Genomic DNA, 55,830 nt, shown 5'->3' with positions numbered 1-55,830 from the left:
CCTGGACGTAGGTGCCGTTCGTGCTGCCGTGGTCCTCGATGGACCAGCCCCGGCCGTTCCAGCTGATCGTGGCATGCCGCCACGACACCCTGGCGTCGTCGATCGTCACGTCCCCCTGCGGATCCCGTCCGAGGGTGTACGACCTGGACGGATCGAGCGACCAGGTCCTTCCATTCATTTCCAGTACGAGTTCCGGCACTCCGCGCCCCACCTAGTCGTCCCCCGAGTCGCTCCCGCTGCGGGGAGCCTAGGGATGCTGAACATCGTGGGGAACTATTCCAGGAGCGGTCCCGTAACGGAAAGCCGGGCGGCGTGAAGACCGCGCGCAGGCCTCCCGGCACCGCTGCCGACTCGGGAGAAATGGGTCCGGAGCATCCCATCCGGCCACTCGCGTCCCGGGTGCACGGCACCGCAGAGATCCGGCCATGTGCTGTCCGCGACTCGGAACGGCCTCGGAACCGGGCGCCGTCGACCTATACGGTGGGAGCACCATGAGCGCATCTCAGCCACTTCGGTCTCCTGAGTCCCCCGAGCCCCCTCCGGGCGCGGACGCCCCCACGCTTCTCGTCAAGATCTTCGGGAAGGACCGGCCGGGTCTCACCGCCGGTCTCTTCGACACGCTGGCCGCCTATGCGGTGGACGTCGTGGACATCGAGCAGGTCGTCACCCGTGGCCGCATCGTCCTGTGCGTCCTGGTGACCTCGCCGGAGCCCGGTGGCACGACCGAGGGCGATCTGCGGGCGACCGTGCACAGCTGGGCGGAGTCCCTGAAGCTCCAGGCCGAGATCATCTCGGGCACGGGCGACAACCGCCCCCGCGGTGACGGCCGTTCCCATGTGACGGTGCTCGGACACCCGCTCACCGCCGAGTCGACGGCGGCCATAGCGGCCCGGATCACCTCCAGCGGCGGCAACATCGACCGCATCTTCCGCCTGGCGAAGTATCCCGTCACGGCCGTGGAGTTCGCGGTGTCCGGCACCGCGACCGAGACGCTGCGGACCGCTCTGGCGACGGAGGCCGCCGGCATCGGCGTCGACATCGCCGTCGTGTCGGCCGGGCTGAGCCGCCGGGCCCAGCGGCTGGTCGTCATGGACGTCGACTCGACGCTCATCCAGGACGAGGTCATCGAGCTCTTCGCGGCCCATGCGGGCTGCGAGGCCGAGGTCGCCTCGGTGACCGAGCAGGCGATGCGCGGGGAGCTCGACTTCGAGCAGTCCCTGCACGCGCGGGTGGCGCTGCTGGCCGGGCTGGACGTGTCGGTGGTGGAGAAGGTGCGGACCGAGGTCCGGCTGACTCCCGGCGCCCGCACCCTCATCAGGACCCTGAAGCGGCTCGGCTACCAGGTGGGCGTGGTCTCGGGGGGCTTCACCCAGGTCACGGACGACCTGCAGGAGCGTCTCGGGCTCGACTTCGCCTCGGCCAACACGCTGGAGATCGCCGACGGCAAGCTCACCGGCCGGGTCGTGGGCGACATCGTGGACCGGGCGGGCAAGGCCCGGCTGCTGCGGCGGTTCGCGGAGCAGGCGGGCGTGCCGCTGGCCCAGACCGTGGCGATCGGGGACGGCGCGAACGATCTGGACATGCTGAACACGGCCGGCCTGGGCGTCGCCTTCAACGCGAAGCCGGTCGTCCGGGAGGCCGCGCACACCGCGGTGAACGTCCCGTTCCTCGACACGGTGCTGTACCTGCTCGGGATCACCCGCGAAGAGGTCGAGGCCGCCGACGGCCTGGTGGACTGACCGCGGGGTACGACGCATGAAGGGGCGCCGGCGCACAGGATGTGCCGGCGCCCCTTCGTGCCGTGGTGCTCAGCCGTTCGGCGTCCAGTAGTCGACGAGCTCGCCCACCCCGTGCTCCAGGCTCTTCCAGGGGCCGGAGAACTCGACGACGGCGAAGGCGGCGGTGGGGAATCCGTCCTTGGTCATCCGGGCGAGCGCGTCGCCCCGGGCCTTGCCGGAGAGCGCGTCCGCGGCCGCGTGCATACCGGGGTTGTGGGCGACGACCAGCAGATTCCGCACGTCGTCGGGCGTCTCGCCGAACAGGGCGATCAGTTCGCCGAGGGAGGCCTCGTAGAGCCTCTCCTCGTACACCGTCCTGGGGCGCTGCGCGAACTCGTGGACCGCGAGCTTCCAGGTCTCCCGGGTCCTGGTGGCGGTCGAGCACAGAGCGAGGTCGAAGACGGTCCCCGAGTCGGCCAGTCTGCGGCCGGCGACGGGGGCGTCCTTCCTCCCCCGCTCGGCCAGCGGCCGCTCGTGGTCGGACTCCTGCGACCATTCCGCCTTTGCGTGCCTGAGAAGAACGATTCTGCGAGGTGTGTCGGCGCTCATACACCTCAGCTTCGCACGGATCGCGCCGCCGGGCGCAGGGTGTTGACATGCTCGCCGACAAGGCCTTCCGTGCCGGTCAGGCGCCGAGCAGGGCCAGGACGTGCGCGAGCAGGCGCCCGGCCACGGGGTCCCCGGAGGCGGCCCGGGCGGGGCCGGGCTCCACGATCAGCAGCAGGAGCGCGGCGAAGGCCAGGGCGGGCAGCGTGACCGCCCACCACGGCAGCCGGACCGCGGCGGCGTCCGGGACGGGGCGGTGGGTCCGGGTGTGCGTACGGGCCGGCATGTCCGCCTCCGTGGGTCCTCGGCTGGGTCACCCCGAACCTACGGGCCCGCCGGTGGCCGTCCTATCCGGCGCACCACCCACTCGACCCTGAAACCGACCCCCTAAGGGCTGTCCCGTGATCGCCGGCGGACCGGCGCGCGGCGCCGGACGCGGTGCGTCGCACGGCGCAGCAGCGCCGGCACACCGGACGTGTCCGGGCGCACGGCGACGCGCCGTGGCCGTCGTCGCGCGCCCGCCGGGACGACCCCGGGGGTGGGGTCAGGGCGAGGCGATCGTGGCGATCACACCGATGACCACGGAGATGAGAAGCATCGTCCCGAACACGAGGAGGAGCTTCTTCTGACCGTTCTGGGGATTCGGATCGAGCACTGGCATGGGCACAGTCTCGCACCTCAGCATTCGTCCTCGACCGTCCGGTCCCGTCCCGCGAGGACGCCCGCGATCGTCTGGGGCACGAGGAGGGCCGCCATGAGGGTGAGCGGCAGGCCCCAGCCCCCGCTGTGCTGGTAGAGCACTCCGACCAGCAGCGGGCCGGGGATCGAGATCAGGTAGCCGGTGGACTGCGCGAACGCCGAGAGCCTGACCACGCCCGCTCCGGTGCGCGAGCGCATCCCGATCATGGTGAGGGCGAGCGGGAAGGCGCAGTTGGCGACGCCCAGCAGCAGCGCCCAGACCCAGGCGCCGCCGGCCGGGGCCACGTAGAGGCCCGCGTAGCCGAGGAGGCCGCACCCGCTGAGGACCAGGACGATCGGGCCCTGGGTCCGCAGCCGGGTGGCGACCCGGGGGATGACGAAGGCGAGCGGGACGCCCATGGCCATGATCACGGCGAGCAGCACACCCGAGGTACCGGCCGAGAGCCCCGCGTCCCGGAAGATCTGCGGCATCCAGCCCATGCTGATGTACGCGGCCGTGGCCTGGAGCCCGAAGAAGCAGGCGAGCGCCCAGGACGTACGGCTGCGGGTGATCCGGAGCGCGGGCGGCGCAGGGGTCCCCGCGGCCTGCCCGGACGTGTCGCGGCGGTCCTTCAGGAACGGGATCCAGGGCACGACGGCGACCACGGCCAGGGCCGCCCAGATCCCCAGCCCGGCCTTCCAGCTGCCGCCCAGGGCGTCCGTGAGGGGGACGGTGAGAGCGGCGGCGAGGGCGGTGCCGAGGGCCAGCGCCATCGAGTAGAGGCCGGTCATGGTGCCGACCCGGTCGGGGAACCAGCGCTTGACGATGACGGGCATCAGGACGTTGCTGACCGCGATGCCCATGAGCGCGAGGGCGCTGGCCGCGAGGAACCCGGCGGTGCCTCCCGCGAAGGGGCGCAGCAGCAGGCCGGCGGCGATGGCCGCCATGCCCGCGCAGACGACGGCGCTGGGGCCGAACCGGCGGGCCAGCCGCGGCGCCATGAAGCCGAACAGCGCGAAGCACAGCGGGGGGACGGAGGTCAGGACCCCGGCGATGCTGCCGCTCATGTGCAGCCCGTCCCGGACCTCTTCGAGGAGCGGTCCGAGACTGGTGATGGCGGGCCGGAGGTTGAGCGCCGCGAGGACCAGGCCGACGGTCGCGATCCGCAGCACCCAGGGGGACGGTCCGGGCTCCTCCCTCTCGGGCACCGGGGTGCCGGGAGCGGCGGCGGAGGGGCTGAGGGTCGGGGTCTCGTCGTGACGCATGAGACCCATCATAGAATCATGGGATGATTGGCTGTCCACTTCCGTTCTCCTCCTGAGACACTCGGGGGGACGTCCGACGGGCCCGCACCTCCCGGACCACCCCTTCCGGAACACGAGCAAGGAGCACCATGGCTCTGACGTCCACACGGCGTTCGGCTCTCGCCGACCAGGTGATCGCCCAGCTGAGGAACCAGATCACCGCGGGCGAGTGGCCCGTGGGCTCGCGGATCCCCACCGAGCCCGAGTTGGTCGAACAGCTCGGCGTCGCCCGGAACACGGTGCGCGAGGCGGTGCGCGCCCTGGCGCACAACGGGCTGCTCGACATCCGCCAGGGCTCTGGGACGTACGTGGTCGCGACCAGCGAGCTGGCCGGGGTGATGCACCGCCGCTTCGCGGACGCCGACCCCCGGCACGTCGCCGAGCTGCGCTCCACGCTGGAGTCCTCGGCCGCCCGGCTCGCCGCCCTGCGGCGCACGGACCGGGACCTGCGGCAGCTGGACGCGCTGATGGCGCGCCGCGAGGCGGCCTGGTCCTCCGGTGACGCGGAGGCGTTCGTGGCGGCCGACGCCACCCTGCACCTCGCCGTGGTGGCCGCCTCGCACAACGACGTGCTGACCGAGCTCTACGCCGACCTGAACGACCTGCTGCGCGACTACCTGCGCGACGACGTGGGCCCGGAGCTGCGGCCGGAGGCGCACATGGACCACGCGCGGCTCGTCGAGGCCATCCGGGCGGGCGACGCGGAGACGGCCGCGACGGAGGCCGCCGCCCACGCCCTGAACTGTCTGCGGGAACGCGTCTGAACCGTACGCGGGAGCGCGCGTCCGAACCGTCCGGGGGAGGCGCGTCCGAGCGGCCTGCGGGAGCGCGTCCGAGCGGGCCCCTCAGGATGCCGAGTGGCTGACCCAGGCCGAGTCGACTTCTTTCCAGCAGCGGTCCTCCAGCCTGACCGTCCGCCCGGGCTGCACCGCGACCGCGGCGGCGTCGGCGTCGACGTCCCACCACCGCGCGCACTCGGTGTGGAGCCGGACGAGATCGGTGGTGGGGTACGGGTTGTGGCAGAACGCGACCACCCGGGACCCCTCGACCGTCGTACGGCACTCCGCGCCCGAGGGTTCCGGCTCCGGCGCGAGGGGCGCCGCCGCGACGGGCGCCCGGCCGGCGGCGTTCACGGCCACCGGGGCGAGGAACCCCGCGACGACGGCCGCCGTGGCGAGCACGGCCCAGGTGCGGCGACGTGTGGAGCGCACAACGGTCTCCTCCCCGCGGCCCGACCAGAAGTCCGGTTCCCTGACATTCTGCGGTGGAACGGCCGGGTTTTCGACTTGAGCGCGGCAGGAGCCCGCGGCCGCGTACGACGGCCGGGTTCTCGGCCTGCGCGCGGAGAGCCCCCGGACACGCACGACGGCCGCGTCCCCGGCGAAGGGGACGCGGCCGTCGTGGACCGTGTGCGGTCAGGCGCCCATCATGTGCACGCCGCCGTCGACGTGGATGATCTCGCCCGTCGTCTTCGGGAAGAAGTCGGAGAGGAGCGCGACGACCCCGCGGCCGGCCGGCTCCGGGTCCGTCATGTCCCACTCCAGCGGGGAGCGGTGGTTCCAGACGTCCGCGAGCTCGCCGAAGCCCGGGATGGACTTGGCGGCCATGGAGCCCAGCGGCCCCGCCGAGATCAGGTTGCAGCGGATGCTGTCCTTGCCCAGGTCACGGGCGAGGTAGCGGGAGGTGGCCTCCAGCGCGGCCTTGGCCGGGCCCATCCAGTCGTACTGGGGCCAGGCGAACTGCGCGTCGAAGGTGAGACCGACGATCGAGCCGCCCTCGGCCATCAGGGGCTTGCAGGCCATGGCGAGCGACTTCAGCGAGAACGCCGAGACGTGCATCGCGGTGGCGACCGACTCGAAGGGCGTGTTCAGGAAGTTGCCGCCGAGCGCGTCCTGCGGCGCGAAGCCGATGGAGTGCACGACGCCGTCCAGCGATCCCAGCTCGTCCTTGACCAGGCCGGCGAGCCGGTCCAGGTGCTCGGCGTCGGTGACGTCGAGCTCGAGGACCTTGACGGGCTTCGGAAGCTTCTTGGCGATCCGCTCGGTCAGCGTCGGCCGGGGGAAGGCCGTCAGGATGACCTCGGCGCCCTGCTCCTGGGCCACCTTCGCGGTGTGGAAGGCGATGGACGACTCCATCAGCACCCCCGTGATGAGGATGCGCTTGCCGTCGAGAATTCCGCTCATGGTGATCAGTGACCCATGCCCAATCCGCCGTCAACGGGGATGACGGCTCCAGTGATGTACGACGCGTCGTCGGACGCGAGGAAGCGCACCGCGGCGGCGATCTCGGCCGGCTGCGCGTAGCGGCCGAGCGGCACCTGGGACACGATCCCCTGGCGCTGCTCCTCGGTGAGCGCCTGGGTCATGTCGGTGTCGACGAATCCGGGTGCGACGACGTTGAACGTGATGTTCCGCGAGCCGAGCTCACGGGCCAGCGACCGGGCGAAGCCGACCAGGCCCGCCTTCGACGCCGCGTAGTTGGCCTGCCCAGCCGAACCGAGGAGGCCGACCACGGAGGAGATCAGGACGACCCGGCCCTTCTTGGCGCGCAGCATCGCGCGGTTCGCGCGCTTGACGACGCGGAAGGTGCCGGTGAGGTTGGTGTCGAGCACGGACGCGAAGTCCTCCTCGGACATCCGCATCAGCAACTGGTCCTTGGTGATGCCGGCGTTGGCGACCAGCACCTCCACGGGACCGTGCTTCTCCTCGATCTCCTTGTAGGCCTGCTCCACCTGCTCGGTGTCGGTGATGTCGCACCGGACCGCGAGGACACCCGCCTCGGTGAGCGCCTGCGGCGGCTCCCCCGAGCGGTAGGTGACGGCGACCTGGTCGCCGTTGTCGGCGAAGGCGCGGGCGATGGCGAGGCCGATGCCCCGGTTTCCTCCGGTGACGAGAACCGAGCGGCTCAACGGATCACCCTTTCCTTGGCGGTCTTGGTACTCCGAAAACCTATCGGTACCACCCCTCGACCAAGGAATCGGCCTCTGACAGCGCCGCCGGGCCGCGACTGTCGGGTCCCTACAGAACAGTCGGGCGGTGCGGGTGACGGGTCAGTCGAGGGCGACGGGCGTGGTCGGTCCCACCGCGCCGTTCACCGTGACCAGCAGCAGGTCCCCGACGGTCGCGCCGGACCCGAGGCCCAGTTCCGAAACGGGCCTTGATCCCGGGATCTCCCGCGCCGCGACCGGCATGAGGTGCAGCTCGTTATTGTCGCCCTGGAACGCGAGCATGACGTAGGTCTCGTCCTCACGGATCTTCGACGCCACAGCGCTGAGCCGGTCCGGCAGCACGGCGCAGACCACGGTCAACCGCTGGCGTTGCGCCCGGGGAAACGCGGAAATCATCTGCAGCAGGCCGGGAGCCGACAGTGTTCCTTCCAGCAGCCGCGCCACACCCGCCCGGTCAGGCCGGCGTTCGTCCTCGCACGCGTGGACGAACCGCACGATCGGCAGGCCGTCGTCGAGCACCTGCTGCCAGCGAGGCAGCATGAAGTCGATATGAAGGGCGTCCTCGCGGGTCGCTCCCGCATCACCGACAGGCTCGCCGATACCGGTCAGCCAGGCGTTGATCTCGGCCCATCGCCAGACGAGTGAGCGCCCGACCGTGCCTTCAGGGTCCGGGAACGGCCCGGCGTCCGTCCGGCGCTCGCCATTCACCCATTGAAGGACGTTCTGCCGACTGCGGCCCGTCCTCTCGGCGATGTCCGGCACGCCGACCAGGTCGGGATCGAGTCGCAGCAGCCTCAACCGGGGCAGGGCGCTTCTCAGCCGCACGACGAGGCGGTGCGCGGCGTCGATAGCACTGTCCCCGGTTTCGGACAGGTCCAGCAGGTGCTTGTCCCTGTGCCGGGTGAGCAGGCCGTCGAACTCGTCGAAGATCACGCCGACTGCCAGGTCGTCGTCCACGCTGATGCCGTCCACGACGAACAGAAACTCGTACTCCATCTCGCCCTTGACCCCCTTGGCCGTGCTGTCACATGCCTCCGCGCCAGGGTTCGCCACCCCTGCGAGGGCAGACTTACCCAGTCCCCATACGTTGTCAAACGACAACGCCCCTCAAAGGGCACGGCGCGGATCGCCCTCAGGGAGTGGACAGAGCTTCGCGCGCCGCGCGAGACGACGCGCCGCGCGCCCCGGGTTCTCCGGTGTCCCCGGAACCGAAACGGTGAGACAGCCGCCTCCGGCGCAGGGGCAGTACAGCCGCCCCCAGTGCCCCTCCTTGCGCAATACCCAGCCATCAGCGACGAGCAGCTTGAGGACCACACGGATCTCTTTGTACTGGTGGTCCGCCGGCGACAACTCTCTCCCGACCATGCACCGTCTCCCCACCCCTTGGCCGTGCCGTCACGCGACGTCAACTCGGCGTGACCGAGAGACTACCCCCGGAGACCGACAACCGACGAAATCGCATGTCAATGCAGCAATTGCGAGCGTTTTCGATCGACGGCGACGCGGTGACGGCGCGCGGCGGATCCGCCCGCCGGCGTACGGACCGGGAAGGCCATGGCCGCCCGGAGGCCCTCCGTTACATGGTTCACTCCGAGGTACTCAGAGAGAAGGGAAGCCCTTCGTGGCCCACGAGGTAGATCAGTCGTTCCTGGCCCTGCCGCTGCGTGCGCTCGCCGACGCGGCGCTCGCCCGCGCCCGTGCGCTCGGCGCCGTGCACGCGGACTTCCGGTTCGAGCGGGTGCGCGGCGCGGCCTGGCGGCTGCGGGACGCCCGGCCCGCCGGCACGTCGGACACCACGGACACCGGGTACGCGGTCCGGGTGGTGCACGGCGGGGCCTGGGGCTTCGCCTCCGGCGTGGACCTGACGATGGACGCGGCGGCGCGGGTGGCCTCGCAGGCCGTCGCGATGGCGAAGCTGTCGGCCGAGGTGATCGCGGCGGCGGGCTCCGACGAGCGGGTGGAGCTGGCGGACGAGCCGGTGCACGGGGAGCGGACCTGGGTGTCGGCGTACGAACGCGACCCCTTCGAGGTGCCGGACGCCGAGAAGGCCGGGCTGCTCGCCGAGTGGAGCGCGCGGCTGCTGGCGGCCGACGGGGTCGCCCACGTGGACGCCTCCCTGATGACGGTCCACGAGAACAAGTTCTACGCGGACACCGCCGGCACCGTCACCACCCAGCAGCGGGTGCGGGTCCATCCGCAGGTGACCGCCGTGGCCGTGGACGGCGGGACCGGCGAGTTCGACTCGATGCGGACGATCGCCCCGCCGGCGGGCCGGGGCTGGGAGTACCTCACGGGCACCGGCTGGGACTGGGACGCCGAGCTGGAGCGCATCCCCGGCCTGCTGGCCGAGAAGATGCGGGCGCCGAGCGTCGGGGCGGGCACGTACGACCTGGTGGTCGACCCGTCCAACCTGTGGCTGACCATCCACGAGTCGATCGGCCACGCCACCGAGCTGGACCGGGCGCTGGGCTACGAGGCGGCCTACGCGGGCACCTCGTTCGCGACGTTCGACCAGCTCGGGAAGCTGGCCTACGGCTCCCCCGTGATGAACGTGACCGGCGACCGCACCGCCGAGCACGGGCTCGCGACCGTCGGGTACGACGACGAGGGCGTCGAGGCGCAGTCCTGGGACCTGATCAAGGACGGCACGCTGGTCGGCTACCAGACGGACCGGCGGATCGCGAAGCTGACGGGTCTGGGCCGGTCCAACGGGTGCGCGTACGCGGACTCGCCGGGCCACGTCCCCGTGCAGCGCATGGCGAACGTGTCGCTTCAGCCGGATCCGGGCGGGCTGTCGACCGAGGACCTGATCGGCGGGGTGGAGCGCGGGATCTATGTGGTCGGCGACCGGTCATGGTCGATCGACATGCAGCGGCACAACTTCCAGTTCACCGGCCAACGGTTCTTCCGGATCGAGAACGGCAGGCTGGCGGGCCAGCTGAGGGACGTCGCCTACCAGGCGACGACCACGGAGTTCTGGGGCTCGATGGAGAAGGTCGGCGGACCGCAGACCTACGTCCTGGGCGGCGCGTTCAACTGCGGCAAGGCCCAGCCCGCTCAGGTCGCGGCCGTGTCGCACGGCTGCCCCTCCGCCCTCTTCCGGGGCGTGAACATCCTCAACACGACGCAGGAGGCCGGGCGATGAGCCGCGTCAGCAAGCCGTACGAGATCGTCGAGCGGGCACTGGAGCTGACCACCGCCGACGGCTGCGTGGTCATCGCGGACGAGAGCACCTCCGCGAACCTGCGCTGGGCCGGCAACACGCTCACCACGAACGGGGTGACCCGGGGGCGGACGCTCACCGTCGTCGCGACGGTGGACGGCGCGGAGGGGACGGCGTCCGGTGTGGTGTCCCGCTCGGCCGTCACCGCCGACGACCTGGAACCGCTCGTGCGGGCGGCCGAGGCCGCCGCGCGGGGCGCAGGACCGGCCGAGGACGCGCAGCCGCTGGTGTCCGGGATCCCCGCGTCCGCCGACTTCACGGAACCGCCGGCCGGGACCGGATCCGAGGTCTTCGCCGACTTCGCCCCGGCCCTCGGCGACGCCTTCGCACGGGCCAGGGCGGGCGGCCGTGAGCTGTACGGCTTCGCGCACCACGAGATGACCTCCACCTACCTGGGGTCGTCGACCGGGGTGCGGCTGCGCCACGACCAGCCGAACGGGACCCTGGAGCTGAACGCCAAGTCCCCCGACCGGACCCGGTCGGCCTGGGCGGGCCGGGCGACCCGGGACTTCAAGGACGTCGACCCGGCGGCGCTGGACGCGGAGCTCGCCCGGCGGCTCGGCTGGGCCGAGCGCCGGATCGAGCTGCCGGCCGGCCGCTACGAGACCCTGCTCCCGCCGACGGCGGTGGCGGACCTGCTGATCTACCAGTACTGGTCGGCCTCGGCCCGGGACGCCGCGGAGGGCCGTACGGTCTTCTCCCGGCCGGGCGGCGGGACCCGGGTCGGGGAGCGGCTCTCGGAGCTGCCGCTGACCCTGCGCAGCGACCCGTACGAGCCGGGGCTGGAGTCGGCTCCGTTCGTGGTCGCCCACGCGTCCGGGGACGGCGGCTCGGTCTTCGACAACGGGCTGCCGCTGGCGCCGACGGACTGGATCGCGGGCGGCCGGCTGGAGCGGCTGACGACCACCCGGCACTCGGCGGGGCTGACCGGTCTTCCGGTGGCCCCGGCGATGGACAACCTCGTCCTGGACGGCGGCGGTGAGCGGTCCCTGGACGAGATGGTGGCCGCCACGACCGGCCGGGCGCTGCTCCTGACGTGCCTCTGGTACATCCGGGAGGTGGATCCGGCGACGCTGCTGCTGACCGGGCTGACCCGGGACGGCGTCTATCTGGTGGAGGACGGGGAGGTGCTCGGCGAGGTGAACAACTTCCGGTTCAACGAGTCGCCGGTGGGGCTGCTGTCCCGGGCCTCGGAGGCGGGCCGTACGGAGAGGACGCTGCCGCGCGAGTGGGGCGACTACTTCACCCGGGCCGCGATGCCCGCGCTGCGCGTCCCGGATTTCCACATGAGCTCGGTGAGCCGGGGGGTGTGACCCCCATAGACTGACCGGACAACCGATCGAACCGGCAGCACCAGTCGAACCCCAGAGGAGAGAAACGACCGTGACGGACATCGTCGACGAGCTGAAGTGGCGCGGGCTGTTCGCCCAGTCCACCGACGAGGACGCACTGCGCAAGGCTCTCGCGGACGGCCCGGTCACCTTCTATTGCGGCTTCGACCCGACCGCGGCGAGCCTGCACGTGGGCCATCTCGTGCAGGTGCTCACCATGCGACGGCTCCAGCTCGCCGGGCTGAGGCCGCTCGCCCTGGTGGGCGGGGCGACCGGTCAGATCGGCGACCCGCGGCCGACCGCGGAGCGCACGCTGAACGACCCGGAGACCATCGCCGCCTGGGTCCAGCGGCTCCGCGGGCAGATCGAGCCCTTCCTCACCTTCGAGGGCCCGAACGCCGCCACGATGGTGAACAACCTGGACTGGACCGCGGGCCTCTCCGCGATCGAGTTCCTGCGGGACATCGGCAAGCACTTCCGGGTCAACAAGATGCTGACGAAGGACTCGGTGGCCCGCCGGCTGGAGTCGCAGGAGGGCATCAGCTACACGGAGTTCAGCTACCAGCTCCTCCAGGGCATGGACTTCCTGGAGCTGTACCGGCGCCACGGCTGCACCCTCCAGCAGGGCGGCAGCGACCAGTGGGGCAACCTCACGGCGGGGATCGACCTGATCCACCGCCTGGAGCCGGGTGCGGCCGTGCACGCGCTGGCCACCCCGCTGATGGTGAAGGCGGACGGGACCAAGTTCGGGAAGTCCGAGAGCGGTGCCGTCTGGCTCGACCCGGAGATGACGACGCCGTACGCGTTCTACCAGTTCTGGCTGAACGTCGACGACCGGGACATCTCGACGTACATGCGCATCCTCAGCTTCCGGAGCCGTGAGGAGCTCGAGGAGCTGGAGAAGCTCACCGAGGAGCGTCCGCAGGCGCGGTCGGCGCAGCGGTCGCTGGCCGAGGAGCTGACGACGCTGGTGCACGGCGGGGAGCAGTGCGCGGCGGTCATCGCGGCGTCGAAGGCGCTGTTCGGCCAGGGCGATCTCGGTGAGCTGGACGCGTCGACGCTGGGTGCCGCGCTGTCCGAGGTGCCGCACGCCCGGGTGACCGAGCTGGGTCCGGTGGTGGACCTGCTGGTCGAGGTCGGGCTGTCCGCCAGCAAGTCGGCGGCGCGGCGGACGGTCAAGGAGGGCGGGGCCTACGTGAACAACGTGAAGGTCACGGACGGCGAGAGCGCTCCGGACGCGGGCGAGCTGCTGCACGGGCGCTGGCTGGTGCTGCGCCGGGGCAAGAAGAACCTGGCCGCCGTCGAGGTCACGGCGGGCTGACACCCCCGAGGACGCGCCGCGGCCGGTCACACAGGACGTGTGACCGGCCGCGGCGCTCCCGGCTCCGGATCAGGTTCTCCGGCCGGTGTTCCTGTTCCCTCTGATCGACTGCCAGACCATGTCGCCGACCCCGACGACGGCGACCGCTCCGATCAGCTGCAGCAGGTGACGGATCCAGTCGATCCCCTTGGTGTCGTTGACGCCGATCCAGGTGGCGACGGCATTGCCGAGGATGCTGCCCAGGATGCCGAACACCACCGTCAGCCAGAGGGGGATGTTCTGCTTCCCCGGCAGGATCGCCCGGGCGAGAACACCCAGCACCAGACCTACGATGATTGCCCACAACCAGCCCATATCGCCTCCTCGTGCGGCGCGGTGTGCGCGCGTCCGCCCAGTCTCGGCGCGAGGGACGTACGCCGCATGCCGGACAGGTCCGTACGAGGAACAGCGGTACGAATCCGCCGGGGCGGGTGCGCCCCGGTCCGATGCGCCGCGGGTGCCGGGCGTACCGTGGGAGCGGCGCCGTCCGGCGAAGTCCGGCACAGAGATCTGGTGGTGGAATCACGATGCGCAAGCAGAGCGGCCCGGAGGTCTTCCGGATCACGGGGGCCCGGCAGGGCCTCGCCGACGATGTGCGCGGCCGGCAGCGGCGCTACATCATCTCGATGTCCGTGCGCACCGTCTCGGTGGTACTGGCCGCGACCTTGTGGAACGTGGAGCGGCACGTGGCCGTGGTGGCGCTGGCGCTGGGGGTGCTGCTCCCCTATGTCGCGGTGGTCATCGCCAACGCCGGGCGGGAGAACGCCCCTTCGCTCCCCACGACGTTCGTGCCCGCGCCGATGCGGCCGGCGCTCGGCGCGGCCCCGGCGGAGTCGGCCGCGGAGTCCGGTCCGGCCGGCGGTGCCGCGGAGTCGCGCCCGGCGGACTGAGCGGGGGGCTTCGCGGGGCCGTCAAAAGCTCAGATCAATCATGACGATCCGGTGCCTCGGACCCCGGGGCCCGTGCCATACTTCGTGAGCGCTCCGCATCCCCCGTCGGAGCGACGGACCGACGCCGGGCAGCTCCCCCCGTGGCTGCCCGGCGTCGCCATTCTCCGGCGGGGATGCGCCGCGGGGACCGCCGGTGCGAGCGCTTAGGGTTGAGGTCGTGAACTTCCCCGACTCCCCCGCCGAGAGCGCCGCCGGCGCACCCGTCTGTTCAGCCAAGGGCTGCCGTGCCGATGCCGTGTGGGTGCTCGCCTGGAACAACCCGAAGCTGCACACCCCGGAGCGCCGCAAGACCTGGCTGGCGTGCGACGGGCACCGGGAGCACCTGTCCTCGTTCCTCGGTGTGCGCGGCTTCCTGAAGGACGTGGTGGCGCTGGCGGAGTGGGAGTCCTCAGCCGCCGATCGCTGACATCGGGCGGTCGGGCTGCAGGAAGGACGGGTCGTCGAGTCCGGAGCCCGGCTTCTTGCCCCACATCGCGACCTTCCAGATGCGGGCGATCTCCTCGTCCGGGGCGCCGGAGCGCAGGGCGCCGCGCAGGTCCGTCTCCTCGCGGGCGAAGAGACAGGTGCGGACCTGCCCGTCGGCGGTGAGCCGGGTGCGGTCGCAGGCGTGGCAGAAGGGCCTGGTCACGGAGGCGATGACGCCGACGCGGTGGGGTCCGCCGTCCACGGTCCAGCGCTCGGCGGGGGCGGAGCCGCGCTCCCCGTCGTCCTCGGCGGTGAGGGTGAAGCGGGTGCGCAGCGAGGCGAGTATGTCCCCGGCCGTGATCATGCCGTCGCGCTTCCAGCCGTGCTGGGCGTCGAGCGGCATCTGCTCGATGAAGCGGAGCTCGTAGGCGTTCTCCACGGCCCAGGCCAGCAGCTCGGGGGCCTCGTCGTCGTTGAGGCCGGGCATGAGGACGGAGTTGACCTTGACCGGGGTGAGTCCCGCTTCGCGGGCGGCCCGGAGTCCTTCGATGACGTCCTTGTGCCGGTCGCGGCGGGTGAGCGTCTTGAACACGTCGGGGCGCAGGGTGTCCAGGGAGACGTTGACCCGGTCCAGGCCGGCCGCCTCCAGTGCGGCTGCGGTGCGTCCGAGCCCGATGCCGTTGGTCGTGAGGGACATCCGGGGGCGCGGCTCCAGGGCCGCGCAGCGCTCGACGATGGAGACGAGGCCGGGGCGCAGCAGCGGCTCGCCGCCGGTGAAGCGGACCTCCGTGACGCCGAGCGCGGTGACCGCGATCCGGACGAGCCGGACGATCTCGTCGTCGCTGAGCAGATCCGTGCGGGAGAGCCACTGCAGGCCCTCCTCGGGCATGCAGTAGGTGCAGCGGAGATTGCACTTGTCGGTCAGCGAGACACGCAGGTCGGTGGCGACCCGGCCGTGGGTGTCGATGAGCACTGTGGGCCTCCCCCGGTGGTGTGTGGTGTCCGCTGGTCGCGGTCCGGTCCCTCCGAGCCTACGCGAGGCCGGTGACAGGGAGGGAGCCCGGTTGGCACGAGGTGCGGCGGGGCCCCCTCGTAGATCCCTACGAGGGGGCCCCGCCGGGGCGTCACGGGAGTCCGGGCGTCAGTGGGCGCCGGTGCCGGTGAGGGACTTGACCTCCAGTTCGGCGTACTTGTCCTTGTCGGGCTCCTCCTTCGAGAGGACCGAGCCGACCCAGCCGAGCAGGAAACCGAGCGGGATGGAGATGAGGCCGGGGTTCTCCAGGGGGAACCAGGCGAAGTCCACGTCCGGGAACATCGAGGTGGCCTTACCGGAGACGACCGGGGAGAACAGCACCAGGACGACGGACGAGGCCAGACCGCCGTAGATCGACCAGAGGGCGCCCTGGGTGGTGAAGCGCTTCCAGAAGAGGCTGTAGAGGATGGTCGGCAGGTTGGCCGACGCGGCGACGGCGAAGGCGAGGGCCACGAGTCCCGCGACGTTCAGGTCGCGGGCCATGGCACCGAGGGCGATGGAGACGATGCCGATCGCGACGGTGGCCCAGCGGGCGGCGCTCATCTCCTCCTTCTCGGTGGCCTTGCCCTTGCGGATGACGTTGGCGTAGATGTCGTGGGCGAAGGAGGACGAGGAGGCGAGGGTCAGGCCCGCGACGACGGCGAGGATCGTGGCGAAGGCCACCGCGGAGATGACGGCGAGCATGACGGCGCCGCCGGTGGTACCGACCCCGCCGAGGTACTCGGCGAGCTGGGGGGCCGCGGCGTTCCCGGCCGGGTTCTTGGCCTTGATCTCGTCGGGTCCGATGAGCGCCGCGGCGCCGAAGCCGAGGGCGATCGTCATCAGGTAGAAGGCGCCGATGATGCCGATGGCCCAGTTCACGGACTTGCGGGCGGCCTTGGCGGTGGGGACGGTGTAGAAGCGGATCAGGATGTGCGGGAGTCCGGCGGTGCCGAGGACGAGCGCGATGCCGAGGGAGATGAAGTCCAGCTTCGACACGTCGGTGGCGCCGTACTTGAGGCCCGGCTCCAGGAACGCCGCGCCGTGGCCGCTCTTCTCCGCCGCGGTGCCGAGCAGGTCGGAGATGTTGAAGTCGAACTTCCACAGCACCATCAGGGTCATCAGCAGGGCGCCCGCGATGAGCAGGACGGCCTTGACCATCTGCACCCAGGTGGTGCCCTTCATCCCGCCGATGGTGACGTAGAGGATCATGAGCACGCCGACCAGGGCGACGATCAGGACCTTGCCCGCGTCGCTGGTGATGCCGAGCAGCAGGGCGACGAGGACTCCGGCGCCGGCCATCTGGGCCAGCAGGTAGAAGATCGACACGACGATGGTGGAGACGCCCGCGGCGGTGCGCACCGGGCGCTGGCGCATCCGGTAGGCGAGGACGTCGCCCATGGTGTAGCGGCCCGAGTTGCGCAGGGGTTCGGCGACGAGCAGCAGGGCGACGAGCCAGGCGACGAGGAAGCCGATGGAGTAGAGGAAGCCGTCGTAGCCGAAGAGGGCGATGGCGCCGGCGATGCCGAGGAAGGACGCCGCGGACATGTAGTCGCCGGAGACGGCGAGGCCGTTCTGGAAGGCGGTGAACTGCCGCCCGCCGGCGTAGAAGTCCGAGGCGCTCTTGGTCTGCCGGCCGGCCCAGACGGTGATGCCCAGGGTCGCGGCGACGAAGACCGCGAAGAGGGTGATGATCAGCGGCCGGTGCTCGGTGGTCGACGACGCGGCGAGCTGGATCACGGGGTGGGATGCGTACGCGGCGCTCATGCGTCGGCCTCCAGACGGGACTTGATGGCCGCGGCCTGCGGGTCGAGGGTGCTCGTGGCGTGGCGCGAGTAGAACCAGGCGATCAGGAACGTGGTGACGAACTGGGCGAGGCCGAACACGAAGGCGACGTTGAAGTTCGCAAAGACGATCTTGCTCATGAAGTCGTCGGCGTAGCTGGACAGCAGCACGTACAGCAGGTACCAGGCGATGAATCCGACGGTCAGCGGGAAGGCGAAGGAGCGGTGGGAGCGGCGCAGCTCGGCGAACTCCGGGCTGTTCTGCGCCTCGACGAACGCCTCGGTGGTGGGCTGGACGGGGGTGCCGTCCGCGGGGCTCTGGGGCGGCGGTGCTTCGTTGACCACGGGTTCTCCTCGCGACGCGGGTGCGGTGGTGGGGATGTCGGGTTTCACGGGGAGTCCTCTGTGTCGGTGAGTGGCGGGCTGATCGCACGACTCCCTGTGCAACGGCACGGAGGGCGCGGCGAAGCGGTTCACGGCGGGCCCGGTCTTCTCGGGACGGCACCCGTACGGAGGACCCCGGAGGTCACACCTCGAACTCACTTGCCCGTATTCATTGATGCGTCGGCAAGATCAGGGATAACTTCACTGGTCATGTACCGGACCGGACACCGCGGTGTCCGGTCCCACGGCACGGATGATGTGGAGAACCCATGGCTCATCTGGCATCCAGACGGACTCGTGTGCTCACGCTGCCCGTCGGACTCGCACTCATGGCCTCGCTCGGCTTCCTCCCGACGGGGACCGCGGCCGCGGCACCCGCGGACGGGCCCACGGCGACGGTGCGTGAGGACGGCCCCGAACTCTCGTACGTCGTGAACACACGGGCGGGCCACGGCACGGTCAAGCAGGTGCGGAAGGCGATATCCGCGGCCGGCGGGACCGTCGTGACGTCGTACGACACGATCGGCGTCATCGTCGTCCACTCGAAGAACCCGGACTTCGGCGCGGCGATACGCACCGCCAAGGGCGTCCGGTCGGCGGGAGCCACCCGCACCAGCCCGATCACTCCGGCGGCGACGAAGGACATCGGGGTCGAGCAGCCCCTGACCGCCGCGCAGGCGCGGGAGGCGTCGGCGGAGGCGGTGGCTGGCCAGGACCCGCTGGAGCCCCTGCAGTGGGACCTCCCGGCCATCAAGGCCGACCAGGCGCACAAGAAGTCGCTGGGCAGCAGCAAGGTCACGGTCGCCGTCATCGACACGGGCGTGGACGACACCCACCCGGACCTGGCGCCGAACTTCGACCGCAAGGCCTCGGTGAACTGCGTGTCCGGCGCCCCGGACACCACGGACGGCGCCTGGCGGCCCGCGGCCGGCGAGAGCGACCACGGCACGCACGTCGCGGGCACCATCGCCGCGGCGAAGAACGGCATCGGGATCACCGGGGTGGCGCCCGGGGTGAAGGTCTCCGGCATCAAGGTGTCCACACCGGCCGGCTACTTCTACACCGAGGCCGTGGTCTGCGGCTTCATGTGGGCCGCCGAGCACGGCGTCGACGTGACGAACAGCAGCTACTACACCGACCCGTGGCTGTTCAACTGCAAGGACGACCCGGACCAGGGCGCCCTGGTCGAGGCGGTCACCCGCGCCACCCGCTACGCGGAGGGCAAGGGCGTCGTCAACGTCGCCGCGGCCGGCAACTCCGACCACGACCTGGCCCTCGACGCCATCGAGGACTCGACGAGCCCCAACGACTCGACGACGGTCACCCGCACGGTCGACCCGAGTGCCTGCCCCGACATCCCGACCATGCTGCCGGGTGTCGTGACGGTCTCCGCGACCGGTGCGAAGAACCTCAAGTCCTCCTACTCGAACTACGGGCTCGGGGTCATCGACGTGGCCGCGCCCGGCGGTGACTCGACGCGCTACCAGGCGCCCGACGCACCCGCGGACAACGGCCTGATCCTCTCGACGCTGCCCGGCGGCGGCTTCGGCTACAAGGCCGGTACGTCGATGGCCTCGCCGCACGCCGCGGGTGTCGCGGCCCTGATCAAGTCGACCCACCCGCACGCCTCGGCGGCCGCGGTGAAGGCGCTGCTGACGCTCCAGGCCGACGCCACCGCGTGCGGCGCGCCGTACGACATCGACGGTGACGGCACCGTCGACGCGGTCTGCCAGGGCGGCAAGCGGTACAACGGCTTCTACGGAGCCGGTGTCGTGGACGCGCTGGACGCGGTCCGCAGGTAGGGAACGGCAGGAGGGGCCGGGGACAAGCTGTCTGTCCCCGGCCCCTCCCGTGTTCCGCCGCGCCCGCTACGGCTTGATCAGGACCTTGAGCGCCGTACGCTCGTCCATCGCCCGGTAGCCGCCCGGCACCCCGTCGAGCCCGACCGACAGGTCGAAGACCGGCGACGGGTCGATCGTGCCGTCGAGCACGTCGGGGAGCAGCTCCGGGATGTAGCTGCGGACCGGGGCGACGCCGCCGCGCAGGGCGACGTTCCGGTCGAACATCACGTCGAGGTCGATCCCGGTGCCGCTGCCGTGCGGGACGCCGACGTAGCCGACGGAGCCGCCGTCGCGGACGATGTCGATGGCCGTGCGCATCGACTGCTCGGTGCCCACCGCCTCGATGACCCCCTGGACGCCCTCGCCCCGGGTCAGCTCCCGTACGGCCGCGAGGGCCGCCTCGCCGCGCTCGGCGACGACGTCGGTGGCGCCGAACGCGCGGGCGATGTCGGTACGGGCCCGGTGGCGGCCCAGCGCGATGATCCGCTCGGCGCCGAGCCGCTTGGCCGCCATGACGCCGCACAGTCCGACCGCTCCGTCACCGACGACCGCCACCGTGCTGCCGGGCTTCACCCCGGCGCCGAGCGCGGCGTGGTGACCGGTGCCCAGGACGTCGGAGAGCGCCAGGAGCGCGGTCAGCAGCCGGTCGTCGGACGCGGCCTCCGCGGGGAGCTTGACCAGGGTGCCGTCGGCGAACGGGACGCGGACCGCCTCGCCCTGGCCGCCGTCGGAGCCGCCCGAGCCCCAGAAGCCGCCCCGGGGGCAGGAGGTGGTGAGCCCTTCGGCGCAGTAGGAGCAGGTGCCGTCGGACCAGACGAACGGGGCCACCACCAGGTCGCCGGCGGCGAAGCCGGTGACCTCGGGGCCCGCCTCCTCGACGATGCCGAGGAACTCGTGGCCGATGCGCTGGCCGGGCTCGCGGGCCGAATCGCCGCGGTAGGCCCACAGGTCGCTGCCGCAGATGCAGGCCCGCAGGACCCGCAGGACCACGTCGGTGGGCTGCTGGACGACGGCGTCCGGCACCTCCTCCACACGGATGTCGTGGGGAGCATGGATCACAGTGGCGCGCATGCGTGAGGTCCTCGCTGGTCTCAGATTCTGATACGTCTCTCACGGTACGCCCCCGGGGCGGCGCCGGTGGAATCCGGTTCTCCACCGAGCGCCCCCCGCGTGAGCAGGTACTGCGCCGCGAGGTAGGTCAGCATGATCCAGAAATCCTGGGCGGGGAGCCGGGGCAGGTCCGCGATGCCGGTGGCGATCAGGCCGTCGGAGAGCAGGAAGAGCGCGCCGCCGAGCGCCGCGCACCGGCCGAGGACACCGGCCCGCCACGCCGTCGCCGTGAGCAGCAGGCCGTACCCGGCCAGGGGGGCGCGCAGGCCGTCCGGCAGCCCCGGCCACAGCAGCGCGAGGAGCACCACGAGCAGGACCGCGTACGCGAGGCCGCTGACCGGCCGGACGGGGGCGCGGCCGAAGAGCACCAGGTAGCAGACGTGCCCGGCGGCGAAGAGGCCCATCCCGGCGAGGAACGCGGGCTCCGCGTCGGACATCAGCAGCACGTCCCCCGCCCAGCCGCAGAGCAGCGCGGCGATCAGCGGCCGGGGACCGCCGCGGGCCGCGGCGTGGGCGGCGAGCAGCGGCATCAGCAGCGGCTTGGTGGCCAGGTGCACGGCCTCCTGCCCGGCGAGGAGCCCCGCCAGATGGACGGCGGAGACGGCCAGGAAGGCGCCGAGCAGCGGGCCTGCGAGCCGGGGCGCACCGGTGCGGGAGGTCACCGGGTGCGCCCGGTGACGTGCGGCCGGGCGGCGGCAGGCGGCGGCGCGTCATCGGTCCGCGGCCGGGCGGGGGCAGGAGGCCGCACGGGGCCGGTCTGCGGCCGGGCGGGGGCCGCACCGGCCGCGGGCGCGGGCTGCCAGCCCGGGCCCCGGAAGACCCGTCCGGCGCGCTCGCTCCAGGTCGCGGCCGACCGTACGTCGCGGGCGATGGCGGCGTACTCGTGGGTGGCGACGCGGAAGGGGTTGTGGGTGCTGATGTTCTTGGTGAGCCCGAAGACGGGGCGCTCGGTCTCCGGGGCGAACGATCCGAAGAGCCGGTCCCAGACGATGAGGATCCCGCCGAAGTTCCGGTCCAGGTAGCCGCCCTGCGAGGCGTGGTGCACCCGGTGGTGGGAGGGGGTGTTGAGGACGTACTCGAAGGGGCGGGGCAGCCTGTCGATCCGTTCCGTGTGCACCCAGAACTGGTAGACGAGGTTCGCCGAGGAGCAGAAGGCGAGCGCCGCCGGGTGGACGCCGAGCGCGATGAGCGGCAGGTAGAAGGGCCAGGAGGTGAGCGAGGTCCAGGGCTGGCGGAGCGCCGTGGTGAGGTTGAACTTCCGGCTGGAGTGGTGGACCACGTGGCAGGCCCAGAGGATCCGGACGACGTGGTGCCCCCGGTGGGACCAGTAGTAGAGGAAGTCCTGGGCGAGCAGCATCAGCAGGACCGTCCACCACAGCACCGGGACGCGCAGCGGGGTCAGTTCGTACAGGGCGGCGTAGACCGCCACGACGGGTATCTTCCACAGCAGGTCGAAGGCCAGGCTGCCCAGCCCCATGGTGACGCTGGTGGCGGCGTCCCTGGCGTCGTACCCGGCTGCCCCGTCGTCCGGGTGGAGGCGGTACGACACCATTTCGAGGACGGTGAGCAGGACGAAGGCCGGGATCGACCACAGCACGACATCGGGCAGGTTCGGCTCCATGCGAGCACCGTAGAGCCGCTGACGGCACCCGGCATAGATGTTGTTACCGACAAGTATGTGAGACGTGGTGTCATCACCGTTCGACGGACTCCGCCGGCCGCACCGCCGCGGGCCTCCGGCGCCGCCGCCGCTCGGAGCGCGGAACACGCCTCACGGGAGCGGGAGTTGCCCGGGCCGTATGGCCGGCGGCCCGCGACCGGGGGGCCGTCCGGCCGGAGGAGCCGTCCCGCCGGTGGAGCCGTCCGGCCGCCGGCGCCGGTCACCGCCCGGCCGGATCACGCGGTGCTCGCCCCTCACACCCCGGCCGCCCCCAGCAGCACCCCGGCTCCGTACGTCACCGCCATGGCCACCGCTCCCCCGGTCATGTTCCGCAGCACCGCCGGCCGGGCCGCCGCCGCGCCCAGCCGGGCGCTCCACCAGCCGGTGAGCGCCAGGGCCGCGAGCACGGAGACCACGGTGACGGGGAGCCGCGCCGAGGCCGGCGGCAGCACGATCGCCAGCAGCGGCAGCAGCGCGCCCACCGTGAAGGCCAGGAAGCTGGCGCCGGCCGCGTGCCACGGGTTGGTCAGCGCGTCCGGGTCGATGCCGAGCTCGACCTCGGCGTGGGCGCGCAGCGCGTCGCGCCGGGTGAGCTGGACAGCGGCCTCCCGGGCGAGCTTCCTGCTCAGCCCCTTCTCCTCCAGCAGTCCGGTCAGTTCGGCGAGCTCGGCCTCCGGCGTCTCCTCCAGCTCGCGCCGCTCCGTCGCCAGTGCCGCCTTCTCCGAGTCGCGCTGGGTGGACACCGAGACGTACTCGCCGGCCGCCATCGACATGGATCCGGCGAGCAGCCCCGCGAGGCCGGCCGTCAGCAGGGTGGACCGGTCGCCCGTGGCCCCGGCCACACCGACGACGAGGCCGGCGGTGGAGACCACCCCGTCGTTGGCGCCGAGCACGGCGGCCCGGAGCCAGTTGAGCCGGGCGCCCAGTCCGCTGCCGTGCGGTTCGTCGTGCGGGGGTTCCTGTGTGTCCGTCACCTCGGGAGCCTCTCACCGGGCCGGCTCCGGGCGCGTCCACGACCCGCGCGTCCGGCCGCGTTTCCGGCGGCGCCGTCAACTGCGGGGCGGCCTGTCCCGGTTCGCGCCCGAAGGTCCCGGCTGGTCCGCTGTCGGCGACGGCCCGTATTCTCTGTGACCATGCTCGACGACCGTCAGACCGCAGCACCGTGGCCGGCCGCGTATCCCCGGGGGTACGCGGTCGTCGACGTGGAGACCACCGGACTCGCCCGGGACGACCGGATCATCTCCGCCGCGGTGTACCGCCTGGACGCGAGAGGGGACGTCGAGGACCACTGGTACACGCTGGTGAACCCCGAGCGGGACCCCGGCCCCGTCTGGATCCACGGGCTGACCAGTGAGGTCCTGGAGGGTGCGCCGCTCTTCCCGGAGGTCGCCGCGGAGTTGTCCGAGCGGCTGTCCGGACGGGTGCTCGTCGCCCACAACGCCGCGTTCGACTGGTCGATGATCGCCCGGGAGTACGCCCGCGCGGCGGTCACCGCGCCGGTCGAGCAGCGGCTGTGCACCATCGCGCTCTCCAAGGAGCTCCGGCTCCCGCTGCCCAACCACAAGCTGGAGTCGCTCGCCGCGCACTTCGGCGTGGTCCAGCAGCGCGCGCACCACGCCCTGGACGACGCCCGGGTGCTGGCCGAGGCCTTCCGGCCGAGCCTGCACGCCGCGGCCGGGGGCGGGGTGCGGCTGCCGCTGCTGGAGTGCCGCCCGCTGACGGAGTGGTACGACTCCCCGGTCACCCCGCGCGCCGGGTACCGGCCGTCGCAGAGCCAGGGCGGCTGGCGCCCCTCGCGCAAGCGCCCGGCGTGCCCGTATCCCAACCCCGGCCGCTACGAGTCGGACAAACCTCTCAAGCAGGGCATGCGGGTGGCCTTCTCCGGGGACACCTCGGTCGACCGGGAGCTGCTGGAGGACCGGGCCGTGGAGGCCGGCCTGCACGTGGCGACCAGCGTGTCCCGGCTGACGAGCCTGCTCGTGACCAACGACCCGGACTCCGCGACGTCCAAGACGGTGAAGGCGAAGTCCTTCGGGACCCCGATCCTGGAGGAGAGCGCGTTCACCCATCTACTGAGGGACGTCGCACCGGCCGGCACGGTCTCCGTGCCGCCGCAGTCACCGTCATCGGAGTGAACCGGGGGCGACTCGCCCGGCACCGGCTCGCCCGCCGCCGCCCCGCGTCCCACCCTGTGGCGCATGGCACGTTGCGAGGTTTGCGGAAACGACTACGGGATGTCCTTCGAGGTGCACGCGCAGGGCGCGGTGCACGTCTTCGACTGCTTCTCCTGCGCCATCCACCGCATGGCGCCCATCTGTGAGCACTGCCGGGTCCAGGTGATCGGCCAGGGTGTCGAGGTCGACGGCCACTGGTACTGCGGCGGTCACTGCGCCCGTGCCGAGGGGAGGGCGGGCATCGTGGACAAAGTGTGACGGGACCGCCCGCCCCGCACGGGGACCCTCCGTGCCGCACCCCAGGGCCCCGGTTGTACGGTCATGGGGTGTACCGCTTCCTGTTGACCCGGCAGTGGGTGATTCTCACCCTGGTCGTCCTCGCGATGATTCCCACGATGGTGGAGCTGGGTTTCTGGCAGCTGCACCGGCACGAGCACCGGGTCGAGCAGAACGCGCTGATCACGCGGAACCTCGAGGCGGACCCGGTCCCCGTCGCCCGGCTCACCTCCCCCGGGCACACGGTCCCGCGCTCCGACTACTGGCGCGCGGTGACGGCCACCGGGACCTTCGACACCGCGCACGAGGTGGTCGTACGCCGCCGCACCTCCCAGGACGAGCGCATCGGTGTGCTGGTCCTGACCCCGCTGGACCTCAAGGGCGGCGGCACCGTCCTGGTCAACCGGGGGTGGGTCCCGGCCGCCGACGACCAGCAGTCCTTCCCCGAGGTCCCCGCGCCGCCGCGCGGTGAGGTCACCGTCACCGGCCGGCTCAAGGCGGACGAGACGACGAGCGCCAGTGGCATCAAGGACCTGGAGGGCCTGCCGGACCGCCAGGTGATGCTGATGAACAGCGCCCAGCAGTCGCACCTGCTGGGCCGTCCCGTGCTGGGCGGGTACCTCGAACTGACCGGTCCCGCGCCCGAGGGCGGCAGCCCCGAGACGATCGCCGCCCCCGACGACAGCTCCATCGGCCCGCACATGGCGTACGCCGTGCAGTGGTGGCTCTTCGCCGCCGGGGTTCCCGTCGGCTGGGTGGTCCTCGCCCGCCGGGAGAAGCGCGACCGGGACGAGGCCGCCGCGCAGGCCGGGGCGTCGGAGCAGCCGGAGCCGGCGGCCGCCTGAGCAGCGTCCCACGCGTCCCGCCCGTCCTGTTCCTGCCGGTTCCGCTGCTTAGCGGAGCCCAGGTTCGGGAAGACGCCAGAGCGTGACCCCACGTATCGAGGACTACGCCGTCATCGGCGATCTCCAGACCGCCGCCCTGGTCGGCAGGAACGGTTCCGTCGACTGGCTGTGTCTGCCCCGCTTCGACTCCGGCGCCTGTTTCGCGGCCCTGCTCGGCGACGAGGACAACGGCCACTGGCGCATCGCCCCGCAGGGCACGGACAGCACGGACACCTGTACGCGGCGCGCCTACGTGAAGGACACGCTCGTCCTGGAGACCTTCTGGGAGACCAGGACCGGGACCGTCAAGGTCGTCGACTTCATGCCGCAGCGCGACAAGTCGCCCGACGTCATGCGGATCGTCGAGGGCGTCAGCGGCAGCGTCGACATGAGCTCGGTGCTGCGGCTGCGGTTCGACTTCGGGTCCGTGGTGCCCTGGATGCGCCGCTCGCACGGCCACCGGGTGGCCGTCGCGGGCCCCGACTCCGTCTGGCTGCGCAGCGAGCCGCCGGTCAAGACCTGGGGCCAGCAGTTCAGCACCTGCTCCTCCTTCACCGTCGCCGAGGGCGAGTCCGTGGCGTTCGTGCTCACCTGGCACCCCTCGCACTCCCCCCGCCCGAAGCTGATCGACCCTCACACGTCGCTGAAGCACACCCTGACCGACTGGACGAAGTGGTCGGAGCGGTGCACCTACCGGGGCAGGCACCGGGAGGCGGTGCTCCGCTCTCTGATCACCCTGAAGGCGCTCACCTACGCCCCCACCGGGGGGATCGTCGCGGCCCTGACGACCTCGCTGCCGGAGGAGATCGGCGGCGTACGGAACTGGGACTACCGCTACTGCTGGCTGCGGGACTCCACGCTCACCCTCGGCGCCATGATCTCGGCCGGCTACGTGCAGGAGGCGGCGGCGTGGCGGGACTGGCTGCTGCGGGCCGTGGCGGGTGACCCCGCGGACCTCCAGATCATGTACGGGCTGGCCGGCGAGCGCAGGCTGCCCGAGTCCGAGCTGCCGTGGCTGAGCGGGTACGAGAACTCGGTGCCGGTCCGCACGGGCAACGCGGCGGTGCGGCAGCTGCAGCTCGACGTGTACGGCGAGGTCATCGACTCCCTCAGGGTGGCCAGGGCCGCCGGTCTCGCCGACCAGCCGCACGCCTGGAACCTGCAGCTCAGCCTGCTCGGGTTCCTGGAGTCCAGCTGGCGTGAGCCGGACGAGGGCCTGTGGGAGGTGCGCGGGGAGCGCCGGCACTTCGTGCACTCCAAGGTGATGGCGTGGGTCGCCGCCGACCGGGCGGTGCGCACCCTGGAGGAGAACCCCGGCCTGCCGGGGGACGCCGACCGCTGGCGGGCGATGCGGGACGCCGTGCACGCGGAGGTCGTCGAGAAGGGGTACGACCCGGTGCGCAACACCTTCACCCAGTACTACGGCTCCCGTGAGCTGGACGCCTCGACGCTCCTGATCGTGCGCACCGGCTTCCTGCCCCCCGACGACCCCCGGGTGATCGGGACGGTCGACGCGGTGCGGCACGAGCTGGCCCACGACGGCCTGATCCGCCGCTACAGCACCGAGGGCGGCTCGGTGGACGGTCTCCCCGGCGACGAGGGGGCGTTTCTCGCGTGCTCGTTCTGGCTGGTCGACGCGCTGCTGCGGACGGGCCGCAGGGCGGAGGCGGAGGAGCTCTTCGACCGGCTGCTCGACCTGCGCAACGACGTGGGGCTGCTGGCCGAGGAGTACGACTCGGGGGCCGGGCGCCAGCTCGGCAACTACCCGCAGGCGTTCAGCCACGTCGGTCTGGTGAACAGCGCGGTCGACCTCGCCGGTGAGGACTTGGCAGGATAGGGCCATGGATCTTGGACTGAAGGACCGTGTGTACATCGTCACCGGGGCGACCCGCGGACTGGGCAACGCCACCGCGCGGGCCCTCGTCGCCGACGGCGCGAAGGTGGTCGTCTCCGGCCGTGACGAGAAGGACGCCGTCGAGGCCGCCGCAGCGCTGGGCGCCGACGCGGTCGGGCTCGGCGCGGACAACGCGGACCCGCTGGCCGCCCGGCGGCTGGTGGACGCGGCGAAGGAACGCTTCGGCAGGCTCGACGGCATCCTGATCAGCGTCGGCGGACCGGCACCGGGCTCGCTGGCCGACAACACGGACGACCAGTGGCAGTCGGCGTTCGAGTCGGTCTTCCTCGGGGCGGTGCGGCTGGCCCGCACGGCGGCCGAGGCGCTGGGCGAGGGCGGGGTGATCGGTTTCGTGCTGTCCGGGTCGGTGCACGAGCCGATCGCCGGTCTGACGATCTCCAACGGGCTGCGCCCCGGTCTCGCCGGTTTCGCCAAGTCGCTGGCCGACGAGCTGGGGCCGCGCGGCGTCCGGGTCGTCGGGGTGCTGCCGTCGCGGATCGACACGGACCGGGTGCGCGAGCTCGACGCCCTGGCGGGCGACGCGGAGGCGGCCCGGGCGGCCAACGAGGCGCGCATCCCGCTGCGCCGCTACGGCACCCCGGAGGAGTTCGGGAAGACCGCGGCCTTCCTGCTCTCCCCGGCCGCCTCCTATCTCACGGGCATCATGGTGCCGGTCGACGGCGGTGCCCGGCACGGGTTCTGACGGGCACCGCCGGAGGTGGTCCGTCAGTTCACCCGCTCCGCGCGGTGCTTGACCGCCTTCAGCCGGACCTCGGCGGGCAGTTCGTCCAGCCCGGCCGAGGTCCGCGCATGGGTCAGCGCCCCCTCGGCGAGTCCCCGCAGCGCGAGTCCCGGGGCGGCGTGCGGCTCCATCAGCATCCGGACCCGGGCCCGCGGGGCGGTGCGCCGTCCGGTCAGCGTGGCCCTGGCCTCGGACACCCCGTCCAGGGCGCGCGCCTGGTCGCCGAGCGCGTCCTCCAGCGCCCTCCCGCGCAGCAGCGCGCCCTGGCCGTCGCCGCTGTCGACCAGGACCTCGGCGAGGCGGCCGCGGCGCAGCTGGGCGAGGAGCCACCACAGCGCGAGGACCACGAGGACGGCGAGGACCGCGATGACGGTGGGCCACCACCAGCCCTCGTCCCGCCACCGGGTGCGGTCGGCCGCGCTGAGCAGCACGTCGCCGGTGCCGTCCCACGGCCACCAGGAGGGCACGGACAGGCCGAGCCCCGTCGCGAGGACGGCGCCGCCGGCCACGACGAGGACCAGCCCCGCGAGGCCGAGCAGGATCCGGTTGACGGTCTTGATCACAGCGTCACCCCTTCTTCGCGGGCCGGCGCACGTGCACGGCGAGGCCGGGGGGCCGCGCCAGGTCCAGCTCGCCGACGGCGGCCGACAGGACGGTGTCCAGATCGGCCCGCACGTCGTCGAGCTCACGGAAGTGCGAGAGGGCCCGTACGGTCGCCCTGCGGCGGGTCGTCCTGACCCGGACGGACTGCACCCCGGGCACCTCCACGGCCCGGTCGCGCAGGACCAGGGCCGCCGCGGACCGGTCGAGTCCGGCGCGGACGCCGGGGTGCCGGCGGCTCATCGGGAGCAGGGCGCGCAGCCCGGGGGTGAGGGCCAGCAGGAACAGCCAGAGACCCAGCGCGGCCGCGAGCGCGGATCCCGCGAGGACCCAGACGTCGTCCAGTCGGCGGCTCGCCAGGTCGTCGGCGACGGTGCGCCGCCACTGCATGGCCGGGTGGCCCGCCCGGACGGCCGCGATGTCGTAGAGCAGGATCCCGGCGCCGCCCAGCACGACCAGCGCGACCAGGGCGGCGGGGATCCGGCGGCCGGACCAGAAGCGGCGGGCCCGGCCGCCCGGCTGTTCCTTCCCGGTGGCGGCCTCGTAGCGGGAGCCCGAGGCGGACTGGTCCATCGCGGGCGCACCGCCGGGCGGCTCCGCCCCGAGCGTGGGCAGGCGCTGTGTGCTGCCGCCCGGGTCCTGGGACTCGGTCATCGGTCGCTCCCCTCCGGTGCGGTGCCCGCTCCGGACGGGTGGAGCCGTTCGACCCGGACCGCCACTTCGGGCACCTCCATCCCCGCGAGTGCTTTTACCCGCTCGGCCACCCGGCGACGCACCGAACCGCACTGCCGGCCGATGTCGCAGGGGTAGGCGAGGTCGAGACCGACCCGTACCCGGGCGGTGTCGTGGTGCACGGTGACGGTGGCGCGCGGCGGCGCGGCGGCCTCGGGCCGCTCGCCGACGGCCTCCTTGGCCGCCTGCGCCGCGATCTTCGCGACGACCCGGTCGGCGATCCGGGTCTGCCCGCGCTCCGCGGCCCCGACCCGGCCCGTTGTCCCCGTCACCGTCGCCGGTCGCCGCGCTCGCGACTCCGGAAGAAGTCGCCGGGCTCCAGGTCGCCGTCCAGGAAGCGGCCGGCGACGAAGCCGACCGCGCCCAGCGCGGCCACCAGCAGAAAGGCCCCGAACCCGCCGAAGTACCCGGCGAAACCGAGCGCCATGCCGGCCACCAGGCCGACCACAGCCATGCTCATCGTGCTCTCCTCATCTGCCGCGCACGGAGGTCTACTGGACCCGGGACTCGGACTCGTCCTCGTCGTCGTCCTCATCGGGCAGCTTGACGTCGCTCACGGCGATGTTGACCTCGACGACCTCCAGGCCGGTCATCCGCTCGACCGCGGCGATGACGTTCTCGCGCACGTCGCGGGCGACCTCGCTGATCGCCACGCCGTAGTCGACGACGATCTCCAGGTCGAGCGCGGTCTGCGATTCACCGACCTCCGCCTTGACCCCGCGGGTCACGGACTTGCCGCCGGGGACGCGGTCGCGCACCGCTCCGAAGGTGCGGGAGAGGCCGCTGCCCATGGCGTGGACGCCGACGACGTCCCGTGCCGCCATTCCGGCGATCTTCTCGACGACTCCGTCGGCGATGGTGGTGCGTCCGCGGGTGGCGGGCGCTCCCCCGCCGCGCTTGCTGAGCTGGTTCTGCCTGGCGTCGTCCCCGCCCGGCGCGGTGCCGGGGCTGTCGGGGCGGTTCCGCTGCGGGCTCTCGGTCATCGCCGCTCTTCCCTTCGGAGGGGTGCACTTCCGTCGCCCACCGTAAGCGTGCTTGCCCGGTTGCGCGCTGCGGATGGGGCAGGGTGGAGCAATGACAAAGGCTGACAGCCCGCACCGGGCCGACGGACTGACCGCTGCCGTACGCCGACGGCTCGGTCTGGGCCGACTGCTCCCTCTGGGCGGTCCCTCCGACTGTTCGTGGATCGCCGAACGGGCGGCCGCCGCCGTGCTGCGGGACGCCGCGGCCGGGTCGGGGGCCGTGCTGGGGACGCTCCGGATCGCCGTGGCCGAGGCGGAGCAGGCCCCGGAGCCGGCGGTGCCCGGTCCGCCCAGCGCGCTGCCGCCCGGCCCGCTGCGGATCGAGGCCGCCTTCCGCGACGGCGCGGCGGCCGCTGCCGGCGACCGCCGAGGCCCTGCGGACGGCTCTGCTGACGGCGGCGGCCCAGCGGCTGGGACTCGTGGTCGACGAGGTGGACCTGCGGGTGACGGAGCTGCTGGAGGAGGAGCGGCAGCCCGCCCCGGAGCCGCCGGCCGAGCTCCGGGCGGCGGAACCCGAGGGGGCCGTAGGGAGGGCCGCGGCGGGTGTCCCGGGCGTGGTCTCGCTGACCCGGGTGCTGGGCAGCGCCGTGGAACACACGGAGGGTCATGTCCGGGTGGAGCTCGCGACGGCGGAGGGCCACCGGGCGCTGGATGTCGCGCGGGCGGTCCGCGGCGCGGTGGCCGGCGCGGTGCAGGGCCCTCCCACGGTCGCGGTGCTGGTCAGCGCGGTCGTGGACGACCGGGACTGACAGCGCCCCCGCCGGGCGGCGGGGGCGGTGCGGCGCTCTGGACGCCGGGTCAGTCGGCCAGTCCGGCGAGGTCGCGCAGCCGGCGCCCCTGCGCGGCACGCTCGGCGGTGCGCTGCTCCTCGTACGAGCGCGAGAGGGCGCCGCTCAGCAGCGCCTTGGTCTCGACGACGGCGTCCCGGGGGGCGGCGAGCAGGGCCGCGGCGAGGTCGCTCGCCGCGGCGTCGAGCTGGTCGGCGGGGACCACGAGGTTGGCGAGGCCCGTGCGCTCGGCCTCCTCCGCGTGGACGAAGCGCCCGGTGGCGCAGATCTCCAGAGCGCGGGCGTATCCCACGAGGTGGACCAGGGGGTGCGTGCCGGTGAGATCGGGGACCAGGCCGAGGCTGGTCTCGCGCATGGCGAACTGCACGTCCTCGGCGACGATCCGCAGGTCGCAGGCGAGGGCGAGCTGGAAACCGGCACCGATCGCGTGCCCCTGGACGACCGCGATCGACACGATGTCGTTGCGGCGCCACCAGGTGAACGCCTCCTGGTACGCGGCGATGGTCGCGTCGAGGTCGGCCTCGGGCCCGCGCGCCATGTCGGTGAAGGACGGCTCGCCGTCGAATCCCCCGGGTGCGAACGCCTGCCGGTCGAGACCCGCGGAGAAGGACTTGCCTTCGCCGCGCAGCACGACGACCCGCACGCTGCCGGGAAGCTCCCGTCCGGCCTCTGCCAACGCCCGCCACAGAGCGGGAGACTGAGCGTTGCGCCTGGCCGGGTTGGTGAGCGTCACCGTGGCAACCGCGTCATCGACGGTGAGCCGTACGCCGTCCTTGTCGAGCACAGAGTCGAGCGAGGTCATGGAGCGCCTCCGGATCCGGGTGCAGTCAGTGAATACTGAACAGTAACCACCCGGACGACCCGATGGTCGGCCGGGTGGCCACCCGGTGTTCCGGCGTGCTCCGGGCCGGCCTGGACCGGCCCGTGACCGCTGCCCGCCGTCAGGCCGAAGGGGCCTTCTTGCCCCGGGTCGCCCCGCCGCGTCCTCGCAGCGTGACTCCGGACTCGCTGAGCATCCGGTGGACGAATCCGTAGGAGCGGCCGGTTTCCTCGGCCAGCGCCCGGATGCTCGCACCGGAGTCGTACTTCTTCTTCAGGTCTGCCGCGAGCTTGTCACGCGCGGCGCCGGTCACCCGGCTGCCCTTCTTCAGAGTCTCGGCCACCCGTGCCTCCTCAAGGAAGTGCGCTCTGGACTCTCATGATCACCCCTCCCGCGCTTCCTGGCCACCCATTCGGCAAGGAAGGTGCGAGGGGATTCCGCGCCCCGGAGCGGCCCGAGATAACCGGAATCCGGCATTCCTGAGCGGTTTCGGAGCCCCCTGGAGCGGACTGCGCGAAAAACGGGCAGGTCAGGGCCGTACGGGGCGGGGTGGGGCGAAACGAGTGCGCCCGGCAGTCATCTGCCGGGCGCCGCGCCGTGGTACGAGAGGTGCTCACTCAGATGATGGATCACCGATGGGCCGAATGATCCAGACGCGCCGGATCCCCGGGTTCCGCGGCGGATGTCCGGGTCCCGGGGTGGTGCCGCGCGCCCGCTCGGGTCAGGCCAGGGCGACCAGGTCGCGGTAGTCCGCGCCCCAGAGGTCCTCGACGCCGTCCGGCAGCAGGATGATCCGCTCCGGCTGGAGCGCCTCGACCGCGCCCTCGTCGTGGGTGACGAGGACGACGGCGCCCTTGTAGGTGCGCAGGGCCCCGAGGATCTCCTCGCGGCTGGCCGGGTCGAGGTTGTTCGTCGGCTCGTCGAGCAGCAGCACGTTGGCGGAGGAGACGACGAGGGTCGCCAGGGCGAGCCGGGTCTTCTCACCGCCCGAGAGCACTCCGGCGGGCTTGTCGACGTCGTCACCGGAGAAGAGGAAGGAGCCCAGTGTCTTGCGGACCTCGACGAGGTCGAGGTCGGGGGCCGCGGTGCGCATGTTCTCCAGGACCGTGCGCTCCGGGTCCAGGGTCTCGTGCTCCTGCGCGTAGTAGCCGAGCTTGAGCCCGTGGCCCTCGATGATCTCGCCGGTGTCGGGCTTCTCGGCGCCGCCGAGGAGCCGCAGCAGCGTGGTCTTGCCCGCGCCGTTGAGGCCGAGGATGACGACGCGCGAGCCCTTGTCGATGGCGAGGTCGACATCGGTGAAGATCTCCAGCGAGCCGTAGGACTTGGAGAGGCCCTCGGCCATCAGCGGGGTCTTGCCGCACGGGGACGGCTCGGGGAAGCGCAGCTTGGCCACCTTGTCGGAGACCCGCACGGCCTCCAGCCCGGAGAGCAGGCGCTCGGCGCGCTTGGCCATGTTCTGGGCGGCCACGGTCTTGGTCGCCTTGGCGCGCATCTTGTCGGCCTGGGAGTTCAGGGCCGCGGCCTTCTTCTCGGCGTTCTGGCGCTCGCGCTTGCGGCGCTTCTCGTCGGCCTCGCGCTGCTGCTGGTAGAGCTTCCAGCCCATGTTGTAGATGTCGATCTGCGCGCGGTTGGCGTCGAGGTAGAAGACCTTGTTGACGACCGTCTCGACCAGCTCGACGTCGTGGGAGATCACGATGAAGCCGCCGCGGTAGGACTTGAGGTAGTCGCGCAGCCAGACGATCGAGTCCGCGTCGAGGTGGTTGGTGGGCTCGTCGAGGAGCAGGGTGTCGGCGTCCGAGAACAGGATCCGGGCGAGCTCGACGCGACGGCGCTGACCGCCGGACAGGGTGTGCAGCGGCTGGCCCAGCACCCGGTCGGGCAGGCTGAGCGCGGCGGCGATGGTGGCGGCCTCGGCCTCGGCGGCGTATCCGCCCTTGGTGAGGAACTCCGTCTCCAGGCGCTCGTACCGCTTCATGGCCTTCTCGCGGGTGGCGCCCTTGCCGTTCGACATCCGCTCCTCGTTCTCCCGCATCTTGCGCAGGATCTCGTCGAGCCCGCGGGCCGAGAGGATGCGGTCGCGCGCCAGGACGTCGAGGTCCCCGGTGCGCGGGTCCTGCGGGAGGTAGCCGACCTCGCCGCTCCGGGTGATGGTGCCGCCGGCCGGCGTCCCCTCACCCGCCAGGCACTTGGTGAGGGTGGTCTTGCCCGCGCCGTTGCGGCCGACCAGTCCGATGCGGTCGCCCTTGGCGATGCGGAAGGAAGCGGACTCGATGAGGATGCGGGCGCCGGCGCGCAGCTCAATGCCGGAGGCGGTGATCACGGAAATACTCCAGGGCGGTATGGACGGCGGACGGGCGGTTACGGGTTCACGACTCGACGCCGTTAATGCACAAGGAGATTTGCCATGGAGCCAGTCTACTGGCGGTGTCCACCTGGTTCTCCGCATGCTCCGCACGGCCCGCCCGGCACCGCGGCACCGCCTCCGACCGGGCATGTCGCCCCCGGAGGGCCGATACTCGGCACAGGTCCGCGCACGCGCCGTGCAGCGGCCGGTACGGAGGGTGGTGGCACATGCGGTTCGACGACGACGCCGGTCTGGACACGTCGGAGGTCCGGGACGTGCGCGGCAGCCGGATCCCGGGCGGCCGGGCCACCATGGGCGGCGGTGTCGTCGGTCTCGTCGTCCTGGTCATCGGCCTGTTCCTCGGAGTGGGCCCGGAGCAGCTCGGCCTCTCCTCCGGCGACCCGGAGCCCGCCGCGACGTCCTCGTCGGCCGCCGAGGTCGAGCGGAGCTGCCGGACGGGCGGCGACGCGAACACCCGGGACGACTGCCGGACGGTGGCGGTGGTCAACAGCGTGCAGGACTACTGGAGCGGGGAGTTCGCGCGGAGCGGCGGGAGCTGGAGGGGCGCCAGGACGGTGCTGTTCGGCGACCGGATCGACACCGCGTGCGGGTCGGCCACCTCGGCGGTCGGCCCCTTCTACTGTCCCGGCGACCGGCAGGTCTATCTGGACCTGGGGTTCTTCGACGAGCTGCGGACGACGTACGGGGCCGACGGCGGGCCGTTCGCCGAGGCGTACGTGGTGGCGCACGAGTACGGCCACCACGTGCAGAACCTGCGGGGCACCCTGGGCCGGGCGCAGGACGGCCGGCGGGGCGCCGACAGCGCTTCGGTGAAGGTCGAGCTGCAGGCGGACTGCTTCGCCGGGGTCTGGGCGAACCACGCGACGACCACTCCGGGCGACTCGGGGCGGCCGCTGATCACGGAGCTGACCGAGGCCGACATCCGGGACGGGCTGAGCGCGGCGTCGGCGGTCGGCGACGACCGGATCCAGGAGAGGTTCCGGGGCGGCGTGGACCCGGAGTCCTGGACGCACGGCTCGTCCGCTCAGCGCCGGCAGTGGTTCACGACGGGTTTCCGCACCGGGGACCCGGCCCGGTGCGACACCTTCGGCTGACGGCCGGGACGCGCGCCGGCGGCCGGTGCGGGGCCCCGGTGTCCGCGGCGGGCCAGGTATCCGGATCGCCCCTGCCCCGCGGGGCCCCGGGCGTCCGGCGCGGCCGGTCCCCGGGGCGGCCCGGCCCGTACGGTCAGACCCCGCCGGTGTGCACCTGGAAGGCGGCGCGGCGCACGGCCTTGGCGAGGGCCGGGTCCGGGTGGGCGGCGGCCAGCGCGACCAGCACCTGGACGGTCCGGGGGTGCCCGACGGCCCGCACCTCGTCCAGGAGCGCGGGGACGGTGCCCTGGACCGCGGAGTCGAGGTGGCGGACCAGCAGCCCGGTCTCGCCGTGGTCGGCGACGGCCGCCGCGGTGTCGACCCAGAGCCAGGTGGCCTCCTCGCGGGTGAGGACGTCCTGGGCGTCGTCCGGGTCGTTGCCCTCGTACTCGGCGAGCCACAGCAGCGCGTAGGGGCGCAGCGGCGCCTCGGTGAGGACGGACCGCACGACGGGTTCGGCGGGGGCGCCGACGACGCGCAGCGCCTCGAAGGCGAGGCCGCGCAGCAGGGCGTCCTCGCCGCGGGCGACAGCCAGGAGCTCCGCCACCGCGCTGCCGACGGGCCGGGCGGCGAGCCAGGCCCGGTACTCGGCGCGGGCCGGGCCCGGGGTGAGCCGTGCGCAGCCGAGCAGCATGTCGGCCGCGGACTGCTCGATGTTGCCCGCAGGGCTCTGGGCCGCGACGCAGATCTGCTCCAGCTTGACCCAGACCGCCCAGTTGCCCAGCGGGGTGAGGGTGGCGTGGCCGGCGCCGAGGGTGAGCGCACCGACGGAGGCGAGGCCCTCCAGGGCCCAGTCGAGCAGCAGCGCGTTCAGATCGGCCGGTGCCGCGGGTGCCGCGGCGGGCACCGGCTGCTCCTGCGGCCCGTAGGACACCTCGCACCGCTCCTCGTGGAGTTCCGCGACGCGCTGGCCGAGCAGGTCGAGGAGCGCGGGCACGGTGACGGGCCCCGCCGAGAGCTGGAGGAGGGACAGCACCTGGGGCACCGCCTCGATGGCCTCGGCCACCGCGGTGGCCTCGATGCCGTCGGGTGAGGCGTGGACGAGCGACCAGGCGTCGAAGAGTGCCACCCAGCCGCGCAGCACGGCGGAGTCGTCGCGGTCCCAGGCGCGCAGCCGCCAGCCGGGGCGGGCGGTGTCGCCGTGCAGCTCGATGAGTCCGGCCAGCCTGGCCCGGTCCCAGCCGGTCCGCACCTGGTCCGGGGAGAGTGCGAGCGTGGCGGCGGCGCGTTCCAGGGCCCGGGCGGCGAGCGGGGCGGAGCCCGCGGCCGTCCCGTCGGCGGCCCAGTGGGCGATGCGTACGGCGTCGGCCAGGACGGCCCTGGCCTGGCGTGCCAGTTCGGCCGGGGGCGGTGTGCCCTCGGGTGGGCGGGGGGCCGGCCTGGTGCGCCGGGTCGTCACGGCCTTGCGGGCGGTCGCCTGGGGTCGCGGGCGGACAAGTCGCAGTCTGGAGTCGCGCGGGGTACGGGACGTCACGGGGAGCAGTCTTGCCCCTGACGGGCCGAAAGCCCAAACGGAAGCCGTGTCATCGGGGTTTCGGAGGGCTCAGGACCGGGGCACCAACCGGGCGGTTTGGGCCCATCAGCTCACATCAGGGGCGTGAGGAAACGGCGGAGCGCCTCCTCGTAGCCGGCCGGATCGGCGTTCCACATCGCCGCGTGCGGAGCGTGCGGCACGGCGTGCAGGGTCACGAGGTCGGGCCGGCGGGCGGCGAGTGCCCTGGAGTCGCGCCAGGGGGCGAGGGTGTCGTCGGGTCCGTGCAGGACGAGTGCGGGGACGTGCAGGGCGGCCGGCACCGAGGTGTCCAGGAGCGGCGCGCCGAGCAGTCCCGTCCGGCCCTGGGCGGCGCGGACGGCGAGCGGCAGCAGCGCGGAGGGGACGCCCCGGGCGGAGGCGAGGGCGCGCAGGGTCGCCGTCCAGTCCAGCACCGGGGAGTCCAGGACCAGGCCGCTGACGCGGTCGCGGAGTGCGGAGTGGAGGACGGTGTGCAGGGCCATCGAGGCGCCGGACGACCAGCCGTAGAGGATGACGTTCTCGGCGCCGTAGCGCACGGCGTGGCGGACGGCCGCGTCGAGGTCGCGCCACTCGGACTCGCCGAGGTGGGCGAGGCCGTCCGGGGACCGGGGGGCTCCCGGGTCCCCGCGGTAGCCCAGGTCGAGCACCGGGAACTGGTGGTCGTGCAGGAATCCCGTGACGTTCAGGGGGTGGTTCCTGGTGGTGCCGAGGCCGTGCACGGTGATCACCCAGGTGTCGCGGGCGCCGGGCACGAACCAGGCGGGCAGCGGGCCGAGTTCCCCGGGGATCTCGACCTCCTTGTAGGGGAGGCCGAGGGCGGTGAGCGGGTCGCCGCGGTACAGCTCCGGGGTGAGGCGGACCCTGGTGCCCGGTTTCAGGCTTCCGAGGGTGACGCGCTCCAGCCGGCGCACGACGGTGTCGGCGGTGTGCGCGGAGCCGCCGGGCACGGGCTCGGCCACCGGGCCGACGACCGCGTGCACGTCGCGGCCGGTCAGGCCGTAGGTGCCGGGGCGCAGCGCGGAGAACGAGCGGGTCAGGGTGATCTGTCCGGCCGCGGTGGCGTGCACGGTGAGCCGGCGGTCGGCGGGGAAGGGCCGTGGCGAGGGCGCCCGGAGGGCGGCGTCGCTGGCGTAGCGTCCGGCGGCGACCGCTGCCGCGCCGACGCCGAGGACCGAGGTGGCGGCCACTGCCGCCGCTGTTGCCGGGCGCACGGCACCAGTCTCCCGGGCGGGGGCGCCGGGTGCCAGCGGGGGTCGGCCGTACGGTGCGGGAGCGGGGCGCGGGGGGCCTGCGGTCCGGGCCGGGGCGTGACGATCTGCGGGCCGGGCGGTCCTGCGGTTCGGGCACGACGGTCCCACGGTCCGGGCCGGGCGGGCGCGGCGGGCCTGCGGTCCGGGCCGGGGTCAGCCGGGCTGGCCGTATCCCTCCAGGGCGTCCTGCACGTCGCGCAGCTGGGCGGGGGTGAGGAGGGCCGGGCTGCGGCCGGGCACGGAGCTGGCGGTGAGCCAGAGCCTGCACATCCATTCGAGCTGGGCGGTGCGGTCGTAGGCCTCGTCGAGGGTGCTCCCGTAGGTGACGGTGCCGTGGTTCCGCAGCAGGCACCCGGTGCGGCCGCGCAGGGCGGTCAGCATGGCGTCGGCGAGCTCAGGGGTCCCGTAGCGCGCGTAGGCGGCGGTGCGGACGGGGCCGCCGAGGAAGGCCGCGGCGTAGTGCACGAGCGGCACCTCGGGGACGAGGGTGGAGACGGCCGTGGCGTGCACGGCGTGGGTGTGCACGACGGCGGCGGCGTCGGTGTGGCGGTAGACGGCCAGGTGCAGCGGGAGTTCGCTGGTGGGGGCCATGGCGCCCAGGACCTGGCGTCCGTCGAGGTCGACGCCGACGGCGTCCCCGGGGCCGAGGCGGTCGTAGGGCACGCCGCTGGGGGTGACGAGGACGATGTCGCCCACCCGGGCCGACACGTTGCCCGAGGTCCCGACGACCAGTCCGTCCGCCGCCGTCCGCCGGGCCGCCGCGACGACACCGTCCCACGCCCGCCCGACCGCGTCCGGTCCCCGCTCGTCCCGCTCGTCCATGCGGGGATCCTAAGGGCTGTCCCGTCGTCCCCGGGGGGACGGGACACGGCTGGTGCGTGACCGCGGCGGACGTGACCGACGTCTCGCGGACCGGGCGCACCGGGCGCGGCGCGGAGGGTCCGCACCGGGCGCCGGCCGGGCCCCGCACCGGCCGCGGGAGTCCGGCCCCCTCACCGCGCACACAAGCGGAACCCGGTTACGCGCTTGGGGTCACCGGGTCGCCCTGCCCAGTTCATCTTCCGTTCACCCAGGTTGCTTACGTTCCCCGTGCCAATGACGTCGAACGATTGCCTGGGTAAATGGAACACATCACGCTGCTGCTTGCGATTGTGGTCGTGACAGCTCTCGTGTTCGATTTCACGAACGGTTTCCACGACACCGCCAACGCGATGGCGACCACCATCTCGACCGGCGCCCTCAAGCCCAAGACAGCGGTGGCCATGTCCGCCGTCCTCAACCTCGTCGGCGCGTTCCTCTCGGTGGAGGTCGCCAAGACGATCTCCGGCGGGATCGTCAATGAGGACGGCCTCAGAACCGAGGTCATCTTCGCCGCGCTGGTCGGTGCCATCCTGTGGAACCTGCTGACCTGGCTGGTCGGCCTCCCCTCCAGTTCCTCCCACGCACTCTTCGGCGGGCTCATCGGCGCCGCGGTGATGTCGGCCGGCTGGTCCTCCATCAACGGCGGGACCGTCGTCACCAAGGTCCTGCTGCCCGCGATCGCCGCGCCCCTGGTGGCCGGTGTCGCCGCGCTTCTGGCCACGAAGCTGACGTACCGCCTCAACCGGAAGATCACCGACGAGGCCCAGCTGGCGTCGACGGCCAAGGGGTACCGCGCCGGCCAGATCGCCTCGGCCGGCCTGGTCTCGCTCGCCCACGGCACCAACGACGCGCAGAAGACCATGGGGATCATCACCCTGGCCCTGGTCACCGGCGGTGTCCTCGCCCCCGGGTCGAACCCGCCGGTCTGGGTGATCGCCTCCGCGGGCATCGCCATCGCGCTGGGCACCTACCTCGGCGGCTGGCGCATCATCCGCACGATGGGCAGCGGCCTCACCGACCTGCGCCCGCCGCAGGGCTTCGCGGCCCAGACGAGCGCGGCGACGGTCATCCTGGCCTCCTCGCACCTCGGTTTCTCCCTCTCCACCACCCAGTCCTGCTCGGGTGCCGTCATGGGCGCGGGCCTCGGGCGCGCGGGGGGCGTGGTCCGCTGGTCGACCGCCACCCGGATGTTCGTCGCCTGGGGTCTGACGCTGCCGGCCGCCGGACTGGTCGGCGCGGGTGCCGAGTTCCTGACCAAGCAGGGCCCCTGGGGCGTCGCGGTGGTCGCCGTGCTGCTCGTCGCCGGTTCCGGCGCCATCTGGCTGCTGTCGCGCCGCAAGCCGGTCGACCACACCAATGTCAACGCGGCCGAGGGCGAGCCCGCGGGCGTCGTCACCACCGCCATCGCGGCCGTCAGCCCGCCGCCGGCCGGTGTGGGTGTCGCGGGCCTCAAGACCACCATCCACGCCCCGGCGGCCGAGACCCCGGTCGACCGCCCGGCCACGGTGTAAGGACAGATCCGCATGAACATCGACTGGGCAGCTCTCGCGTCCGTCTTCGGCGTCAGCCTCGTGATCACCGTCGCGCTGGTCGGCCTCTTCACCCTCGGCATCACCGGCCTCGCCAGGCAGACCCCGGGAGCGCAGGGCGGCGGGGGCGGCGTGCTGGCGCGCACCGGCGCGTACGCCTGCTTCGCGCTGTGCGCGGCGGCGGTCGCGTACGGGATCTATCTGATCGTCGCCTGACCCGCCGAGCGGGCGGTACGACGTGCTCGGGCCGGACACACCCTCGTGTGTCCGGCCCGATGTGCGTCGGAGCACACGGAAGCCCCGCAGGTCAACGGCAGGTTGACGGGCGTTCATGGGGCGTGGTGGACTGCCGGAGCCGTTTACGGCGACAGGAGAGGAAGCCGGTGCGAATCCGGCGCGGTCCCGCCACTGTCACCGGGGAGCAGCCTCCACACGGAAGTCACGGTCCGCACGCGGACTGGAAGACCGGGGGAACTGCGGATCCGGGGAGCCAGGAGACTCTCGTCGCCGGTCACGTCGAACCAGGGCGCGGACCCTGAGTGAGGACATACGCCATGCCGGGCTGCCCCGCGTCGGTCACCGAACCACCCTCCGAGCAGGCCCGTCGAGGCGCGACGGCCGGCTGACCGGTGCGAGCCGACCGCGTCTTCACGTACGGTGCCGCCGCCGGCCTGATCGGCGACCTGGTGTTCGGCGACCCCCGGCGGGGCCATCCGGTCGCCGCCTTCGGGCGTGCCGCGGCGGAGACCGAGCGCCTGCTCTGGCACGACCACCGCGGCTGGGGCGCCCTGCACACCCTCGTCTGCGCCGGGGGCGCCACGGCCGCCGCCGCGCTGGCCGCCCGCGCCGTCCGCGACCGTCCCGCCGCGGCCGTGGCGCTGACCGCGGCCGCCACCTGGTCCGTCGTCGGCGGCACCTCGCTGGGCCGCGAGGCGCGTGCCGTCGGCGCGGCCCTGGCCGCCGGGGACCTCGGGTCGGCCCGGGAGCGGCTGCCGCACCTGTGCGGCCGCGACCCGCAGGCGCTGGACGGGCCCGGCATCGCCCGGGCGGTGGTGGAGTCCGTCGCCGAGAACACCTCGGACGCCGTCGTGGGGGCCCTGGTGTGGGGGGCGATCGGCGGGGTGCCCGGACTGATCGGCTTCCGGGCCGTCAACACGCTGGACGCGATGGTCGGGCACCGGTCGCCCCGGCACCGGCGCTACGGCTGGGCGTCGGCCCGCCTCGACGACCTGGCCGGCTGGCCGGGGGCCCGGCTCACCGCCGCGCTGGCCGTGGCCGCCGGAGGACGTCCGCGCGAGGCGGTCCGCGCCTGGCGGGCCGACGCGGGACGGCATCCCAGCCCCAACGCGGGCCCGGTGGAGGCCGCGTTCGCGGGGGCGCTCGGTGTGCGGCTCGGCGGCACCCTCGCCTACGGCGGACGGGTGGAGCACCGGCCGGTGCTGAACGCGGAGGCCGGCCGGGACGTGCGGGTCGGGGACATCGAACGAGCGGTGCGGCTGTCGCGCCGGGTGAGTGTGCTGGCCCTCGTCGTGTGTGCGGCGGTGCGGCCGGCCAGGGGACGGAGGGCCACATGAGCGGCGGGCTGCTGGTCGCGGGCACCACTTCGGACGCGGGCAAGAGCGTCGTCACGGCGGGCATCTGCCGGTGGCTGGTGCGCCGGGGGGTGAAGGTCGCGCCGTTCAAGGCGCAGAACATGTCGCTGAACTCCTTCGTCACCCGGGAGGGGGCGGAGATCGGGCGGGCCCAGGCGATGCAGGCGCAGGCCGCCGGGGTGGAGCCGTCGGCGCTGATGAACCCGGTGCTGCTCAAGCCCGGCGGGGACCGCTCCAGCCAGGTCGTCCTGATGGGGAAGCCGGTCGGCGAGATGAGTGCGCGCGGCTACCACGGGGGGCGGCAGGAGGCGCTGCTGGGGACGGTGACGGACTGTCTGGAGCAGTTGCGGGGCAGTCATGACGCGGTGATCTGCGAGGGGGCGGGCAGTCCGGCCGAGATCAATCTGCGGCGTACGGACATCGTGAACATGGGCGTCGCGCGGGCCGCGCGCTTCCCGGTGCTGGTGGTCGGCGACATCGACCGGGGCGGCGTGTTCGCCTCGTTCTTCGGGACGACGGCGCTGCTGGGCCCGGAGGACCAGTCGCTGATCGCCGGCTACCTCGTCAACAAGTTCCGCGGCGACGTGTCGCTGCTGGAGCCGGGGCTCGACATGCTGCTGGGGCTCACGGGCCGGCGGACCTACGGGGTGCTGCCGTACGCCCACGGCCTGGGCATCGACGAGGAGGACGGGCTGCGGGTCTCGATGCGCGGCACCGTGCGGGAGTCGGTCGTCGCGCCGCCGCACGGCGAGGAAGTGCTGCGCATCGCGGTGTGCGCCGTGCCGCTGATGTCGAACTTCACCGACGTGGACGCGCTGGCGGCCGAGCCGGGCGTGGTGGTGCGGTTCGTGGACCGGGCGGAGGAGCTCGCCGACGCGGACCTGGTGATCGTGCCGGGCACCCGCGGCACCGTGAAGGCCCTGGCGTGGCTCCGGGAGCGCGGTCTGGCCGACGCCCTGCTGCGGCGGGCCGCCGAGGGGCGGCCGGTGCTCGGGATCTGCGGCGGGTTCCAGGTGCTCGGTGAGCGCATCGAGGACGACGTGGAGTCGCGGGTCGGCCTCGTCGAGGGGCTCGGGCTGTTGCCGGTGCGGGTCCGATTCGGCCGGGAGAAGGTCCTGGCCCGGCCGGCCGGGACGGCGCTCGGGGAGCCGGTGGAGGGCTACGAGATCCATCACGGGGTCGCCGAGGTGGGCGGCGGCGAGCCGTTCCTGGACGGATGCCGGGTGGGCGCGGTGTGGGGGACGCACTGGCACGGTTCGCTGGAGAGCGACTCCTTCCGGCGTGCCTTCCTGGCCGAGGTGGCGCGGGCCGCGGGCCGGCGGTTCACGGCGGCGCCGGACACGAGCTTCGGGGCGCTGCGGGAGGAGCAGCTGGACCGGCTGGGGGACCTGATCGAGGAACACGCCGACACGGACGCGCTGTGGCGGCTCATCGAGACCGGCGCGCCGGAGGGGCTCCCGTTCCTCCCGCCGGGCGCGCCGCCCGTCCCCGCGCCGGCTCCCGTCGCCGGGGCGGCGGGGCCGGACAGTCCGCCCCCGCCGCCGGACGCCGCCGCGTCCGGACCCGACCGTGCAGATGTCATCGCCACACAGGAGGCTCCGTGAGTACGCCGTATCCCTTCACCGCCCTCGTCGGGCAGGACGATCTCCGGCTCGGGCTGCTGCTCAACGCCGTCAGCCCGGCCGTGGGCGGGGTCCTGGTCCGGGGCGAGAAGGGCACCGCGAAATCCACCGCCGTACGGGCGCTGGCCGCCCTGATGCCCGAGGTGGAGACCGTGGCGGGGTGCCGCTTCTCGTGCGACCCGGGCGCGCCCGATCCGGCGTGTCCGGACGGCCCGCACGAGCCGGGGACGGGTGTGTCGCGGGCGGCGCGGACCGTGGAGCTCCCGGTCGGCGCGTCGGAGGACCGGCTGGTCGGCGCGCTCGACATCGAGCGGGCCCTCTCCGAGGGCGTGAAGGCCTTCGAGCCGGGGCTGCTGGCCGACGCGCACCGCGGGATCCTCTACGTCGACGAGGTCAACCTGCTCCACGACCATCTGGTGGACCTGCTGCTGGATGCGGCGGCGATGGGGGCCTCGTACGTCGAGCGGGAGGGTGTGTCGGTCCGGCACGCGGCCCGGTTCCTGCTGGTCGGGACCATGAACCCCGAGGAGGGCGAACTGCGCCCCCAGCTGCTGGACCGCTTCGGGCTGACCGTCGAGGTGGCCGCCTCGCGGGAGACGGACGAGCGGGTGGAGGTGGTGCGCCGGAGGCTCGCCCACGACGACGACCCGGCCGGGTTCGCGGCACGGTGGGCGGACGAGGAGGTGGCGCTGCGTGAGCGCATCACCGCCGCGCGCGCCCTGCTCCCCCGGGTGGTGCTCGGCGACGGCGTGCTGCGGCAGATCGCGGCGACCTGCGCGGCGTTCGAGGTCGACGGGATGCGCGCCGACATCGTGATGGCCCGCACCGCGACGGCGCTGGCCGCGTGGGCGGGCCGTGAGGAGGTCGTCTCCGACGACGTGCGGCAGGCCGCGCTGCTGGCACTCCCCCACCGGCGGCGGCGCAATCCGTTCGACGCGCCCGGGCTGGACGAGGACAAGCTGGACGAGACCCTCGACGAGGCGGCGGCCGACCGGGACGAGCGGGGCGGGGACGACGACGATCCCGGTCCCGACGGGCCCGGCGGCGGGGTGCCCCCGCAGAACGACGGCCCCGAGAGCGACGGCGGCGCGGACGCGGGCGGCTCCGACGACGGGGGCGCCGACTCGCCCGGCCCGGAGGACACCGGGAGCGGTGACGCGCCCGCGCCGGGCGGCGGCGGGGAGCGGCAGCCCGTCCGGGCCGGTGAACCGTTCCGGACGAAGATGCTCAGCGTGCCGGGTCTGGGCGAGGGCGCGGCCGGACGGCGGTCCAGGGCGCGGACCGAGCACGGCCGGACGACCGGTTCACGGCGGCCGGAGGGAGCCCTGACGAAGCTGCACCTGGCGGCGACGGTGCAGGCGGCGGCGCCGCACCAGCGGGCGCGCGGGCGGTCGGGCCGGGGTCTCGTGGTGCGGCGTGACGACCTGCGGCAGGCGACCCGGGAGGGGCGCGAGGGCAATCTCGTGCTGTTCGTCGTGGACGCCTCCGGGTCGATGGCGGCCCGGCAGCGGATGAGCGCGGTCAAGGGGGCGGTGATGTCGCTGCTGCTGGACGCCTACCAGCGCAGGGACAAGGTCGGCCTGGTCACCTTCCGGGGGAAGGCCGCCGAGGTGGCGCTGCCCCCGACCTCGTCGGTGGACGCGGCGGCCGCACGGCTGGAGTCGCTCCCGACGGGCGGCCGCACCCCGCTGGCCGCCGGACTGCTGAAGGCGCACGACGTGCTGCGGGTGGAGCGGCTGCGTGATCCGTCGCGGCGGCCGCTCCTCGTCGTGGTGACGGACGGCCGGGCGACCGGGGGCGTCGATCCGGTGGCGCTGGCGGCGCGGGCCGGGCGGCTGCACGCCTCCGAGGGCACCGCGTCGGTCGTCGTGGACTGCGAGTCGGGGTTCGTGCGCCTCGGTCTCGCCGCACAGCTCGCCCGGGATCTGGGAGGCGGCGCGGTCACGCTCGACGAGCTGCGGGCCGACTCGATCGCCGGTCTGGTCAAGGACATCACTGCTGCCGGGAGGGCCGCTTAATGCCGCAGGGACAGCCTGTGTCGGTACCGGACGACGGACTGACGACACGTCAGCGACGCAACCGTCCGCTGCTGTTCGTCCACACGGGCGTCGGCAAGGGGAAGTCGACGGCCGCCTTCGGGCTGGCCCTGCGGGCCTGGAACCAGGGCTGGCCGGTCGGGGTGTTCCAGTTCGTGAAGTCGGCGAAGTGGAAGGTCGGCGAGGAGAACGCGCTGAAGGTGCTCGGGGCGAGCGGGGAGGGCGGCAGCGTCGCCTGGCACAAGATGGGCGAGGGCTGGTCGTGGGTCCAGCGGGGCCTGCACGGCGACAACTCCGACAACGAGGCGAAGGCCCGGGAGGGCTGGGAGCAGGTCAAGCGTGACCTGGCCGCCGAGACGTACAAGCTGTACGTGCTCGACGAGTTCGCCTATCCGATGCACTGGGGCTGGATCGACACCGACGAGGTCGTCGAGGTGATGCGCGACCGTCCGGGGACGCAGCACGTGGTGATCACGGGGCGGAACGCGCCGCAGAAGCTGATCGACGCGGCGGACCTGGTGACCGACATGTCGAAGGTCAAGCACCCGATGGACGCCGGTCAGAAGGGCCAGAGAGGCATCGAGTGGTGAGCGTCCCCCGCCTGGTCGTCGCCGCACCGGCCTCGGGCAGCGGCAAGACGACGGTCGCCACCGGCCTGATGGCCGCCTTCGCGGGGCGGGGCCTCGCGGTCTCCCCGCACAAGGTGGGGCCCGACTACATCGACCCCGGCTACCACGCGCTGGCCACCGGCCGTCCGGGGCGCAACCTCGACGCGTACATGTGCGGGCCCGACCTGGTCGCCCCGCTGTTCGCGCACGGGGCGAGCGGCTGCGACCTGGCCGTCGTCGAGGGCGTGATGGGGCTCTACGACGGGGCGTCGGGGCAGGGCGAACTCGCGTCGACCGCCCAGGTGTCCAAGCTGCTGCGGGCGCCCGTGGTGCTGGTCGTGGACGCGTCCTCGCAGTCGCGTTCGGTCGCGGCCCTCGTGCACGGGTTCGCCTCCTGGGACCCGGAGGTGCGGATCGGCGGGGTGATCCTGAACAAGGTGGCGTCCGACCGCCACGAGGCGCTGCTCCGGGAGGCGCTCGACGAGTCCGGGCTGCCGGTCCTGGGGGTGCTGCGGAGGGCTCCTCAGGTGGCGACCCCTTCCCGTCATCTGGGCCTGGTCCCGGTGGCCGAGCGGCAGACCGACGCGCTCGACGCCGTGCGCGCGATGGGCGACCGGGTGCGCGAGGGCTGCGACCTGGACGCCCTGATGGCGCTGGCCCGCTCCGCGCCGGAGCTGCCCGGCGAGGCGTGGGAGCCGGAGCGGCACCCCCGGCCGGAGACCCGGCCCGTGGTGGCGGTGGCCGGCGGGGCGGCGTTCACCTTCGCCTACGCCGAGCACGCCGAGCTGCTGACGGCGGCGGGCGCGGAGGTGGTCGTCTTCGACCCGCTGCACGACGAGAAGCTGCCCGCGGGCACGGCGGGCCTGGTCATCGGCGGCGGCTTCCCCGAGGTCTACGCCCCGGAGCTGTCGGCGAACGAGCCGCTGCGCGGCGCGGTGACCGCCCTGGCCGTGTCCGGCGCCCCGGTGGCCGCGGAGTGCGCGGGGCTGCTCTATCTGGCCCGCGAGCTGGACGGCCGTCCGATGTGCGGGGTGCTGGACGCCTCGGCCCGGATGTCCGAGCGGCTGACCCTCGGCTACCGGCAGGCGGTGGCGGTGTCCGACAGCGTGCTGGCCGGGGCGGGGACCCGGCTGCGCGGCCACGAGTTCCACCGGACGGTGCTGGAGCCGGGAGCCGGGCCCACGCCGGCTTGGGGTCTGCACCAGCCGGAGCGGCGTGTGGAGGGCTTTGTGCAGGGGGGCGTGCACGCGAGCTATCTGCACACCCACTGGGCGGCGGCGCCCGGGGTCGCCCGGCGCTTCGTGGAGCGGTGCCGGGGGTGAGGCCGTCCCGGCCGCTGCGGGGGGCGCCCGGAGAACAGGGGCGGCCGGCGCTGTCCTCCGCGCACGGGCGGCCGGTGGCGCCCGCCGCGGACGGGCGGCCCGTGGCGCCGGGGACGGGGGCGGGGTCAGTCCGCGATGCCGACCACCAGCCAGATGAAGCCCACTCCGGCGACCGTGCACAGCAGCGTGGAGCGGGCCGGGTGGTCGTGGTGCGCCTCGGGGAGGATCTCGGCCGCCGCGAGGTAGAGGAGGGCTCCGCCGAAGAAGCCGAGATAGCAGCCGAGCAGTTCCTCCGGAAGGGTGAACAGCAGCGTGGTGGCCGCGCCCACGAGAGGGGCCAGGGCGTCCGCGTACAGCATGACGAGCGCCTTGCGGCGGGCGTTCCCGTAGAGGCTGGTGATCGTGTACGTGTTGAACCCGTCGGCGAAGTCGTGGGTGATGACGGCGAGCGCGACGGCCGCGCCCATGCCGCCGCCGACCTGGAACGCGGCGCCGAGGGCCACGCCGTCCATCAGGCTGTGGCCCACCATCGCGGCGGCCGCCGTCAGTCCGACCTGCGGGACCCGCTCCTCGCCCGCCCCGTGTGCCGCCTGGCGTACGGCCAGCGAACGTTCCACGAGGTGCGCCGCCAGGAAGCCGCCCACGAACAGCAGCAGGGCGGCGGGCACACCGAAGACCAGGCCTCCGGCGGCGTCCACCGCCTCGGGCAGCAGGTCGAGGCCGACGACGCCCAGCATCAGTCCGCCGGCGAAGCCGAGCACGAGGTGCCGGCGGTCGCTGACGCGCTGCGCGACCCAGCCGCCCGCCAGGGTCATCAGGAACGCGCCGAGCGCGACGAACACCGCCATGGGCCCTTGCTAGCGGATCGACCCCGCTCCCCGCACCTCAGGGGTCCCTTACCCGGCGCCCGCGGCGGCGCCCTCCGGCGCCCCGCCCGTCCCCCTCGTCCGTGTCCCCGGACGTGTCTCCGGACGTGTCCTCGGACGTCTCTCCGGACGGTGCGCACCGCCGCGTTCCCGGAGGTCTCTCCACCGTGTTCCCGGACGTGCCCCGCCGCGTGTCCGGCCGTGTTCTCCGCCGTGTCCCCCGAAAGGACTGCTTCCCATGACCCGAGCCGCGGTCGTCGTCGGTGTCGGTGCCCGCCGGGGCGTCCGGGCCGAGGAGGTGCTCGCGCTCGTCCTCGGGGCGCTGGAGGAGGCCGGCCGGACGGCCGGTGACGTGGTCGAGCTGGCGACGCTCGACGCCCGGGCGGACGAGCCGGGGATCACCGGTGCCGCGGCGCGCCTCGGGGTGCCCGTCCGGGCGTACCCGGCGGCCGATCTGGCGAGGGTCCCCGTGCCCCATCCCTCGGAGGTGTCCCGCACGGCTGTGGCCACCGGGTCGGTGGCGGAGGCGGCGGCGCTGCTGGACGGCGGTGAACTGCTCGTCCCCAAGCGGAAGTCGGCGTCGGCGACCTGCGCGGTGGCGCGCCGGCTCCGGTCCGCGGGCCCCCAGGCATCGACGAACGGCGCCGCGCCGTCCACCATGGCTGCCATGCTGCCCCCCACGAAGCACAGCGAGAACGCCGGGCCCGATCTGCGGCACCACGGCGACGCGGAAGTACGCGGCCTGGACCTGACCGACCTCGCCGTGAACGTGCGCGCCGGTACACCGCCGGAGTGGCTGCGCGGGCGGATAGCGGCGTCCCTCGGCTCGCTGGCGGCCTATCCGGACGGGCGGCCGGCGCGGACGGCGGTCGCCGGACGGCACGGGCTGCCGGAGGAGCGGGTGCTGCTGACGGCGGGCGCGGCCGAGGCGTTCGTCCTGATCGCCCGGGCCCTTCCGGCCAGGCGGCCGGTCGTCGTGCACCCGCAGTTCACCGAGCCGGAGGCGGCCCTGCGCGCGGCGGGGCACGAGGTGGGCCGTGTGCTGCTGCGCCCGGAGGACGGGTTCCGGCTGGATCCGGCGGCGGTGCCCGAGGACGCGGATCTGGTGGTGGTCGGCAACCCGACCAACCCGACGTCCGTGCTCCATCCCGCGGGTGTGCTGGAGCGGTTGGCGCGCCCGGGGCGGACCCTGGTGGTCGACGAGGCGTTCATGGACGCCGTACCGGGCGAACGCGAGGCGCTGTGCGACCGCCAGGACGTCCCCGGGCTCGTCGTGCTGCGCAGCCTGACCAAGACCTGGGGCCTCGCGGGTCTGCGGATCGGCTATGTGCTCGCCGATCCGGAGACGATCGCGCTGCTCCAGGAGGCGCAGCCGCTGTGGCCCGTCTCCTCCCCCGCTCTGGCCGCGGCCCAGGCGTGCATGGAACCGCGTGCGCTGGTCGAGGCGGCGGACGCGGCGGACCGGATCGCGGTGGACCGCGCGCATCTGCTGGCCGGGCTCGCGGAGTTCAGCGAGGTACGGGTGACGGAGCCGGCCGCCGGACCGTTCGTGCTGGTGCGGCTGGAGCGCGCGGACGAGGTACGGGAGCTGCTGCGCTTCCGCGGGTTCGCGGCGCGGCGCGGCGACACGTTCCCCGGGCTGGGCGACGAGTGGCTGCGGATCGCCGTGCGCGACCGTGTGACGACCAACCGGTTCCTTCAGGCGCTGGACCTGGCCCTCCAGGGGCTGCCGCGGAGAGCCGTCGGCTGACCGTCCCCGGGCCGGAGGGCGGCGCCCGCGTCGCGGAACACCGCCCTCCGGGACGGGGATCAGTCCCTGGTGCCCCTGCGGGCGACGACCGTGGCGCCGGCTCCGACGGCCAGCAGGACCGCGGCGGCCCCCGCGATGTACGGGGTCGAGGTTCCGGCCCCGGTCTCGGCGAGGTCCCCCGGACCGGCTTCCTGGACCGGCCCGGACCCGGTCTGAGGCTTCGCGTCGGACTCCTCGCCGCCCGAGCCGCCGGAACCGCCCGAACCGCCCGAGCCCGTCGATCCCGTCGAACTGTCGCCGCCGGAGCCGCCGTTTCCCGGGCCGCCGTCGTCCCCGCCCCGGCCCGGCGTCTCGCACGTCGCCCCGGCGAGCGTGATCTCGCCCTCCACCTCGGCGACGTTCAGGTCCAGCGGGTTCACCGAGACCCGCAGTCGCAGCGCCGTCGCGGCCGCCGTCCGTGTCGTCGTCTCCGTCCTCGACAGGTCGAGCGTGACGTCGCCGACGCCCGGCACGCTCACCTCGGTCGTGCCGCCGGAGGTGAGCCGGGTCCGCTTGCCGAGCACCGTGACCTGTCCCAGCACGTTCGACTCCGCCACCGGGTCCCGGCCCACCCGGCAGAGCGCCTTCGAGGTCACCTCCTCGACCTCGATCAGCGAGAGCAGCGGCAGTCCGGGCACGTGGACCCGCGCCGCGGCGAGACGGGTGCGGCCCTCCGCCGCGTGCTCGTCCACGGAGGCGTCCGCCGAGGCGGCGTCGGCCTTCAGCACATGGACGGGACGGCCCTTCTCGACCCCGTCGAGCTCCACGCTGAGCGCCGTCCTCTCCGCGCTCGCGGGGGCGTGCACCTCGTTGAGCGCGGTCGTCAGCGGGACCCGGACCGACTTGTTCAGGAGCGAGACGTCGAGTCCGGCGCGGAGCACGACCGCGCTCGCCTTCCCCCGGCCGTCGTCCGGGGCGGCCGTGTCCGTCGCGGTGGCCGCCTGTGCGGGGACGGCGACGAGCAGGGCGACCGGGACCGCGGCGAGCGCCAGGGCGGCGGGACGGAAGGTGTTGCTGTTCACGATGGTGGAACCCCCACAGAAGACATGGAGCCTCCGGCGCCGTCCCCGGGGGGACTTCACGGGCACCGGTGGCTTCGACTCCGTGAATCTTTACGCACGGAGAGTGAACGGGCGGACACCTCACGTCAGTTCACTCCAACGAGGGGTTTTAGCGTGCCCATTCGAATCCGGCGGCACAGGAGTTCCCCCGATTCACCCGTTCCCCTCGCTGCGGAGCGTGTCCACCGGACGGTCCCGGCGCTCCACAAGAGTGGTTCAACGAGAGCCGCGCCCCGAAGTCACCGCCGGTCAACACGACACCCGAGGGCGGTCCCGTCGTCGCCGGTGGATCGGCGTGCGGCGTCGGACGCGGCGCACGCAGGGCGGAGGGCTCGGTGGTCGCACGGCGAAGGCGGGACGCACCCAAGCCGGAGGGCGCGGCGCACCGCACGCCGGAGGGACGTGCGTCTGCTGGACCTGTGCGGGCGTTCCGGCCGCGCGGCGAGGCGCCGCAGCCGTCGCCGCCCGCCCTCGGGATCACGGGCCGGTCCTCGGAACGGGGTCCCCGTCGTCAGCCCCTGACCCGGCCGTTGAGCACGACCGCCCGCGGTGCGGCGAGGGCCCTGACGTCCGCCCGCGGGTCCTCGTCGTACACCACGAGGTCGGCCGGGGCCCCCTCCTCCAGCGCCGGCCTGCCCAGCCAGCGGCGCGCGCCCCAGGTGGTCGCCGAGAGCGCGTCGAGGGCGGGGATGCCGGCCTTCACCAGCTCGGCGACCTCGTCCGCGATCAGGCCGTGCGCCAGCGAGCCGCCCGCGTCCGTGCCGGTGAAGACCGGGATCCCGGCGTCGTACGCCGCGCGCACGGTCTCGTAGCGGCGGGCGTGCAGCCGCCGCATGTGGGCGGACCAGCGCGGGTACCTGGCCTCGCCGCCCGCCGCGAGTCCGGGGAAGGTGGCGATGTTGACCAGGGTGGGGACGATCGCCACGCCGCGCTCCGCGAAGAGCGGGACGGTGTCCTCGGTGAGCCCCGTCGCGTGCTCGATGCAGTCGATGCCCGCCTCCACCAGGTCCCGCAGCGCGTCCTCGGCGAAGCAGTGGGCGGTGACCCGGGCCCCGAGCCGGTGCGCCTCGGCGATCGCCGCCTCGACCTCGCCCCGCGGCCAGCAGGCGGTCAGGTCCCCGGCGTCGCGGTCGATCCAGTCGCCCACCAGCTTGACCCAGCCGTCGCCGCGCCGCGCCTCCTGTGCGACGTACGCGACGAGGTCGCCGGGCTCGATCTCGTGGGCGAAGTTGCGGATGTAGCGACGGGTCCTGGCGATGTGCCGACCGGCCCTGATGATCTTCGGCAGGTCCTCGCGCGCGTCCACCCAGCGGGTGTCGGAGGGCGACCCGGCGTCCCGGATGAGCAGCGTGCCCGCCCGCCGGTCGGTGAGGGCCTGCTGCTCGCTGGTCGCGGCGTCCACCGGCCCCTGGTGGTCGAGGCCCACATGGCAGTGCGCGTCCACCAGGCCGGGCAGGACCCACCCGGTGAGCGTCACGGCCTCGTCCGCGCCCGGCGGTCTTGTGTACGTGATCCGCCCGTCCACCGCCCAGAGTCCGTCCCTGACCTCGTCCGGGCCGACGAGCACCCGCCCCTTGATCCGCAGCACCGGCACAGCCTCGTGATCGCTCATGCACTGCACCCTACGAGGCGGCCCGAACGAAGGTCCGGGAGGTGCTGGGTACCCTCGACGCAGGCGCTGACCGCGCACCGGCCGACCGAAGAGAGCACCACCGTGACGCACCCGTTCCTCGACCTCGCCCCGCTCACCGCCGCGCGCTTCGCGGCGATCGAGCGGCGGGTGGCCGGCCTCCTCGCCACCGAGCAGGACGTGGTCATCATGCAGGGCGAGGCGCTGCTGCCCCTCGAAGGCTGCATCCGCGGCGCCGCCCGGCCCGGTTCGACCGCGCTGAACATCGTGACCGGGCCGTACGGCCAGACCTTCGGCGACTGGCTGCGGGACTGCGGCGCCGAGGTCGTCGACCTCTCGGTCCCGTTCCACTCGGCGGTGACCGCCGAGCAGGTCGAGCGCGCGCTGGCCGCGCACCCGGAGATCGACTTCGTGTCGCTGGTGCACGCCGAGGCGGCGACCGGCAACACCAATCCGGTCGCCGGTATCGGCGAGGTGGTCCGGGCCCACGGCGCGCTGTTCATGGTGGACGCCGTCGCGTCGGTCGGCGCGGAGCCGCTGCTGCCGGACGCCTGGGGCGTGGACCTGTGCGTCATCGGCGCGCAGAAGGCGATGGGCGGCCCCGCCGGGGTGTCCATGGTGTCGGTGAGCCCGCGGGCCTGGGAGCGGATGGAGTCCAACCCGCGGGCCCCTCGCCGGTCCTACCTCTCGCTGCTGGACTGGAAGGCCCGCTGGATCGACGGTGGCCGCAGGGCGCTGCCGCACGCCCCCGCCCAGCTGGAGATGCTGGCGCTGGACGCCTGTCTGGAGCGGATCGAGGCGGACGGCCCGGACACGGTCATGGCGCGGCACGCGTCGGCCGCGGCCGCGACCCGGGCGGGCGCGACGGCGCTGGGCGGCGGGCTGGAGCCGTACGTCCACGACGCCCGCGACGCGGCTCCGGTCGCCACGACGCTGCGCACCCCGCCGGGTGTCGACGCCTCGGAGCTGGTCGCACGCGCGACGGCCGCCGATCCGACGCTGCCGCTGATCGCGGGAGGAGGGGCGCTCGCGCGGGAGATGGTCCGCGTCAACCACTACGGCGCGGACGCCACCCGGGAGGCGGTGCTGTCGTCGCTGGCCGCCCTGGGCGCCGCACTGGACGGCGCGGGGCGTGCGACCGACCCCGGAGCAGCCCGCGAGGCCGTCGCGAAGGCGTGGCCGAAAAACTGAATTGATTCACCGCGCGCTTACGTCGATTTCATCGACGCATAAAGGGGAGCTACTTTATCCGGAGTAGCTCCCCACATTCTTCTTCCCCCGTTCGCAGAAGCTAAACGCCACAGTTCCGGCCGACCGGATCCACGTAATCCGAACGGGTTTCACGAGAGTTACAACTATGTGATCGAACCCACAGGGCGTCCGTTATGCCTGATTGATCCTGGTCAAAACCGCACGAATCGCCGCCTCCGGGGTCCGGGGTCGCGCCCGCGTGATAACACGGCCGACTGCGCGACCCAACCCCTTGCGGCGATGCAATTTTCATTTTCGCTCGGTAAATTCAATTTGCATGACCGCAGCACCCGCAGATTTTGCACGTGCCCGAAGCGAATTCCTCAGGATCGACACACCACGCGTGGAGGACGGAGCCGCGCTCTGGCGCATCGCCCGCGACTCCGAGGTCCTCGACCTCAACTCCTCGTACAGCTACCTGCTGTGGTGCCGCGACTTCGCGGCGACCTCCGTCGTCGCGCGCGACGAGAACGGCGACCCGATCGCCTTCGTGACCGGGTACGTCCGCCCCGACCGCCCCGGAACGCTCGTCGTCTGGCAGGTGGCCGTGGACCGGGATCACCGGGGCAAGGGACTGGCGGCCACGCTGCTGGACGCCCTGACCGCCCGCGTTGCCTCCGACCAGGGGCTGACCTCGGTCGAGACGACCATCACCCCGGACAACACCGCCTCCGACCGGCTGTTCACGTCCTTCGCGCAGCGGCACGACGTCCCGCTGGAGAACGAGGTGCTCTTCGACGGAGCCCTGTTCCCCGAGGGGACGCACCTGCCGGAGGTCCTCTACCGCATCGGTCCCTTCTAGGGCCTCCCAGCGCCCCTCCGCGCCCCGCCCGGGCGCGGCCTTCCCGGGCATGCCTGACCCGCCGCCCGTCACACCCCCTCGAGCAGGAGATCAGCTGTGACCATCACCCCGCCCGCCCTGAGTGTCTTCGAGAGCCTTGAGTCGGAAGTACGCAGCTACTGCCGCAGCTGGCCCGCGGTCTTCGACCGTGCGCAGGGCGCCCGCCTCACGGACGAGGACGGACACGAGTACCTGGACTTCTTCGCCGGTGCCGGTTCATTGAACTACGGGCACAACAACCCGGTGCTGAAACGTGCGTTGATCGACTACATCGAGCGTGACGGGATCACGCACGGTCTGGACATGGCGACGACG

The 55,830-nt window shown here is 73.3% G+C and carries 56 protein-coding genes, 1 pseudogene and 1 riboswitch (1 of these 58 only partly in view); of the genes and pseudogenes, 26 read left to right on the top strand and 31 right to left on the bottom strand.

Translation table 11 applies throughout. The features are described from left to right. Positions 1-211, bottom strand: the start of a protein-coding gene (locus ABZ172_RS24070; protein WP_356886283.1) for an FHA domain-containing protein. Its footprint begins 2,345 nt before the window's first position; only the first 211 of its 2,556 coding nucleotides appear in the window; its start codon is at positions 209-211; the stop codon falls past the left edge of the window. Between the two features lie 280 nt (positions 212-491). Between ABZ172_RS24070 and serB the strand changes: the two genes are divergently transcribed. Continuing rightward, positions 492-1,739 (top strand): phosphoserine phosphatase SerB, encoded by a 1,248-nt coding sequence (gene serB / locus ABZ172_RS24065; protein WP_356886281.1) that lies wholly within the window; start codon positions 492-494, stop codon positions 1,737-1,739. 69 nt (positions 1,740-1,808) lie between these two features. Here serB and ABZ172_RS24060 read toward each other — a convergent pair whose 3' ends face one another. The 4 genes from ABZ172_RS24060 to ABZ172_RS24045 form a co-directional block, all read right to left on the bottom strand. Next, a complete protein-coding gene (locus ABZ172_RS24060; protein WP_356886279.1) occupies positions 1,809-2,327 on the bottom strand; it encodes a histidine phosphatase family protein in 519 nt (172 codons plus the stop codon). Positions 2,328-2,403: 76 nt separating this feature from the next. Further along, a complete protein-coding gene (locus ABZ172_RS24055) occupies positions 2,404-2,610 on the bottom strand; it encodes a hypothetical protein (protein ID WP_356886277.1) in 207 nt (68 codons plus the stop codon). A gap of 258 nt (positions 2,611-2,868) precedes the next feature. Continuing rightward, positions 2,869-2,985 (bottom strand): SGM_5486 family transporter-associated protein, encoded by a 117-nt coding sequence (locus ABZ172_RS24050; RefSeq protein ID WP_086010434.1) that lies wholly within the window; start codon positions 2,983-2,985, stop codon positions 2,869-2,871. Between the two features lie 17 nt (positions 2,986-3,002). Then, positions 3,003-4,277, bottom strand: coding sequence for a CynX/NimT family MFS transporter (locus tag ABZ172_RS24045; RefSeq protein WP_356886305.1), 1,275 nt, complete (start codon positions 4,275-4,277; stop codon positions 3,003-3,005). Positions 4,278-4,396: 119 nt separating this feature from the next. Between ABZ172_RS24045 and ABZ172_RS24040 the strand changes: the two genes are divergently transcribed. Then, positions 4,397-5,071 (top strand): FadR/GntR family transcriptional regulator, encoded by a 675-nt coding sequence (locus tag ABZ172_RS24040; protein WP_356886275.1) that lies wholly within the window; start codon positions 4,397-4,399, stop codon positions 5,069-5,071. 81 nt (positions 5,072-5,152) lie between these two features. On the opposite strand, the gene ABZ172_RS24035 is transcribed toward ABZ172_RS24040, so the two are convergent. The 4 genes from ABZ172_RS24035 to ABZ172_RS24020 all read right to left on the bottom strand — a co-directional run bounded on the left by ABZ172_RS24035 (position 5,153) and on the right by ABZ172_RS24020 (position 8,250). Continuing rightward, complete coding sequence (locus tag ABZ172_RS24035) at positions 5,153-5,518, bottom strand: hypothetical protein (protein WP_356886273.1); 366 nt, start codon at positions 5,516-5,518, stop codon at positions 5,153-5,155. A gap of 204 nt (positions 5,519-5,722) precedes the next feature. Continuing rightward, on the bottom strand, positions 5,723-6,490 hold the full coding sequence (gene fabI, locus ABZ172_RS24030; protein WP_356886271.1) for an enoyl-ACP reductase FabI: 768 nt from the start codon (positions 6,488-6,490) through the stop codon (positions 5,723-5,725). Between the two features lie 5 nt (positions 6,491-6,495). Then, positions 6,496-7,215 carry a 3-oxoacyl-[acyl-carrier-protein] reductase gene (fabG, locus tag ABZ172_RS24025; protein ID WP_356886269.1) on the bottom strand — a complete coding sequence of 240 codons (720 nt, stop codon included), beginning with the start codon at positions 7,213-7,215 and terminating at the stop codon, positions 6,496-6,498. A gap of 141 nt (positions 7,216-7,356) precedes the next feature. Beyond that, positions 7,357-8,250, bottom strand: a complete 894-nt coding sequence (locus ABZ172_RS24020) for a hypothetical protein (RefSeq protein ID WP_356886267.1) — start codon at positions 8,248-8,250, stop codon at positions 7,357-7,359. Positions 8,251-8,875: 625 nt separating this feature from the next. Between ABZ172_RS24020 and ABZ172_RS24015 the strand changes: the two genes are divergently transcribed. From ABZ172_RS24015 to tyrS, 3 genes are all read left to right on the top strand, one after another. After that, the gene (locus ABZ172_RS24015) at positions 8,876-10,399 is read left to right on the top strand and encodes a TldD/PmbA family protein (RefSeq protein WP_356886265.1); all 1,524 of its coding nucleotides are present in this window, start codon (positions 8,876-8,878) and stop codon (positions 10,397-10,399) included. Further along, positions 10,396-11,790 carry a metallopeptidase TldD-related protein gene (locus ABZ172_RS24010; RefSeq protein ID WP_356886263.1) on the top strand — a complete coding sequence of 465 codons (1,395 nt, stop codon included), beginning with the start codon at positions 10,396-10,398 and terminating at the stop codon, positions 11,788-11,790. Before ABZ172_RS24015 ends, ABZ172_RS24010 begins: the two co-directional genes overlap by 4 nt. Before the next feature lie 70 nt (positions 11,791-11,860). Continuing rightward, positions 11,861-13,129, top strand: coding sequence for a tyrosine--tRNA ligase (tyrS, locus tag ABZ172_RS24005; RefSeq protein ID WP_356886261.1), 1,269 nt, complete (start codon positions 11,861-11,863; stop codon positions 13,127-13,129). 69 nt (positions 13,130-13,198) lie between these two features. Here tyrS and ABZ172_RS24000 read toward each other — a convergent pair whose 3' ends face one another. Beyond that, positions 13,199-13,483, bottom strand: coding sequence for a GlsB/YeaQ/YmgE family stress response membrane protein (locus tag ABZ172_RS24000; RefSeq protein ID WP_356886259.1), 285 nt, complete (start codon positions 13,481-13,483; stop codon positions 13,199-13,201). A 212-nt stretch (positions 13,484-13,695) separates the two neighbouring features. Between ABZ172_RS24000 and ABZ172_RS23995 the strand changes: the two genes are divergently transcribed. Together ABZ172_RS23995 and ABZ172_RS23990 are read left to right on the top strand one after the other, a co-directional pair. Beyond that, the gene (locus tag ABZ172_RS23995; RefSeq protein WP_356886257.1) at positions 13,696-14,058 is read left to right on the top strand and encodes a DUF3099 domain-containing protein; all 363 of its coding nucleotides are present in this window, start codon (positions 13,696-13,698) and stop codon (positions 14,056-14,058) included. A gap of 217 nt (positions 14,059-14,275) precedes the next feature. Then, positions 14,276-14,524: a hypothetical protein gene (locus ABZ172_RS23990; RefSeq protein ID WP_356886255.1), complete on the top strand. Its 249-nt coding sequence runs from the start codon at positions 14,276-14,278 to the stop codon at positions 14,522-14,524. Here ABZ172_RS23990 and moaA read toward each other — a convergent pair. The 3 genes from moaA to ABZ172_RS23975 form a co-directional block, all read right to left on the bottom strand. Continuing rightward, positions 14,507-15,496 (bottom strand): GTP 3',8-cyclase MoaA, encoded by a 990-nt coding sequence (moaA, locus tag ABZ172_RS23985; RefSeq protein WP_356886253.1) that lies wholly within the window; start codon positions 15,494-15,496, stop codon positions 14,507-14,509. The genes ABZ172_RS23990 and moaA overlap by 18 nt on opposite strands. Before the next feature lie 168 nt (positions 15,497-15,664). Further along, positions 15,665-17,302: a cation acetate symporter gene (locus tag ABZ172_RS23980; protein ID WP_356886251.1), complete on the bottom strand. Its 1,638-nt coding sequence runs from the start codon at positions 17,300-17,302 to the stop codon at positions 15,665-15,667. Beyond that, on the bottom strand, positions 17,299-17,664 hold the full coding sequence (locus ABZ172_RS23975) for a DUF485 domain-containing protein (protein ID WP_356886249.1): 366 nt from the start codon (positions 17,662-17,664) through the stop codon (positions 17,299-17,301). The genes ABZ172_RS23980 and ABZ172_RS23975 overlap by 4 nt, the downstream gene beginning before the upstream one ends. 308 nt (positions 17,665-17,972) lie before the next feature. Here ABZ172_RS23975 and ABZ172_RS23970 point away from each other — a divergent pair, with 308 nt between their 5' ends. Beyond that, on the top strand, positions 17,973-19,505 hold the full coding sequence (locus ABZ172_RS23970) for a S8 family serine peptidase (RefSeq protein WP_356886247.1): 1,533 nt from the start codon (positions 17,973-17,975) through the stop codon (positions 19,503-19,505). A 66-nt stretch (positions 19,506-19,571) separates the two neighbouring features. On the opposite strand, the gene ABZ172_RS23965 is transcribed toward ABZ172_RS23970, so the two are convergent. The 4 genes from ABZ172_RS23965 to ABZ172_RS23950 all read right to left on the bottom strand — a co-directional run bounded on the left by ABZ172_RS23965 (position 19,572) and on the right by ABZ172_RS23950 (position 23,288). Next, complete coding sequence (locus tag ABZ172_RS23965) at positions 19,572-20,615, bottom strand: zinc-dependent alcohol dehydrogenase family protein (protein WP_356886245.1); 1,044 nt, start codon at positions 20,613-20,615, stop codon at positions 19,572-19,574. Positions 20,616-20,635: 20 nt separating this feature from the next. Next, entirely contained in the window at positions 20,636-21,316 is a 681-nt protein-coding gene (locus ABZ172_RS23960) for a lysoplasmalogenase (protein ID WP_356886243.1), read from the bottom strand. Further along, a complete protein-coding gene (locus ABZ172_RS23955) occupies positions 21,313-22,275 on the bottom strand; it encodes a sterol desaturase family protein (protein WP_356886241.1) in 963 nt (320 codons plus the stop codon). The genes ABZ172_RS23960 and ABZ172_RS23955 overlap by 4 nt, the downstream gene beginning before the upstream one ends. Positions 22,276-22,568: 293 nt before the next feature. Further along, positions 22,569-23,288 (bottom strand): VIT family protein, encoded by a 720-nt coding sequence (locus tag ABZ172_RS23950; protein ID WP_356886239.1) that lies wholly within the window; start codon positions 23,286-23,288, stop codon positions 22,569-22,571. A gap of 153 nt (positions 23,289-23,441) precedes the next feature. Between ABZ172_RS23950 and ABZ172_RS23945 the strand changes: the two genes are divergently transcribed. The 5 genes from ABZ172_RS23945 (at position 23,442) to ABZ172_RS23925 (ending at position 28,245) form a co-directional block, all read left to right on the top strand. Continuing rightward, positions 23,442-24,449 (top strand): DEDDh family exonuclease, encoded by a 1,008-nt coding sequence (locus tag ABZ172_RS23945; RefSeq protein WP_356886237.1) that lies wholly within the window; start codon positions 23,442-23,444, stop codon positions 24,447-24,449. Positions 24,450-24,512: 63 nt separating this feature from the next. Further along, a complete protein-coding gene (locus tag ABZ172_RS23940) occupies positions 24,513-24,746 on the top strand; it encodes a hypothetical protein (RefSeq protein ID WP_073747930.1) in 234 nt (77 codons plus the stop codon). Between the two features lie 68 nt (positions 24,747-24,814). After that, entirely contained in the window at positions 24,815-25,609 is a 795-nt protein-coding gene (locus ABZ172_RS23935) for an SURF1 family protein (protein ID WP_356886235.1), read from the top strand. Positions 25,610-25,691: 82 nt separating this feature from the next. Beyond that, positions 25,692-27,485 carry a glycoside hydrolase family 15 protein gene (locus tag ABZ172_RS23930; RefSeq protein ID WP_356886233.1) on the top strand — a complete coding sequence of 598 codons (1,794 nt, stop codon included), beginning with the start codon at positions 25,692-25,694 and terminating at the stop codon, positions 27,483-27,485. A gap of 4 nt (positions 27,486-27,489) precedes the next feature. Continuing rightward, positions 27,490-28,245 (top strand): SDR family oxidoreductase, encoded by a 756-nt coding sequence (locus ABZ172_RS23925; RefSeq protein WP_356886231.1) that lies wholly within the window; start codon positions 27,490-27,492, stop codon positions 28,243-28,245. 23 nt (positions 28,246-28,268) lie between these two features. Here ABZ172_RS23925 and amaP read toward each other — a convergent pair whose 3' ends face one another. The 5 genes from amaP to ABZ172_RS23900 are packed head-to-tail and all read right to left on the bottom strand — an operon-like array spanning position 28,269 to position 30,599. Further along, positions 28,269-28,847 (bottom strand): alkaline shock response membrane anchor protein AmaP, encoded by a 579-nt coding sequence (amaP, locus tag ABZ172_RS23920; protein ID WP_356886229.1) that lies wholly within the window; start codon positions 28,845-28,847, stop codon positions 28,269-28,271. 4 nt (positions 28,848-28,851) lie between these two features. Next, positions 28,852-29,538 (bottom strand): DUF6286 domain-containing protein, encoded by a 687-nt coding sequence (locus tag ABZ172_RS23915; RefSeq protein WP_356886227.1) that lies wholly within the window; start codon positions 29,536-29,538, stop codon positions 28,852-28,854. Beyond that, positions 29,535-29,888, bottom strand: a complete 354-nt coding sequence (locus ABZ172_RS23910; protein WP_356886225.1) for a hypothetical protein — start codon at positions 29,886-29,888, stop codon at positions 29,535-29,537. Before ABZ172_RS23910 ends, ABZ172_RS23915 begins: the two co-directional genes overlap by 4 nt. Beyond that, positions 29,885-30,076: a hypothetical protein gene (locus tag ABZ172_RS23905; RefSeq protein WP_031099868.1), complete on the bottom strand. Its 192-nt coding sequence runs from the start codon at positions 30,074-30,076 to the stop codon at positions 29,885-29,887. Before ABZ172_RS23905 ends, ABZ172_RS23910 begins: the two co-directional genes overlap by 4 nt. A gap of 31 nt (positions 30,077-30,107) precedes the next feature. Then, positions 30,108-30,599: an Asp23/Gls24 family envelope stress response protein gene (locus ABZ172_RS23900; RefSeq protein ID WP_356886222.1), complete on the bottom strand. Its 492-nt coding sequence runs from the start codon at positions 30,597-30,599 to the stop codon at positions 30,108-30,110. A gap of 91 nt (positions 30,600-30,690) precedes the next feature. Here ABZ172_RS23900 and ABZ172_RS23895 point away from each other — a divergent pair. Next, positions 30,691-31,387: pseudogene (locus ABZ172_RS23895) on the top strand (hypothetical protein). A gap of 49 nt (positions 31,388-31,436) precedes the next feature. Here ABZ172_RS23895 and ABZ172_RS23890 read toward each other — a convergent pair. The 3 genes from ABZ172_RS23890 to ABZ172_RS23880 form a co-directional block, all read right to left on the bottom strand. Beyond that, entirely contained in the window at positions 31,437-32,228 is a 792-nt protein-coding gene (locus tag ABZ172_RS23890; protein WP_356886220.1) for an enoyl-CoA hydratase/isomerase family protein, read from the bottom strand. A 139-nt stretch (positions 32,229-32,367) separates the two neighbouring features. After that, positions 32,368-32,589, bottom strand: coding sequence for a helix-turn-helix domain-containing protein (locus ABZ172_RS23885; protein ID WP_043439149.1), 222 nt, complete (start codon positions 32,587-32,589; stop codon positions 32,368-32,370). Between the two features lie 378 nt (positions 32,590-32,967). Further along, complete coding sequence (locus ABZ172_RS23880; protein ID WP_356886218.1) at positions 32,968-34,566, bottom strand: ABC-F family ATP-binding cassette domain-containing protein; 1,599 nt, start codon at positions 34,564-34,566, stop codon at positions 32,968-32,970. 251 nt (positions 34,567-34,817) lie between these two features. Here ABZ172_RS23880 and ABZ172_RS23875 point away from each other — a divergent pair, with 251 nt between their 5' ends. Next, positions 34,818-35,705, top strand: a complete 888-nt coding sequence (locus ABZ172_RS23875) for a neutral zinc metallopeptidase (protein WP_356886216.1) — start codon at positions 34,818-34,820, stop codon at positions 35,703-35,705. 133 nt (positions 35,706-35,838) lie between these two features. On the opposite strand, the gene ABZ172_RS23870 is transcribed toward ABZ172_RS23875, so the two are convergent. From ABZ172_RS23870 to ABZ172_RS23860, 3 genes are all read right to left on the bottom strand, one after another. Then, the gene (locus ABZ172_RS23870; RefSeq protein ID WP_356886304.1) at positions 35,839-37,143 is read right to left on the bottom strand and encodes a hypothetical protein; all 1,305 of its coding nucleotides are present in this window, start codon (positions 37,141-37,143) and stop codon (positions 35,839-35,841) included. 185 nt (positions 37,144-37,328) lie between these two features. Continuing rightward, the gene (locus ABZ172_RS23865; protein ID WP_356886214.1) at positions 37,329-38,468 is read right to left on the bottom strand and encodes an alpha/beta hydrolase; all 1,140 of its coding nucleotides are present in this window, start codon (positions 38,466-38,468) and stop codon (positions 37,329-37,331) included. Positions 38,469-38,660: 192 nt separating this feature from the next. After that, entirely contained in the window at positions 38,661-39,329 is a 669-nt protein-coding gene (locus ABZ172_RS23860; RefSeq protein WP_356886212.1) for a class II aldolase/adducin family protein, read from the bottom strand. 299 nt (positions 39,330-39,628) lie between these two features. Here ABZ172_RS23860 and ABZ172_RS23855 point away from each other — a divergent pair, with 299 nt between their 5' ends. From ABZ172_RS23855 to ABZ172_RS23825, 7 genes are all read left to right on the top strand, one after another. Next, the gene (locus tag ABZ172_RS23855; protein ID WP_356886210.1) at positions 39,629-40,879 is read left to right on the top strand and encodes an inorganic phosphate transporter; all 1,251 of its coding nucleotides are present in this window, start codon (positions 39,629-39,631) and stop codon (positions 40,877-40,879) included. 12 nt (positions 40,880-40,891) lie between these two features. After that, positions 40,892-41,113 carry a hypothetical protein gene (locus ABZ172_RS23850; protein ID WP_356886208.1) on the top strand — a complete coding sequence of 74 codons (222 nt, stop codon included), beginning with the start codon at positions 40,892-40,894 and terminating at the stop codon, positions 41,111-41,113. Positions 41,114-41,269: 156 nt separating this feature from the next. Beyond that, positions 41,270-41,398, top strand: a riboswitch (cobalamin riboswitch). Positions 41,399-41,526: 128 nt separating this feature from the next. Further along, entirely contained in the window at positions 41,527-42,471 is a 945-nt protein-coding gene (locus ABZ172_RS23845) for a cobalamin biosynthesis protein (protein WP_356886206.1), read from the top strand. Next, the gene (locus tag ABZ172_RS23840; RefSeq protein WP_356886204.1) at positions 42,468-44,093 is read left to right on the top strand and encodes a cobyric acid synthase; all 1,626 of its coding nucleotides are present in this window, start codon (positions 42,468-42,470) and stop codon (positions 44,091-44,093) included. Before ABZ172_RS23845 ends, ABZ172_RS23840 begins: the two co-directional genes overlap by 4 nt. Beyond that, positions 44,090-46,129 (top strand): putative cobaltochelatase, encoded by a 2,040-nt coding sequence (locus tag ABZ172_RS23835; protein ID WP_356886202.1) that lies wholly within the window; start codon positions 44,090-44,092, stop codon positions 46,127-46,129. The genes ABZ172_RS23840 and ABZ172_RS23835 overlap by 4 nt, the downstream gene beginning before the upstream one ends. Then, complete coding sequence (gene cobO, locus ABZ172_RS23830) at positions 46,129-46,737, top strand: cob(I)yrinic acid a,c-diamide adenosyltransferase (RefSeq protein WP_356886200.1); 609 nt, start codon at positions 46,129-46,131, stop codon at positions 46,735-46,737. The genes ABZ172_RS23835 and cobO overlap by 1 nt, the downstream gene beginning before the upstream one ends. Then, positions 46,731-48,077 (top strand): cobyrinate a,c-diamide synthase, encoded by a 1,347-nt coding sequence (locus ABZ172_RS23825; RefSeq protein WP_356886198.1) that lies wholly within the window; start codon positions 46,731-46,733, stop codon positions 48,075-48,077. The genes cobO and ABZ172_RS23825 overlap by 7 nt, the downstream gene beginning before the upstream one ends. A 125-nt stretch (positions 48,078-48,202) precedes the next feature. Here ABZ172_RS23825 and ABZ172_RS23820 read toward each other — a convergent pair whose 3' ends face one another. Continuing rightward, positions 48,203-48,925 (bottom strand): ZIP family metal transporter, encoded by a 723-nt coding sequence (locus ABZ172_RS23820; RefSeq protein WP_356886196.1) that lies wholly within the window; start codon positions 48,923-48,925, stop codon positions 48,203-48,205. A 256-nt stretch (positions 48,926-49,181) separates the two neighbouring features. Between ABZ172_RS23820 and cobC the strand changes: the two genes are divergently transcribed. Continuing rightward, positions 49,182-50,693, top strand: a complete 1,512-nt coding sequence (gene cobC, locus ABZ172_RS23815; protein ID WP_356886194.1) for an Rv2231c family pyridoxal phosphate-dependent protein CobC — start codon at positions 49,182-49,184, stop codon at positions 50,691-50,693. Between the two features lie 59 nt (positions 50,694-50,752). Here the strand turns inward: cobC and ABZ172_RS23810 are convergent, their stop codons facing one another. Together ABZ172_RS23810 and ABZ172_RS23805 are read right to left on the bottom strand one after the other, a co-directional pair. After that, positions 50,753-51,754 (bottom strand): SCO1860 family LAETG-anchored protein, encoded by a 1,002-nt coding sequence (locus tag ABZ172_RS23810; protein ID WP_356886192.1) that lies wholly within the window; start codon positions 51,752-51,754, stop codon positions 50,753-50,755. Between the two features lie 550 nt (positions 51,755-52,304). Further along, entirely contained in the window at positions 52,305-53,405 is a 1,101-nt protein-coding gene (locus ABZ172_RS23805) for an amidohydrolase family protein (RefSeq protein WP_356886190.1), read from the bottom strand. 102 nt (positions 53,406-53,507) lie between these two features. Between ABZ172_RS23805 and ABZ172_RS23800 the strand changes: the two genes are divergently transcribed. From ABZ172_RS23800 to ABZ172_RS23790, 3 genes are all read left to right on the top strand, one after another. Further along, on the top strand, positions 53,508-54,614 hold the full coding sequence (locus tag ABZ172_RS23800; protein ID WP_356886188.1) for an aminotransferase class V-fold PLP-dependent enzyme: 1,107 nt from the start codon (positions 53,508-53,510) through the stop codon (positions 54,612-54,614). A 337-nt stretch (positions 54,615-54,951) separates the two neighbouring features. Then, the gene (gene ectA / locus ABZ172_RS23795; RefSeq protein WP_356886186.1) at positions 54,952-55,476 is read left to right on the top strand and encodes a diaminobutyrate acetyltransferase; all 525 of its coding nucleotides are present in this window, start codon (positions 54,952-54,954) and stop codon (positions 55,474-55,476) included. Between the two features lie 96 nt (positions 55,477-55,572). After that, the coding region (locus ABZ172_RS23790; RefSeq protein ID WP_356886184.1) for an aminotransferase class III-fold pyridoxal phosphate-dependent enzyme at positions 55,573-55,830 on the top strand (258 nt) is incomplete at its 3' end.

It is taken from the genome of Streptomyces sp. NPDC006296, assembly GCF_040613235.1.
Lineage (GTDB): Bacteria > Actinomycetota > Actinomycetes > Streptomycetales > Streptomycetaceae > Streptomyces.
The sequence above is the reverse complement of the archived record's forward strand: the minus strand, read 5'-3'. Positions and strand labels throughout refer to the sequence as shown.

Bases quoted from the DNA above. Each gene is read 5' to 3' on its own strand.
- serB (WP_356886281.1), top strand. From the start codon at position 492: ATGAGCGCATCTCAGCCACTTCGGTCTCCTGAGTCCCCCGAGCCCCCT.
- ABZ172_RS24060 (WP_356886279.1), bottom strand. From the start codon at position 2,327: ATGAGCGCCGACACACCTCGCAGAATCGTTCTTCTCAGGCACGCAAAG.
- ABZ172_RS24055 (WP_356886277.1), bottom strand. From the start codon at position 2,610: ATGCCGGCCCGTACGCACACCCGGACCCACCGCCCCGTCCCGGACGCC.
- ABZ172_RS24050 (WP_086010434.1), bottom strand. From the start codon at position 2,985: ATGCCAGTGCTCGATCCGAATCCCCAGAACGGTCAGAAGAAGCTCCTC.
- ABZ172_RS24045 (WP_356886305.1), bottom strand. From the start codon at position 4,277: ATGGGTCTCATGCGTCACGACGAGACCCCGACCCTCAGCCCCTCCGCC.
- ABZ172_RS24040 (WP_356886275.1), top strand. From the start codon at position 4,397: ATGGCTCTGACGTCCACACGGCGTTCGGCTCTCGCCGACCAGGTGATC.
- fabI (WP_356886271.1), bottom strand. From the start codon at position 6,490: ATGAGCGGAATTCTCGACGGCAAGCGCATCCTCATCACGGGGGTGCTG.
- ABZ172_RS24020 (WP_356886267.1), bottom strand. From the start codon at position 8,250: ATGGAGTACGAGTTTCTGTTCGTCGTGGACGGCATCAGCGTGGACGAC.
- ABZ172_RS24010 (WP_356886263.1), top strand. From the start codon at position 10,396: ATGAGCCGCGTCAGCAAGCCGTACGAGATCGTCGAGCGGGCACTGGAG.
- ABZ172_RS24000 (WP_356886259.1), bottom strand. From the start codon at position 13,483: ATGGGCTGGTTGTGGGCAATCATCGTAGGTCTGGTGCTGGGTGTTCTC.
- ABZ172_RS23995 (WP_356886257.1), top strand. From the start codon at position 13,696: ATGCGCAAGCAGAGCGGCCCGGAGGTCTTCCGGATCACGGGGGCCCGG.
- ABZ172_RS23980 (WP_356886251.1), bottom strand. From the start codon at position 17,302: ATGAGCGCCGCGTACGCATCCCACCCCGTGATCCAGCTCGCCGCGTCG.
- ABZ172_RS23970 (WP_356886247.1), top strand. From the start codon at position 17,973: ATGGCTCATCTGGCATCCAGACGGACTCGTGTGCTCACGCTGCCCGTC.
- ABZ172_RS23965 (WP_356886245.1), bottom strand. From the start codon at position 20,615: ATGCGCGCCACTGTGATCCATGCTCCCCACGACATCCGTGTGGAGGAG.
- ABZ172_RS23955 (WP_356886241.1), bottom strand. From the start codon at position 22,275: ATGGAGCCGAACCTGCCCGATGTCGTGCTGTGGTCGATCCCGGCCTTC.
- ABZ172_RS23940 (WP_073747930.1), top strand. From the start codon at position 24,513: ATGGCACGTTGCGAGGTTTGCGGAAACGACTACGGGATGTCCTTCGAG.
- ABZ172_RS23925 (WP_356886231.1), top strand. From the start codon at position 27,490: ATGGATCTTGGACTGAAGGACCGTGTGTACATCGTCACCGGGGCGACC.
- ABZ172_RS23915 (WP_356886227.1), bottom strand. From the start codon at position 29,538: ATGACCGAGTCCCAGGACCCGGGCGGCAGCACACAGCGCCTGCCCACG.
- ABZ172_RS23905 (WP_031099868.1), bottom strand. From the start codon at position 30,076: ATGAGCATGGCTGTGGTCGGCCTGGTGGCCGGCATGGCGCTCGGTTTC.
- ABZ172_RS23900 (WP_356886222.1), bottom strand. From the start codon at position 30,599: ATGACCGAGAGCCCGCAGCGGAACCGCCCCGACAGCCCCGGCACCGCG.
- ABZ172_RS23890 (WP_356886220.1), bottom strand. From the start codon at position 32,228: ATGACCTCGCTCGACTCTGTGCTCGACAAGGACGGCGTACGGCTCACC.
- ABZ172_RS23875 (WP_356886216.1), top strand. From the start codon at position 34,818: ATGCGGTTCGACGACGACGCCGGTCTGGACACGTCGGAGGTCCGGGAC.
- ABZ172_RS23860 (WP_356886212.1), bottom strand. From the start codon at position 39,329: ATGGACGAGCGGGACGAGCGGGGACCGGACGCGGTCGGGCGGGCGTGG.
- ABZ172_RS23855 (WP_356886210.1), top strand. From the start codon at position 39,629: ATGGAACACATCACGCTGCTGCTTGCGATTGTGGTCGTGACAGCTCTC.
- ABZ172_RS23850 (WP_356886208.1), top strand. From the start codon at position 40,892: ATGAACATCGACTGGGCAGCTCTCGCGTCCGTCTTCGGCGTCAGCCTC.
- ABZ172_RS23840 (WP_356886204.1), top strand. From the start codon at position 42,468: ATGAGCGGCGGGCTGCTGGTCGCGGGCACCACTTCGGACGCGGGCAAG.
- cobO (WP_356886200.1), top strand. From the start codon at position 46,129: ATGCCGCAGGGACAGCCTGTGTCGGTACCGGACGACGGACTGACGACA.
- ABZ172_RS23820 (WP_356886196.1), bottom strand. From the start codon at position 48,925: ATGGCGGTGTTCGTCGCGCTCGGCGCGTTCCTGATGACCCTGGCGGGC.
- cobC (WP_356886194.1), top strand. From the start codon at position 49,182: ATGACCCGAGCCGCGGTCGTCGTCGGTGTCGGTGCCCGCCGGGGCGTC.
- ABZ172_RS23805 (WP_356886190.1), bottom strand. From the start codon at position 53,405: ATGAGCGATCACGAGGCTGTGCCGGTGCTGCGGATCAAGGGGCGGGTG.
- ectA (WP_356886186.1), top strand. From the start codon at position 54,952: ATGACCGCAGCACCCGCAGATTTTGCACGTGCCCGAAGCGAATTCCTC.